This window comes from Hymenobacter translucens (assembly GCF_020685205.1).
Lineage (GTDB): Bacteria > Bacteroidota > Bacteroidia > Cytophagales > Hymenobacteraceae > Hymenobacter > Hymenobacter translucens.
This window is the reverse complement of the sequence record NZ_JAJERB010000006.1, coordinates 114025-170644: the sequence shown is the minus strand read 5'-3', so window position 1 is coordinate 170644 and position 56620 is coordinate 114025. Positions and strand designations below refer to the sequence as shown.

Annotated in this window: 50 protein-coding genes; 29 read left to right on the top strand and 21 right to left on the bottom strand. The window is 62.8% G+C overall.

Annotated features, from left to right (window positions below):
• Nucleotides 1-130: 130 nt before the first annotated feature.
• The gene (locus LJY25_RS14380) at nt 131-2344 is read right to left on the bottom strand and encodes a prolyl oligopeptidase family serine peptidase (protein ID WP_227609049.1); all 2214 of its coding nucleotides are present in this window, start codon (nt 2342-2344) and stop codon (nt 131-133) included.
• Between the two features lie 309 nt (nt 2345-2653).
• Here LJY25_RS14380 and dnaX point away from each other — a divergent pair, with 309 nt between their 5' ends.
• The 3 genes from dnaX (at nt 2654) to icd (ending at nt 9402) form a co-directional block, all read left to right on the top strand.
• The gene (gene dnaX / locus LJY25_RS14375; protein WP_227609048.1) at nt 2654-4768 is read left to right on the top strand and encodes a DNA polymerase III subunit gamma/tau; all 2115 of its coding nucleotides are present in this window, start codon (nt 2654-2656) and stop codon (nt 4766-4768) included.
• Nucleotides 4769-5008: 240 nt separating this feature from the next.
• Nucleotides 5009-7975 carry a M16 family metallopeptidase gene (locus LJY25_RS14370; protein WP_227609047.1) on the top strand — a complete coding sequence of 989 codons (2967 nt, stop codon included), beginning with the start codon at nt 5009-5011 and terminating at the stop codon, nt 7973-7975.
• Nucleotides 7976-8136: 161 nt separating this feature from the next.
• Complete coding sequence (icd, locus tag LJY25_RS14365; RefSeq protein WP_227609046.1) at nt 8137-9402, top strand: NADP-dependent isocitrate dehydrogenase; 1266 nt, start codon at nt 8137-8139, stop codon at nt 9400-9402.
• 260 nt (nt 9403-9662) lie between these two features.
• On the opposite strand, the gene LJY25_RS14360 is transcribed toward icd, so the two are convergent.
• From LJY25_RS14360 to LJY25_RS14350, 3 genes are all read right to left on the bottom strand, one after another.
• On the bottom strand, nt 9663-12572 hold the full coding sequence (locus LJY25_RS14360) for a kelch repeat-containing protein (RefSeq protein WP_227609045.1): 2910 nt from the start codon (nt 12570-12572) through the stop codon (nt 9663-9665).
• Nucleotides 12573-12698: 126 nt separating this feature from the next.
• Nucleotides 12699-12857 (bottom strand): hypothetical protein, encoded by a 159-nt coding sequence (locus tag LJY25_RS14355; RefSeq protein ID WP_227609044.1) that lies wholly within the window; start codon nt 12855-12857, stop codon nt 12699-12701.
• A gap of 229 nt (nt 12858-13086) precedes the next feature.
• Nucleotides 13087-13791: a ferritin-like domain-containing protein gene (locus LJY25_RS14350; RefSeq protein ID WP_227609043.1), complete on the bottom strand. Its 705-nt coding sequence runs from the start codon at nt 13789-13791 to the stop codon at nt 13087-13089.
• Nucleotides 13792-14074: 283 nt separating this feature from the next.
• Here LJY25_RS14350 and LJY25_RS14345 point away from each other — a divergent pair, with 283 nt between their 5' ends.
• Nucleotides 14075-14809 carry an MOSC domain-containing protein gene (locus LJY25_RS14345; protein ID WP_227609042.1) on the top strand — a complete coding sequence of 245 codons (735 nt, stop codon included), beginning with the start codon at nt 14075-14077 and terminating at the stop codon, nt 14807-14809.
• A gap of 89 nt (nt 14810-14898) precedes the next feature.
• The gene (locus LJY25_RS14340) at nt 14899-15780 is read left to right on the top strand and encodes a pirin family protein (protein ID WP_227609041.1); all 882 of its coding nucleotides are present in this window, start codon (nt 14899-14901) and stop codon (nt 15778-15780) included.
• Between the two features lie 24 nt (nt 15781-15804).
• Here the strand turns inward: LJY25_RS14340 and LJY25_RS14335 are convergent, their stop codons facing one another.
• Nucleotides 15805-16314 carry a DinB family protein gene (locus tag LJY25_RS14335; protein WP_227609040.1) on the bottom strand — a complete coding sequence of 170 codons (510 nt, stop codon included), beginning with the start codon at nt 16312-16314 and terminating at the stop codon, nt 15805-15807.
• Between the two features lie 194 nt (nt 16315-16508).
• Between LJY25_RS14335 and LJY25_RS14330 the strand changes: the two genes are divergently transcribed.
• The 3 genes from LJY25_RS14330 to LJY25_RS14320 all read left to right on the top strand — a co-directional run bounded on the left by LJY25_RS14330 (nt 16509) and on the right by LJY25_RS14320 (nt 21125).
• Nucleotides 16509-17183, top strand: coding sequence for a cytochrome b/b6 domain-containing protein (locus LJY25_RS14330; protein ID WP_227609039.1), 675 nt, complete (start codon nt 16509-16511; stop codon nt 17181-17183).
• A 152-nt stretch (nt 17184-17335) separates the two neighbouring features.
• Nucleotides 17336-18538 (top strand): pyridoxal phosphate-dependent aminotransferase, encoded by a 1203-nt coding sequence (locus tag LJY25_RS14325; protein ID WP_227609038.1) that lies wholly within the window; start codon nt 17336-17338, stop codon nt 18536-18538.
• Nucleotides 18539-18980: 442 nt separating this feature from the next.
• Nucleotides 18981-21125 carry a hypothetical protein gene (locus LJY25_RS14320; protein ID WP_227609037.1) on the top strand — a complete coding sequence of 715 codons (2145 nt, stop codon included), beginning with the start codon at nt 18981-18983 and terminating at the stop codon, nt 21123-21125.
• Between the two features lie 99 nt (nt 21126-21224).
• Here LJY25_RS14320 and LJY25_RS14315 read toward each other — a convergent pair whose 3' ends face one another.
• The 3 genes from LJY25_RS14315 to LJY25_RS14305 all read right to left on the bottom strand — a co-directional run bounded on the left by LJY25_RS14315 (nt 21225) and on the right by LJY25_RS14305 (nt 23510).
• Nucleotides 21225-22142 carry an isoaspartyl peptidase/L-asparaginase family protein gene (locus tag LJY25_RS14315; protein WP_227609036.1) on the bottom strand — a complete coding sequence of 306 codons (918 nt, stop codon included), beginning with the start codon at nt 22140-22142 and terminating at the stop codon, nt 21225-21227.
• Between the two features lie 155 nt (nt 22143-22297).
• Nucleotides 22298-22945 (bottom strand): DUF1990 domain-containing protein, encoded by a 648-nt coding sequence (locus tag LJY25_RS14310; RefSeq protein WP_227609035.1) that lies wholly within the window; start codon nt 22943-22945, stop codon nt 22298-22300.
• Nucleotides 22938-23510: a DUF1990 family protein gene (locus LJY25_RS14305; protein WP_227609034.1), complete on the bottom strand. Its 573-nt coding sequence runs from the start codon at nt 23508-23510 to the stop codon at nt 22938-22940. Before LJY25_RS14305 ends, LJY25_RS14310 begins: the two co-directional genes overlap by 8 nt.
• 90 nt (nt 23511-23600) lie before the next feature.
• Between LJY25_RS14305 and LJY25_RS14300 the strand changes: the two genes are divergently transcribed.
• The 3 genes from LJY25_RS14300 (at nt 23601) to nfi (ending at nt 26149) form a co-directional block, all read left to right on the top strand.
• Nucleotides 23601-24803 (top strand): glycosyltransferase family 87 protein, encoded by a 1203-nt coding sequence (locus LJY25_RS14300; protein ID WP_227609033.1) that lies wholly within the window; start codon nt 23601-23603, stop codon nt 24801-24803.
• A gap of 101 nt (nt 24804-24904) precedes the next feature.
• Complete coding sequence (locus LJY25_RS14295; protein ID WP_227609032.1) at nt 24905-25405, top strand: hypothetical protein; 501 nt, start codon at nt 24905-24907, stop codon at nt 25403-25405.
• Nucleotides 25406-25462: 57 nt separating this feature from the next.
• On the top strand, nt 25463-26149 hold the full coding sequence (nfi, locus tag LJY25_RS14290) for a deoxyribonuclease V (RefSeq protein WP_227609031.1): 687 nt from the start codon (nt 25463-25465) through the stop codon (nt 26147-26149).
• Nucleotides 26150-26233: 84 nt separating this feature from the next.
• Here the strand turns inward: nfi and LJY25_RS14285 are convergent, their stop codons facing one another.
• Nucleotides 26234-27160 carry a glutamate--tRNA ligase family protein gene (locus LJY25_RS14285; protein ID WP_227609030.1) on the bottom strand — a complete coding sequence of 309 codons (927 nt, stop codon included), beginning with the start codon at nt 27158-27160 and terminating at the stop codon, nt 26234-26236.
• Nucleotides 27161-27269: 109 nt separating this feature from the next.
• On the opposite strand from LJY25_RS14285, the gene LJY25_RS14280 reads away from it, so the two are divergent.
• The gene (locus LJY25_RS14280; RefSeq protein ID WP_227609029.1) at nt 27270-28601 is read left to right on the top strand and encodes a serine hydrolase; all 1332 of its coding nucleotides are present in this window, start codon (nt 27270-27272) and stop codon (nt 28599-28601) included.
• 21 nt (nt 28602-28622) lie between these two features.
• Here the strand turns inward: LJY25_RS14280 and LJY25_RS14275 are convergent, their stop codons facing one another.
• Entirely contained in the window at nt 28623-29555 is a 933-nt protein-coding gene (locus LJY25_RS14275) for an alpha/beta fold hydrolase (protein ID WP_227609028.1), read from the bottom strand.
• Between the two features lie 202 nt (nt 29556-29757).
• Here LJY25_RS14275 and LJY25_RS14270 point away from each other — a divergent pair, with 202 nt between their 5' ends.
• The 5 genes from LJY25_RS14270 (at nt 29758) to LJY25_RS21385 (ending at nt 34541) form a co-directional block, all read left to right on the top strand.
• Nucleotides 29758-30471 (top strand): pirin family protein, encoded by a 714-nt coding sequence (locus tag LJY25_RS14270; protein ID WP_227609027.1) that lies wholly within the window; start codon nt 29758-29760, stop codon nt 30469-30471.
• 143 nt (nt 30472-30614) lie between these two features.
• Nucleotides 30615-31193 carry a nitroreductase family protein gene (locus LJY25_RS14265; RefSeq protein WP_227609026.1) on the top strand — a complete coding sequence of 193 codons (579 nt, stop codon included), beginning with the start codon at nt 30615-30617 and terminating at the stop codon, nt 31191-31193.
• 103 nt (nt 31194-31296) lie between these two features.
• Nucleotides 31297-32007: a pirin family protein gene (locus tag LJY25_RS14260; protein WP_227609025.1), complete on the top strand. Its 711-nt coding sequence runs from the start codon at nt 31297-31299 to the stop codon at nt 32005-32007.
• 11 nt (nt 32008-32018) lie between these two features.
• Nucleotides 32019-32414: an OsmC family protein gene (locus LJY25_RS14255; protein WP_227609024.1), complete on the top strand. Its 396-nt coding sequence runs from the start codon at nt 32019-32021 to the stop codon at nt 32412-32414.
• Between the two features lie 540 nt (nt 32415-32954).
• Nucleotides 32955-34541 (top strand): OmpA family protein, encoded by a 1587-nt coding sequence (locus tag LJY25_RS21385; protein WP_317206602.1) that lies wholly within the window; start codon nt 32955-32957, stop codon nt 34539-34541.
• A gap of 399 nt (nt 34542-34940) precedes the next feature.
• Here LJY25_RS21385 and LJY25_RS14235 read toward each other — a convergent pair whose 3' ends face one another.
• Together LJY25_RS14235 and LJY25_RS14230 are read right to left on the bottom strand one after the other, a co-directional pair.
• Nucleotides 34941-35327 carry a DUF1622 domain-containing protein gene (locus tag LJY25_RS14235; protein WP_227609023.1) on the bottom strand — a complete coding sequence of 129 codons (387 nt, stop codon included), beginning with the start codon at nt 35325-35327 and terminating at the stop codon, nt 34941-34943.
• Nucleotides 35328-35360: 33 nt separating this feature from the next.
• The gene (locus LJY25_RS14230) at nt 35361-36110 is read right to left on the bottom strand and encodes a DUF72 domain-containing protein (RefSeq protein ID WP_227609022.1); all 750 of its coding nucleotides are present in this window, start codon (nt 36108-36110) and stop codon (nt 35361-35363) included.
• Nucleotides 36111-36263: 153 nt separating this feature from the next.
• Between LJY25_RS14230 and LJY25_RS14225 the strand changes: the two genes are divergently transcribed.
• Nucleotides 36264-36554, top strand: a complete 291-nt coding sequence (locus tag LJY25_RS14225) for a glycine zipper domain-containing protein (protein WP_227609021.1) — start codon at nt 36264-36266, stop codon at nt 36552-36554.
• A 147-nt stretch (nt 36555-36701) separates the two neighbouring features.
• Nucleotides 36702-37880 (top strand): extracellular catalytic domain type 1 short-chain-length polyhydroxyalkanoate depolymerase, encoded by a 1179-nt coding sequence (locus LJY25_RS14220; protein WP_227609020.1) that lies wholly within the window; start codon nt 36702-36704, stop codon nt 37878-37880.
• 58 nt (nt 37881-37938) lie between these two features.
• On the opposite strand, the gene LJY25_RS14215 is transcribed toward LJY25_RS14220, so the two are convergent.
• A complete protein-coding gene (locus LJY25_RS14215) occupies nt 37939-38676 on the bottom strand; it encodes a DUF72 domain-containing protein (protein WP_227609019.1) in 738 nt (245 codons plus the stop codon).
• A 272-nt stretch (nt 38677-38948) separates the two neighbouring features.
• On the opposite strand from LJY25_RS14215, the gene LJY25_RS14210 reads away from it, so the two are divergent.
• Genes LJY25_RS14210 through LJY25_RS14200 form a run of 3 tightly spaced genes read left to right on the top strand, consistent with a single transcriptional unit; the run spans nt 38949 to nt 42853 of the window.
• Nucleotides 38949-39593, top strand: a complete 645-nt coding sequence (locus LJY25_RS14210) for a (2Fe-2S)-binding protein (RefSeq protein ID WP_227609018.1) — start codon at nt 38949-38951, stop codon at nt 39591-39593.
• A complete protein-coding gene (locus tag LJY25_RS14205) occupies nt 39590-40573 on the top strand; it encodes an FAD binding domain-containing protein (RefSeq protein ID WP_227609017.1) in 984 nt (327 codons plus the stop codon). Before LJY25_RS14210 ends, LJY25_RS14205 begins: the two co-directional genes overlap by 4 nt.
• A gap of 6 nt (nt 40574-40579) precedes the next feature.
• Nucleotides 40580-42853: a xanthine dehydrogenase family protein molybdopterin-binding subunit gene (locus tag LJY25_RS14200; protein ID WP_227609016.1), complete on the top strand. Its 2274-nt coding sequence runs from the start codon at nt 40580-40582 to the stop codon at nt 42851-42853.
• A gap of 96 nt (nt 42854-42949) precedes the next feature.
• Here LJY25_RS14200 and LJY25_RS14195 read toward each other — a convergent pair whose 3' ends face one another.
• Together LJY25_RS14195 and LJY25_RS14190 are read right to left on the bottom strand one after the other, a co-directional pair.
• Nucleotides 42950-43444: a DUF2243 domain-containing protein gene (locus tag LJY25_RS14195; protein ID WP_227609015.1), complete on the bottom strand. Its 495-nt coding sequence runs from the start codon at nt 43442-43444 to the stop codon at nt 42950-42952.
• A 12-nt stretch (nt 43445-43456) separates the two neighbouring features.
• A complete protein-coding gene (locus LJY25_RS14190) occupies nt 43457-43678 on the bottom strand; it encodes a hypothetical protein (protein ID WP_227609014.1) in 222 nt (73 codons plus the stop codon).
• A 249-nt stretch (nt 43679-43927) separates the two neighbouring features.
• Here LJY25_RS14190 and LJY25_RS14185 point away from each other — a divergent pair, with 249 nt between their 5' ends.
• A complete protein-coding gene (locus LJY25_RS14185; protein ID WP_227609013.1) occupies nt 43928-44851 on the top strand; it encodes a manganese catalase family protein in 924 nt (307 codons plus the stop codon).
• Between the two features lie 75 nt (nt 44852-44926).
• On the opposite strand, the gene LJY25_RS14180 is transcribed toward LJY25_RS14185, so the two are convergent.
• Entirely contained in the window at nt 44927-45445 is a 519-nt protein-coding gene (locus LJY25_RS14180; RefSeq protein WP_227609012.1) for a biopolymer transporter ExbD, read from the bottom strand.
• A gap of 161 nt (nt 45446-45606) precedes the next feature.
• Between LJY25_RS14180 and LJY25_RS14175 the strand changes: the two genes are divergently transcribed.
• The 4 genes from LJY25_RS14175 (at nt 45607) to LJY25_RS14160 (ending at nt 49636) form a co-directional block, all read left to right on the top strand.
• Entirely contained in the window at nt 45607-47031 is a 1425-nt protein-coding gene (locus LJY25_RS14175) for an SBBP repeat-containing protein (RefSeq protein WP_227609011.1), read from the top strand.
• 43 nt (nt 47032-47074) lie between these two features.
• On the top strand, nt 47075-47848 hold the full coding sequence (locus LJY25_RS14170) for a DUF3891 family protein (protein WP_227609010.1): 774 nt from the start codon (nt 47075-47077) through the stop codon (nt 47846-47848).
• Nucleotides 47849-47936: 88 nt separating this feature from the next.
• Nucleotides 47937-48887, top strand: a complete 951-nt coding sequence (locus LJY25_RS14165) for a 1-phosphofructokinase family hexose kinase (protein WP_227609009.1) — start codon at nt 47937-47939, stop codon at nt 48885-48887.
• Between the two features lie 131 nt (nt 48888-49018).
• On the top strand, nt 49019-49636 hold the full coding sequence (locus tag LJY25_RS14160; RefSeq protein WP_227609008.1) for a porin family protein: 618 nt from the start codon (nt 49019-49021) through the stop codon (nt 49634-49636).
• 99 nt (nt 49637-49735) lie between these two features.
• Here LJY25_RS14160 and LJY25_RS14155 read toward each other — a convergent pair whose 3' ends face one another.
• The 4 genes from LJY25_RS14155 to LJY25_RS14140 all read right to left on the bottom strand — a co-directional run bounded on the left by LJY25_RS14155 (nt 49736) and on the right by LJY25_RS14140 (nt 51934).
• Entirely contained in the window at nt 49736-50260 is a 525-nt protein-coding gene (locus LJY25_RS14155) for a DinB family protein (protein ID WP_227609007.1), read from the bottom strand.
• Between the two features lie 5 nt (nt 50261-50265).
• Nucleotides 50266-50640: a cupin domain-containing protein gene (locus tag LJY25_RS14150; RefSeq protein ID WP_227609006.1), complete on the bottom strand. Its 375-nt coding sequence runs from the start codon at nt 50638-50640 to the stop codon at nt 50266-50268.
• Between the two features lie 87 nt (nt 50641-50727).
• Nucleotides 50728-51405 carry a hypothetical protein gene (locus tag LJY25_RS14145; protein WP_227609005.1) on the bottom strand — a complete coding sequence of 226 codons (678 nt, stop codon included), beginning with the start codon at nt 51403-51405 and terminating at the stop codon, nt 50728-50730.
• 31 nt (nt 51406-51436) lie between these two features.
• Nucleotides 51437-51934, bottom strand: a complete 498-nt coding sequence (locus tag LJY25_RS14140) for a Clp protease N-terminal domain-containing protein (RefSeq protein ID WP_227609004.1) — start codon at nt 51932-51934, stop codon at nt 51437-51439.
• 250 nt (nt 51935-52184) lie between these two features.
• On the opposite strand from LJY25_RS14140, the gene clpB reads away from it, so the two are divergent.
• A complete protein-coding gene (gene clpB / locus LJY25_RS14135; RefSeq protein ID WP_227609003.1) occupies nt 52185-54800 on the top strand; it encodes an ATP-dependent chaperone ClpB in 2616 nt (871 codons plus the stop codon).
• A gap of 89 nt (nt 54801-54889) precedes the next feature.
• The gene (locus LJY25_RS14130; RefSeq protein WP_227609002.1) at nt 54890-55081 is read left to right on the top strand and encodes a hypothetical protein; all 192 of its coding nucleotides are present in this window, start codon (nt 54890-54892) and stop codon (nt 55079-55081) included.
• Between the two features lie 92 nt (nt 55082-55173).
• Here LJY25_RS14130 and LJY25_RS14125 read toward each other — a convergent pair whose 3' ends face one another.
• Nucleotides 55174-56163 carry a hypothetical protein gene (locus LJY25_RS14125; protein ID WP_227609001.1) on the bottom strand — a complete coding sequence of 330 codons (990 nt, stop codon included), beginning with the start codon at nt 56161-56163 and terminating at the stop codon, nt 55174-55176.
• Between the last annotated feature and the right edge of the window lie 457 nt (nt 56164-56620).

Sequence of the window (56620 nt, the reverse complement as noted above, 5' to 3'; positions counted from 1 at the left end):
GTGCGAATGTACGCACATCGGGGAGAAAACGCTGAAAACCGGCAAAATTGTTCCACCGGAACGTGGTTTCAGGAGCCTGCTGCACCAAAAGGCTTCTGAAACCACCGGGCGCGCGGCAAAGCGTGGGGCTCTACCGCAACTGCTTGCTCCGGCTGCCCTGCTTGCCGGCCGTGGCCTGGGGCTGAAAGGCAGGCTGACCGGTTTGCCAGAGGCTAAAGCTCAGCAGGTCGGCCATTACCTCGAACTGCTTCTGCTTGGAATCCCCGATGCCGTGACCAGCGTCGTAATCGGTGAAAAACAATACGGGCTTGCCTGACGTCGAACTGGCCTGCAGGCGGGCGGCAAACTTGGCTGGCTGCCAGGCAATCACGCGCGGGTCGTTGAAACCGGCCGTAATCAGCGCCGCGGGGTAGTTGATGCCTTTCTGCAGGTGCAGGTAGGCGTCCATTTCCAGCAGGGCTTTGCATTCGTCCTCTTTCTGCACGGTGCCAAACTCGGGCACGTTTACGGGACCGTTCGGGGAGTTCTCCAGGCGCACGGCATTCAGGCAACCAACCTCTGGTATAGCCACGGCAAACAGGTCGGGGCGCTCCGTCATGGCCCGGCCAATGAGGATACCGCCCGCACTGCCGCCGTTGATGGCAATCCGTCCCGGGGCCGTGTACTTGTTTTTTACCAGGTAATCGGCGCTGGCAATCAAGTCTTTCCAGGTATTGGGCTTGGTAGCTTTCTGGCCCGCCTTGTGCCACTCCTCGCCCAGCTCGCCGCCGCCGCGCACGTGCGGAATGGCTAACACGCCCCCCTGCCGGGCCCAGAGCAGATACAGCGGGGAGAAAAACGGGCCGGTCGACTTGGCATACGCGCCATACCCCACCATCAGTACCGGTGCCGAGCTGTTGCGGGGGGTGCCCTTCTGGTAAATCAAAGAAAGCGGCACGGATACGCCGTCGTGCGAGGGTACCGTAATTTCCTCTACGACCAGATCCGAAAACTCCGGATACTGTACCTCCGACGACAATGGCTCGTTCCGGAACTGGTGGGTCGCGGCCGTGTACCGGTAGCGCTGCCGATCTGAAGTCCAGCCCACCGGCAGCACCCAGAGGTCAGAAGACCGGACGTTCTTGGTTTGCAGTTCAATGGTACCGGCGGGCCGGGGCAGCGCAATTTGCTCTATGGTTTTGCTGCCGTTGGCGATGAAGTAAAGCTTGGCCTCCACCCCGTTTCTGGTGCGCACAAAGTACAGTCCGTCGCTGGTCACCCGAAACTGCTCGTCGCTGATGGCCTCATCGGCACTTTCCGGCACCAGTTCCTCGGCCGTTGCTACCTCGGGCCGGGCCGTGGGCATGCGCATGATTTTCTGCCGCGGGGTGTTTTTCGACGTCACAAAATAGATATACTGCTCGTTCCCGGCGAAATTGGTCACTTCCTGCTCCGAGCGGAACAGGGGCTGCCAGCTGATCTTGGGCTTGCCCAGGTCTGATGCGGGTGCGTAATAGGCCCGGATGTAGCGGTCGACAGTATACAGCAGACCGCAGAGCAGCTTGGTGTCGTTGTCGTAAAAGGCGTAGGCGTACTCTTCGGGCTTGATGCCCAGCGCGGGGTACGTCCGGGCCGAGAAAACCGGCCGGTCCTGGCTCTGGGGGGTGCCTACCCGGTGCAGAAACGACTGCGTGTTAAGGCGGGCTTCCGTATCCTTTACGTCGGCGCTGTTGAGCGGGGTGTACGTGAAGCTGTTGTGGTCCGGCAGCCAGTCGCCGGACCCGCCCAGGGCCAGCGGGCTGAGGCGCTCGGGGTAAAGCTGGCGGGTTTTCACCTCCATCACCAGCCCCTGCCCCACTTCCGAACCCTTTTCGCTCAGGGCAAAGGCCACCTTGGAGCCATCGAAGGAGGGCGTGAAGGTGTTGATGGTGTACATTTTACCTTTCTCGAAGCTCTCCGGATCGAACAGCAGAACCTCGGCACCCTGGTACCCGTCGCGGCAGTAGAGCTTGGGCTGCTGGTCCTGGGGCCGGGTCTTGAGGTAGAAGTACCGGTCGTTTTCGGTGATGATGAGCCGGGTGACGCGGGCTGCCTTGCGCGAGTCGAGGTCCTTCATCTTGCTGATCAGCCCCTGCCGGCCCGGAATACCGTCGAGCGTACGGCGGGCGTAGTCAGCCTGGGCCTTCATCCAGCTGCGCACGGCCGTGTCGTCGAGGTTTTCGAGGTTGCGGTACGGGTCGACCACCTGCACGCCGAAGTAGGTGTCCGTGGCGGGTGTCGAGGGTGCGGCCGGCGGGGTGCCCGGCTGGGCCTGGGCGCCGACAGTCCACAGGGCGGCCCCCATCAGTACGTAACGTGCATTCATGCGCTTATAGTTAAGGGTGAAGACAGAAGCAGGCTGGGGGCGCTGGCGGGCCCAGAGCCTGAGCTCGAATTAGCCAGGTCCAAGGTGGACATTAGCTTTTTCCTATTCAATCACACGATAATGTGATTTTCAGCGCATTACTCCGGCACAGCGGAATCCGACGACCATTTCGGAAGCTGATTTCCCTGGTAACGTCTTGGCATAAACCGCCACTGCAAAACGTCGGCAATGGGCGCGTAATCGGAGCGCAAATGCTCCGTTCGGCCCTTCCAAAGCCCGGCTTTTCGGGGTATCTTTGCAGACAGGAGTATGGAAAATTTCGTCGTTTCGGCCCGTAAGTATCGTCCGGTCACGTTCAAGAGCGTGGTGGGGCAGCAGCACGTCACTACCACGCTGCAGAACGCTATTGTCAGCCAGCACCTGGCCCAGGCTTTCCTGTTCTGCGGCCCCCGGGGCGTGGGCAAAACCACCTGCGCCCGCATCCTGGCCAAGACGATCAACTGCGAGTTCGTGGAGCAGCACGTGCGCCAGGGCAAGAGCATTGCCGAGCTGACCGCCGCCGGACTCATCGACATCATCCCCGAGAAATTCCGCGCCTCCACGGGCCCGGGCAGCGCCATTCCGGCCGGGGAGCTCGAAGCCTGCGGCAACTGCCCCTCCTGCCGGGCCTTCCAGGAGAATGCCTCGTTTAACGTGCACGAGCTGGATGCGGCCTCCAACAACTCGGTCGAGGACATCCGCTCCCTGGTGGAGCAGGTGCGCTACGCTCCGCAGCAGGGCCGCTTCAAGGTGTATATCATCGACGAGGTGCACATGCTCTCGAACGCGGCCTTCAACGCGTTTCTGAAAACCCTGGAAGAGCCGCCGAGCTACGCCATCTTTATTCTGGCTACCACCGAGCGGCACAAGATTATTCCCACCATCCTCTCCCGCTGCCAGATCTTTGACTTCAACCGCATCCGGGTTGAGGACATGCGCCTGCACCTGCGCTACGTGGCTACCCAGGAGCAGATCAAGGCCGAGGATGATGCCCTGCACCTGCTGGCCCAGAAGGCCGACGGCGGCCTGCGCGACGCGCTGAGCATGTTCGACCAGATGGTCACGTTCTCGGGGCAGAACCTCACCTACAAGGACGTGGTGCAGAACCTGCACGTGCTCGATTACGAGTACTACTTCCGCCTGGTGGAGGCCCTGCTGACCGAAAACCTGTCGGCCGCGCTGCTTTTGCTGGATGAGGTGATGCAGAACGGCTTCGACCTGCACAACTTCGTGGTGGGTGCCGCCGAGCACCTGCGCGGCCTGCTCGTGTGCAAGGACCCCGTGACGGTGCAGCTGCTGGAAGTGTCGGACGGCATCCGCAACCGCTACGTGCAGCAGGCCCAGGCCGCGCCTCTGGCGTTTCTGCTGTCGGCCCTGAACCTGGTCAGCGCCTGCGACCGGGAGTTTAAGCAAGCCAAAAACCAGCGCCTGCACGTCGAGCTGACGCTGATGAAGCTGGCGTACCTGAACGGCGCGGTGCAGTTTGCCCGGGAACTGGCGCCCGCCGCCGGCCAGCGTGCTTCGTCGGACAACGGCGAGGCTAAAAAAAAAACTAATGTAAGCGCCCCGGCCTCCGCGCCGGTGGCCGCCCCGGCTCCTGTCAGTCCCCCGGCTTCTGCGGCGGCTGCCCCGCCCGCCCCGGCAGTTCCCGTCGTGACGGCGCCGCCGGCTGGGGAAGAGCTGGTTCCGGTAGAAAGTGGCGTGGAAGAGCTGCACCCCACGCCCAGCATCGAGGATGAAGAGGCGGATGTGCCCGTGGCCGAACATCAGATGCTCGACACCTTTCCGCACGTGGAAGTCGGAATGCCCAGCGTGGCGGGTCACGGCCCGGGGCACGACGTGCAGACGGCCCCCGCTCCGCCCCGCCCGCTGCCACCCCTGGCCCGCCCCGGCGCTATTCCATCGAAGCTGCCCAGCCTGAGCTTAAGGGATATTCAGGCCCAGGTGGCCGAGCAGGCTACCCGCAAGCCGGTAGCTGCGGCGGTGGTCGAAAAAGCGGTGGACGAGCCGGTGGGAGTGCTGGTACCCCTGGACATGGCCCGGCTCGAGCAGGTCTGGAACGAGCTCAAGGAAGAGCGGCGCCAAGACCGGATGAGCGAGTACACGGTGCTGAACCGGGAATTTACCGCCGACGAGCAGCACATCATTCGTCTGACGGTTGACAACCCCATCCAGCTCGACCAGTTCAACGAGTTCCGCCAGGACTTTCTGACCGAGCTGCGCCGCCGCACCGGCTACCCCCGCCTGAACGTGCAGCTCACGGTGAACGAGCAGGTGTCCACGGCCCGCAAGCTGTACACCTCGTCCGACAAGTTTGAATACCTGGCTGAGAAGTTTCCGGCCCTGCTTGAGATGAAGCAGCGCTTGGGCCTGGATGTCGACTAAACCGGCATGCGGCACCGGGAAGTGAGATAGTCGACGCAACCTCCGACGAAGTTTGGTGCTTTTTATACCGGCCGGCCGTGCTCCAAACCACCCGGCCCGCGGGGTGGCTGCTAATTGAATTAATCCAGCCCGGCAGCACTGCGGGCGGGAGGCGTAAATAATTGGTTCGTTTTTAATTCCAATACGGTCCTCCTATCTTTGAACTCTTCTGATTTAGCCTACTTTTCCCTCGGAAACTTCGTGAGAAAACCTTTTTTGCTTATTCTGCCCGCCTTGGCAGCCCTCGGACTTACCCAGTGCCAGTCCAGTAAGCCGGCCGCCACGGCAGTTTCCAACCCCTCCCCTACGGCTACGCCTTCCGCCCCGAAAGAGTACAAATACGAAACCGTGCCGGGCGACCCGCTCAAGGCCCGGATCTACACGCTCGCCAACGGGCTGACCGTGTACCTGTCGGACTACGACGACGCGCCCCGCATCCAGACCTACGTGGCCGTGCGGGCCGGCTCCAAGAACGACCCCAGCACCGCTACCGGCCTGGCGCACTACCTCGAGCACATGGTGTTCAAGGGCACCTCCCGCCTGGGTACCCATAATTTCGCCGCCGAAAAGGTGGAGCTCGACAAGATTGAGGCCCTTTACGAGGTATACCGTACCAAAACCGACCCGGCCGAGCGCAAAAAGATCTACCACCAGATCGACTCAATTTCGAGCGTGGCAGCCAAGTATGCCCTGGCCAACGAGTACGACAAGCTGATGGGCTCGATCGGGGCTAAGGGCACCAACGCCTACACCTCGGTGGAACAGACGGTGTACACCGACGAAATTCCGTCGAACCAGATTGAGAAGTGGGCGGCCGTGCAGGCCGAGCGGTTCGGGGAAATGGTGCCCCGCCTGTTCCACACCGAGCTGGAAGCCGTGTACGAGGAAAAGAACCGCAGCCTCGATAACGACTTCCGCAAGGAGTTTGAGGCCCTGAACGCCAGTTTGTTCCAGAAGCACCAGTACGGCACGCAGACCACCATCGGCACGATTCCGCACCTGCAGAACCCGTCCATCACTGAAATCAAGAAGTACTTCGGCCAGTATTACGTGCCGAACAACATGGCTTTGTGTTTGAGCGGCGACCTGGACTACGACCAGACCATCCGCATCATCGACCAGTACTTCGGCAAGCTGCAGCGCAAGCCGGTGCCGGCGTTTACGGTTGCTCAGGAAGCTCCCATTACCGCCCCGATCGTAAAGGAAGTGGTGGGGCCCAGCGCTGAGAACGTCATGATTGGCTTCCGCTTCCCCGGCGTAGCCACCCAGGACGCCATCGTACTGCGCATGCTGGACCGCATCCTGTCCAATGGCCAGGCGGGCCTGATTGATCTCGACCTGAACCAGAAGCAGCTGGTGCTCGAAGCCAGCACCTTCACCCAGACCTTCAACGACTACTCCGAGCACATCATGACGGCCAAGCCCCGCCAGGGCCAGAGCCTGGAGGAAGTGCGCGACCTGCTGCTGGCCGAGCTGACCAAGCTCAAGAAGGGCGACTTTCCGGACTGGCTGATTCCGGCCATTATCACCAACGAACAGCTCAGCCGAACCAAAAGCCAGGAAAGCAACGAGGCCCGGGCCGACGAGTTTGTGCAGGCCTTTATTTCCGGGCAGAGCTGGGCCGCGGCCCTGAAGCAGTACGACGACTTCGCCAAAATCACCAAGGACGACGTGGTACGGGCCGCCAATAAGTATTACGGGAACAACTACGCCATCGTATTCAAGCGCACCGGCAAGGACACCAGCACTCCCAAAGTCATCAAGCCGGCTATTACGCCGGTACCGGTGAACCGCGAAGTGGCCTCCACCTTCTATAAGGAAGTGGCCGCTAAGCCCGCCCCCGAGCTGCAGCCGGTGTTCCTGGACTATAAAAAGGATATCAAGGAGCTGAAGCTGACCTCGGGCGTGCCCGTGTTCTACACCCGCAACGAGGAGAACGGTCTGTTCAGCCTCTACTACGTACTCGACCTGGGCACTCAGAACGACCCCAAGCTGGGTTTGGCGGCCAATTACCTGCAGTACCTGGGCACCGACAAGTACAGCGCCGCCCAGCTGCAGCAGGAATTCTACAAACTGGGCTGCTCGTTCAGCGTGCAGAGCGGCGCCGACCGCGTGTACGTCAGCCTGAGCGGCCTCGACACCAACTTTGAGAAGGCCACCAACCTGTTTGAAAGCCTGCTGGCCAACCCCAAGCCCGACGCCCAGGCGCTGAGCGACATGGTGGCCGGGGTGCTCAAGTCGCGCAAGGATGCCAAGCTCAGCAAGCAGGTTATCCTCAGCCAGGCCATGGTGAACTACGCCAAGTACGGCCCCAAAAACCCCTTCACGAGCCAGCTCAGTGAAAAAGAGCTGAAGGCGCTGAAGCCCCAGGACCTGACCGCCCTCACCAAAAAGCTGACGTCCTACGACCACCGGGTGCTGTACTACGGCCCCCGCACGCCCGAGGCGCTGACGACGGTGCTGAGCATCGAGCACAAGGTGCCGGCCAAGCGCATCCCTGTCCCGGCCAACAACGACTTTGCCGAGCTGCCCATGAAGGACCGCAAGGTGTACTGGGTCGACTACAACATGGTGCAGGCGGAAATTCTGTTCCTGACCAAGGGCGACGTGTACGACAAGAACCTGGTGCCCACCGTGAGCCTCTACAACGAGTACTTCGGCGGCAGCATGGGCAGCATCGTGTTTCAGGAGCTGCGCGAAAGCAAGGCGCTGGCGTACTCGGCCTCATCGAGCTACACCAACGCCAGCAAGCTGGGCCGTTCCAACTACAACCTCTCCTACATCGGTACCCAGAGCGACAAGCTGCCCGAGGCCATGGCCGGCATGGAAGCCCTGCTCACCGACATGCCCATGGCCGAGGCCAACCTGCAGATCGCCAAGAACTCGATCCGCAACAGCATCGCCACCGAGCGTATCACCAAGTCGGATATCCTGTTCAACTACGAGCGGGCCAAGCGCCTGGGCCTCGACTACGACGTACGCCGCGACGTGTACGAGAAAACCTTCGCCATGAGCTTCGACGACCTGAAGAAGTTTCAGCAGGCCAAAGTGAAGGGTCAGAGCCAGACGATTCTGGTGATTGGCTCCAAGGACCGGCTCAACTTCAAGGAGCTGGCCAAGTACGGGCAGGTGCAGCAGCTCACGCTCAAAGAAATTTTTGGGTATTAAGCAGCGGGTTAGGAATTAGGCGGCCGGACTTAGTTTCTTTGCACCGCTATCCGCGTGCCCGGGCTTTTGCCCACGTTTTCCTCTCCAAAATCATAGTACCCAGGCTGACGTCACCCGACTGAAGCCCTCCACACTCAAAGTTCCTAAGTTCTTTATTTCCAATGGCAGACCAGAAGATTTCCATCAAAAACGGCCAGCTCCACGTTCCCGACAAGCCGACCATTCCATTCATCGAAGGCGACGGAACGGGTCCGGATATCTGGGCCGCCTCGAAGCTGGTTTTCGATTCTGCCGTTGAGAAAGCATATGGTGGTCAGCGCAAGCTGATGTGGAAAGAGGTAATGGCCGGGGAGAAGTCGTTTAAGCAAACCGGCAACTGGCTGCCCAACGAAACCCTGGACGCGTTCCGCGAATACCTGGTAGGCATCAAAGGCCCCCTGACGACGCCCGTGGGCGGTGGTATCCGCTCCCTGAACGTGGCCCTGCGCCAGGAGCTGGACCTCTACGCCTGCCTGCGTCCCGTGCGCTGGTTCGAGGGCGTACCTTCCCCCGTAAAGCAGCCCGAGCTGACCGACATGGTCATCTTCCGCGAAAACACTGAGGACATCTACGCCGGCATCGAGTACATGAACGGTACGCCCCAGGCGCAGAAAATGCTGGAATTCCTGCAGGACGAGATGGGCGTGAAGAAAATCCGCTTTCCCGAGTCGTCTTCGTTCGGTATCAAGCCCGTGAGCAAGGAAGGCACCGAGCGCCTCGTGCGCGCCGCCATCAAGTACGCCATCGAGCATAAGAAGCCGTCGGTGACCATCGTGCATAAGGGCAACATCATGAAGTTCACCGAGGGGGCCTTCAAGACCTGGGGCTACGAGCTGGCCGAGCGCGAGTTTGGCGACAAGGTGTACACCTGGAGCCAGTACGACCGCGTGGTCGCCAAGCAGGGCCAGGAAGTGGCCGACGCCCAGCAGAAAGCCGCTCTCGACGGCGGTAAGATTCTGATCAAGGACAGCATTGCCGATGCCTTTCTGCAGCAGATTCTGCTCCGCCCCGCCGAGTACTCGGTGGTCGCCACCCTGAACCTGAACGGTGACTACATCTCCGACGCCCTGGCCGCCATTGTGGGCGGTATCGGCATCGCGCCCGGTGCCAACATCAACTACCTCACGGGCCACGCCATCTTTGAGGCTACCCACGGCACCGCGCCCAAGTATGCCGGTCAGGACAAGGTAAACCCCGGCTCGGTTATGCTCTCCGGAGCCATGATGCTCGAGCACCTGGGCTGGCAGGAAGCCGCCGACCTGATCTACAAAGGCCTTGAGTCGGCCATTGCCGCCAAGCGCGTCACCTACGACTTCGAGCGCCAGATGGAAGGCGCGACCCTGCTTAAGTGCAGCGAGTTCGGCCAGGAGGTTGTGAACCGGATGTAACTCCTTGCTTTATGCTTATAAAAAAGCCCCACCTGAGCGGTGGGGCTTTTTTATTGTCTGTGCTGACCTAACACACCTCGTTCTACTGCTGGTTTTGCAAGATGCCAGGAGCGATGGGGCCGCGCTGCTTGCCTGGCGTGTGCCTGCCGGCCCGTATTGCTGGTTATTGCTGCAATGGGCTGCAGGCAGACTATACGCTCACTCCGGCCCGGACAGTGAATCGAAAACCCATTACTTGTTTAGTTAAGATGGCGGTTGACTTATTCCACCACCAGACGGCTGGTAGCCGTGCCGGCGGGCGTCGTTACGAGCACCGAGTACACCCCGCCGGACAGGCCGGTAGTATTCAGCTCGGCGGTGATGAGGCCGTTGCTGGCTTTCGCAGTCTGAGTTAACACCTGCTGCCCCAGCGCGTTCAGCACCACAATGCGGGCCGCGCTTTCAGCGGGCAGGCTCAGGAACGCTTTGCCGGCTGCCGGGTTGGGGTAAAGCTGCAGCGCAGCACTCAGGCGGGCATTGGCAACGGCTGTTACCCGGCTGTCGCTCAGCCGCAGAAAGAAGCGGCCATCATGGCGGCCCGCGCTGAGCGGAACGACGTAGGCGCCGGCGCGCAGGTTGTGCAGGGTACCGGTGACCCGGTCTTCCAGAACCACAGAGGCGGTGACGGGGAAGTTGAGCAGTTGCCGGGCCTCGAAGGTGAAGCAGCCCGGCTGGGCGGCTGCTACGGTCAACGGCAGCACCTGGGCAGCGCTAATTTCTGGCAGCCCCTGAATGCTGAGCACTTCGGCCCCAGCTACCGTCGCCAGGCTGAGTGGGGTGGCCGTAGGCACTTTCCAGGCGTCGAAGCGGGCATCGGCCCCGGTAGTGGCACTGGCCTCGGCGTAGAAGACGACCACGTCCTCCGCGCTGCCGCTGCTCAGGTTCAAGTCCAGCCGGGGGCGCGGGTCCGTCGAAGCCTGGCGCAGAAAGCCGGGATTGACGTAGGTGGTCATGCGCATGCCGTTGGTAAAGCTGAGCGAGGCTGAGCTGGCAGCCGTCAGGTTACGAACAAAAAAGCCCTGCCCTACCGCCAGCTGCCCGTCGGTCAGGCTGCCGGTCCCGATGCCGTTCACGTACTGGTCGTAGGCGCCGGTGTACGCGCCGCTGGGGCGGAACACATACAAGGCATCGGCCAGCCCCCCGGCCTGCAGAGCCGGGCGCAGGGTACTCAGGTTGAGCGCCGCCAGAAAGGGGTTGCCGAGCAGGTGCCAGCCTGATTTCGCGGTGCCGGAGTTACCCAGACTGGTTACCGTCACCGGGGCCGTGGCAGCCGTGCCGGACATCGTCACGACCTGCGACCCGTTCAGCTGCACCGTCAGGCCCCGACCCATCGTCATTGTTTGGGCCGAACTAGACGGCGATAACCAGCCGAAGTCGAAGCTGCTGGTAGTGGGTGAAGCCGTGCTCAGGCGGTTCTGGTCGTAGTCGAACACCGTCGGGAAAGGTATTACCGACCCGGGCGTGGGCGACGAGTTGTAGCTGGTGTTGGTGGTAATGGGTGAGCCGCCGCTGCCCAGCTGGGTTAGGGTAGCTCCCACTACCGGGGCGCTGAAGTGACGGTAGCCGGCCATTGTCCCGCTAACCTGACGCTGCACCGCCAGCGTACCCTGCAACTGCCCGCCGCTTTCAACCACCATGCTGCTTAGCGCGCTGGTCGATGCCAGCGTCAGGTTACCACCCGAGGCCAGGTTGCCATTGAGCGTAAGCATGCGCTGCACTTGCACCGCCCCGCTCAGCGCGGCGCCGGCGCTGCCCACGGTCAGGTTATACAGCGTGCTGCTGCCGGGGCCACCCAGCGTCTGGGCAGCAGCGCCCGTCAGGCTCAGCAAGCCGGCACTGGCCGTTAGCGTGCCGCTATTGCTCAGGTTGCCTTTCACGTCCAGGGTGCCGCCGGTCAGATTGAGCGTGGCGCCGCTGTTGATCGTCAGCACCTTGGCCGACGCTGTGCCGCTGGCTACTGCCGGCATGTTGGGTCGCCCGCCCGGAATAGTTGCATCCAGCATGGCAGTGGGCACTCCATCCGACCAGTTGCCGGCCGTAAACCAGTCAGCGGACACGTTGCCGGTCCAGGTGGTTGTGGTAACAGGAGTTGCGACGGTGGACATCCGGTAGATGGTAGCGACGGGCGCACTACTGCCCGAAAGCCCACCCGTCACGTAAATATTGGTGCCCGCCGCCACGGTGGCCATCTCTGTCAAAGCCAGGGGTAGCGCGGTTTCGGCACTCCAGGTGCTGGTGCTGGGATTATAATAATTTACGTTGTTGTAGAACGTGCCGATGTTCATTCCAATGTCCGAGTCGCCACCGGTGATGTAAAGGTTGCCGTCGGAACCGGCAGCGCCGCTGGTATAGCCCCGCGCCGGCGTCGGCATACTTGGGCCCGTGGCCCAGCTGTTGGTAACGGGGTTGTAGACATAGTGGCTCACCAGCGCCGGGTAAGGATTGGCGCCAATGCCCCCGTACAGGTGCATTAACCCGGTCCCATCCAGGGCAGCCGCCATGCCCATGATGGGCACGGGCATGGAAGCGCCCATGCTCCACGTGTTGGTCACAGGATTGTAAATCTGTACTTCAGCACCGGGCGTAACCCCCAGGTCGAAGTTCCAGCCGCCGAAGACGTAGATCAGCCCGCTGGCGGCTGTCAGGGCCCGGGCCTGCCAGCGGGGCGCCGGCATCGTGGCAATGGTCGACCAGGCATTGGTTACCGGGTCGTAGCGGTAACACTCCGAGCGGTAGGTGCTCTGGTCGCGCCCCGCAAACGAGTAGATTTTGCCATCATTGCCCAGGGCAGTTGCCGGGCCCTGCATGGCTACCGGCATCGACGCTCGGCTCGTCCAGGTATTTGTGGCAATGTTGTAGGCTTCCGTTGAGCTGAAGGTCGTGCTGCCGTTGTAGCCGCCGAAGACGTAGATATTGCCATCGGGGTGGGCTACGGCCCCGTGCTGGGCCCGGGCCGTGGTCATGCTGGTTAGCGCTGTCCAGCTGGCTGTGCTGCGCGGTACCGCTGGGGCCGGTGGGGCCGGCCGGAGCTGTGTGGACCGCAGGGGCAGCGTAGGATCAGAAGGCTGAGCGACAACCGTTCTTGCGCTCAGGAGTGCCACCAGGGCGAAGCTAAGTAGAGGTAGGTTCATGTGTAGATAGTAAGTAGAGGTGCCCGATTCATTATAAAAGTAAAAACATTGTTTCCATTAAAAAGCATATTCAAATATTTCATCAGGTACTCTAAACCTGCGCCTGTCCTCCTGGACCCGACTGACTCAATCGGTAGGATTCTGGTTGAGAAACGAGTCAGGAATACAAGCCAGGAAAGGCGGGCAGGAAAACGGGACGGCGTACTCTTTGCCGTTGTTGAAGCAGGCAATCTGCACGCCTTCGAACACGAAGCACAGGATGCGCTCCACGCTGCCCTCGCGCATCAGAGCTCATGCACAGCGTCATCGGTGTTGTGAAACCGGCGCTGAAAGGGCATATTATCGGCGGCCGCAACGGCGTCCAGAACGAGGGTAGCAGGCATTTATGAGGCGTAATACCGGGTATATCGAAGGCCATGTAAGCCAGGCAAATACACCCCCATACCCACGCAAAAGCCCCGTCGGCGCAGCCCGTAGGCTACCCCGACGGGGCTTGGTTTAGCAGCTAGCGGGTCTAGGCTTTGCCCTGCATCCGCTGCAGCTCGGCGTACGTGCGCTGCGACTGAGCGTACTGGCGCTCGACCGACTGGCGCAGGGCCCCGGTGAGGGTACCGTCGCTGAGGGCATCTTTATAAGCCTTGATGGCCCACTCCTCGCCGTAGATGTTTGAACCCAGGATGGCCTCCTCGCTGAAGCCGGTGAGGGTGGCCTTGGTATCCATCCACACCCGGTAGAGCTTGCCTTTTACGGTGGTACCGGTTTCGCGGCCCCCGCCCTGCTGGCGCAGGTACTTGTTCAGCTCGTTGGCAAACTGCTGGCTCTGGCTGACCAGCTGCTTGTAGTAGCCGGTGCGCTCGGGGTCTTTGCTTTCGTCGACGGCGCGCTGGTAGCCTTCAATCCGGTCGTTGACGAACAGCAGCAACTCGTGCAGGGTAGCGGCCTGGTCGTCGTAAGCGGCAGTAGTGGTACCGGCTTTGCTGCCTTTGCCGCGCAGCAGGGAGCCCACGCCCAGCACGAGCAGGGCGCCGCCGATTACTTTCTGGGTGGTGCTCATACCGCCGATGAGGCCGCCTACGCTGCCTTTGCCCAGCCACTGACTCGCTTTTGAAAGCAGGGAACCGTCGGAGTTCTGACGGCCGCTGCCGCCCTGGTAGCCGGCCGAGCCGGAGGTATAAGAAGAGTTGTTTCCGCTGTGAGTTGATTGTTCTGGCTGGTTCATGGGGTAGAGTCGATATGGTGATGAATACCCTGGCATACGGCGCCGCTACTTATGAGTTAGGCTGAGCTTGTCGATTTAGCTTTTCTCCGGCTTAGCCTGAGCGCCGGGCCGGCATGTAGTCCGGGGATAAATATTCAGTCTGTTTTGCCGGTTTTTGTTGCCGCCAGGCCAAGAGCCCCCCGCCTTGACCGAGCGCTGCCCGCCGTTCTAAAGCTACCCTTTCGCGGCCTGCCGCCAGGAAGCCGACGCAAATGCCATTACTTTACACGCTTAGGCTTACGCTATGAGCAACGCGCTACCGGTTCTTCACCTGCCCCTGGCTTCTATTCGGGTAGGCCAGCCCCGGACGTTTACGTTCCCGGAAACCGAGCATACCCCGGCTCGGCCCTGGTCGTCGGCCATTCAGAAAGCGGCGATAAACAAACCGGTGTGGCTGTCGGAGCTGAACCTGGCCGGCGACCTGCAGGCCGACCAGCAAAACCACGGCGGGCCCGACCAGGCGCTGTGCGTGTACCCGGGAGCACACTACGCCGGCTGGTCGGCACGGCTGGGCCAGGAGCTGACTTCCGGCAGCTTTGGCGAAAACCTGACGCTGGCCGGCTCCGCTAGCGAAGCCGACGTGTGCCTGGGCGACGTTTTCGCGCTCGGTGGGGCGGTAGTGCAGATTTCCCAGCCCCGTTCGCCCTGCTATAAGCTGGGCCGGCGCTGGCAAACGCCCCTGCTCCCGCGGTGGCTGCAGGACTCCGGCTTTACCGGCTGGTATATGCGGGTGCTGGAGCCGGGCCTGGTAGCCCCCGGCGACCAGCTGCTTCTGCTGCGCCGCCCCTGCCCCGAATGGCCCTTGCCCCGGGTGAACAGCGCCAAGTATGCGCAGCGCCACGACCGAAAGCTGGTGGAGGCCCTGGCCGCGTGCCCGGTGCTGGGCCGGCAGTGGCAGCGCAAGCTGCAGGGCCGCCTGTCCGGTACCATGCCGCTCGACGACGACGCCAACCGGCTGCTCGGCCCGGCTACCGGCTGAGCGCGGCGCAACTTTTTAAGTGAATCAGGGTTGAGAAAATTCAGTCCGGCCCGCCGGCTTTCCTTTTCGCCCTGCTTTCCCTTTTCCGCATGGAAACCTCTTTTCGCCGCATTTTCCAGATTATCGATGGCAACAAAAAGCTGGTCGGCGACGGGTTCGACGTGACCAGCCCCATGCCCGGCCCCCGGATCCGGCAGCTCAGCCCGTTTCTGCTCATCGACCACACCGGCCCTATGCCCGTAGCGCCCACCGAAACGCCCCTGGGTGCCCACCCTCACCCCCACCGCGGCTTCGAAACCGTGACGGTGGTGTACTCGGGCCATCTTGCCCACCGCGACACGGCCGGGCACAGCGGGCAGCTCGGCCCCGGCGACGTGCAGTGGATGACGGCCGGTAGCGGGCTGCTGCACGAGGAGATGCACGAGCGGGAGTTCTCCAAGCGGGGCGGAGTGCTGGAGCTGCTGCAGCTCTGGGTGAACGTGCCGGCTCAGGACAAGATGGCCCCGCCCCGCTACCAGGAGCTGGCAGCGGCAGCAATTCCCACACTGCCGGCCGCCGGCGGCCCGGGCACCATCCGGGTTATTGCCGGTAGCTACGAGCACCTGGCTGGCCCCGCCGAAACCTTTTCCCCGCTCACGTTGCTCGACGTGCACCTGCCCGCCGGCGCGGCCCCTACCCTGGAGCTTCCTGCGCACTACAACGTGGGCATTTACGTGGTAAAGGGCAAGGTGCGGCTCCACGACAACCGCACTGCGGCCACCAAGCAACTCGTGGTCTACGGCTGGGATGGGCCCGGCATCGGCCTGACGGCGGAAGAAGACTCCGTACTGCTGGTGCTGGCCGGGCAGCCCATCGAGGAGCCCCTGGCCACCTACGGCCCCTTCGTAATGAACACCAACCAGGAGCTGATGCAGGCCATTACCGACTTCGAAGCCGGCAAAATGGGCTCTTTCGGCGATCAGCCGGCGTAAGCCGGCCGAGCCGCTGCCGGGCGTCTAGCCTTGTTCGGCCCGCACCACCCGCGCCGTTACGAGCAGCTGGCCGAGGTGGCGCATGGTGTGCTCGGCGGCGTGCATCAGCAGCCCCAGCACCGTGCTCGGCACCTGCGCCCGACCTACGCCCCGCACTTCGGTCAGCGTGGCTTCATCGGTATTCCGCAGCTGATCCAGGGCCTGGTCGACCTGCTCATTGAAAGCCTGTACCAACTCGGCTACTGAAACCGACGTTGGCTTGCCCTCGGCCGCCAAGGCTGCCTGCTGGCCTGGGCTGAGGCTTTCGGCCCGGGCATAGGTAAGCAGGCGGTCCAGTACGCCGGTGAGGTGCTGCAGGTGAAAGCCCACCGACGCCACGCCGGCAGGCGTTTGCCAGAGCAACCCGACGGGAAAGCCGAGCAGCTGGGCGTTTACTTCTTCGCGGGCCTGCAGCAGGGCGTGGGCAACGGGCTGCAGCAGGGGCGGCATGGCGGGCACGGGCCCGCGCAGCCATACTTCCAGGGGTTGATTCATAGACCGGTATAACGCACCGGATGGGGCATTGTTAAGGCTTTTCTCCTGGTCTGGCCGATGGCCCAGACCAAGTCGGTGGTGCCTTCCGCTCGGCCAATTCAGCCCGGATCAGTCCCGCCGGCTCGCGGATTCCTCGAAACCGGGACCGGAAACCTAACGGCCGTGGTGTATCTTTCGCCGCAACCTTTCTGCTTATGCCTGCTTCCATGCCCGACGTCGCCGCGCCTGCTCTTTCCACCGCACCCGTGAAACCGTACTCCCTGGCTTTGCGCCTCTGGCACTGGGCCAATGCGTTTGTGGTGACGGCCCTGCTCACCACCATCCTGTTTCTGTATGTCATTCTGAAGATGAAGACCGTGGGCCCCGAGTTTCAGGGCGTGCTGCAAAAGGAGGGCGTCACCTTCAGCCGCGACCAGGTGCGGGGGCTGACGCGCATCATCAGCCACCGGATCTGGGACTGGCACATCTACCTCGGCGTGGCCCTGACGGTACTGCTGGTGTTCCGGGTGGTGCTGGAGTTTCTGCAAAGCGGAGCCCAGCGCTTCTCGGCCCGGCTGCGCGAAGCCAAACGCTATTTCCGCCAGGCCGGCTCCGACCTGCGCGACAACCGCCACTCCCTGGTCGTAAAGTACCTGTACATCGCCTTTTACCTGATGCTAGTAGTCATGGTGGTCACCGGCCTGCTGCTGATTTACGCCGACGACGTGGAGGCCCTGGACAAGATCGAGCATGAAATCAAGGAGATTCACAACTTCACGATGTACCTCGTCATTGCCTTTACCGTGCTGCACATCGTGGGCGTAATCTGGGCTGAAAACACCAAGAACCGCGGCATTGTGTCGGATATGGTGAACGGTGGGCAGGCCTAGCGCCGCGCCACCTGGCCGATGAGGCAGGCACCGGGCCCGCCTGCCTGATAGTGAAAGCCCACTCCTGGTCACCAAACGCCGGCCCAGCCTGGCAGGGACGCTCCGTAAGCGGAGCTAAACGTTGTGAGTACCGGCCGCAAGGCCCTTTTTGTATGCCAGAACTTTCGCAGCGGGCGCAGTTGATGCCCTTTTCGCCCTACCGCAAGCTCACCCCCTACGCCGATGCCGCCAAGCAGCGGGGCATTGGCGTGTACCACCTCAACATTGGTCAACCCGACGTAGAAACCCCGCCGGCCATGCTGGCCGGGGTGCAGCAGGCCAGCATCCGGGTGCTGGAGTACAGCCCCGCCAACGGCTACCCCAGCTACCGGCGCAAGCTGGCTTCCTACTACCAGCGGGTCGGCATTGAAGTGACGGCCGACGACATTATTGTAACCATGGGCGGCAGCGAGTCTATCTTCTTCGCCTTCATGACCTGCCTGAACCCGGGCGACGAAGTCATTATTCCGGAGCCGTTTTATGGTCCCTACTCAGCTTTTGCCCTGGCTACCGGCACGCGCGTAGTGCCGGTCACCTCCTACCTGGCCAATGGCTTTGCCCTGCCCGCGCTGGCCGATATGGAGCGCGCCATCACGCCGCGCACCCGGGCCATCCTGATCTGCAACCCCAACAACCCTACCGGGTACGTGTACAGCCGGCAGGAACTGACGGCCCTGCTGGAGCTTTGCCGGAAGCACGACCTCTACCTGCTCTCCGACGAAGCCTACCGCGAATTCTGCTACGACGCGCCTTTCGTGAGTGCCCTGGAGCTACCCGGGGCCGCGGAGTACGTAGTGCTGCTCGACACCATCTCGAAGCGCTACAGCGCCTGCGGAGCCCGCATCGGGGCCTTCGTTACCAAAAATGCCGCTGTGCGGGATGCAGCCTTCCGCTTTGCCCAGATGCGGGTGAGTCCGCCCGGCCTGGGCCAGCTGCTGGGCGAAGCCGCCGCCGGACTGCCCGACAATTATTTCGACCACGTCAAGGAGGAGTACCGGGCCCGGCGCGACCTGCTGCTGGCCTGCCTGCGGGCCATACCGGGAGTGGAGTGCCCCACCCCCAGCGGGGCATTCTACATCATGGCCCGCCTGCCCATCGACGATGCCGAAACCTTTGCCCGCTGGCTGTTGGAGTCGTTTAGCCACGAAGGGCATACCGTGATGATTTCGCCGGCAGCCGGCTTCTACGGCACGCCCGGGCTAGGCCGGCAGGAAGTACGCCTGGCCTATGTTATCAACCAGGACGCGCTGCGTGCTGCCATGGGCTGCCTGGCCCGTGGGCTGGAGCAGTACCCGGGCCACCTACTTGCTGGCTGACGGCTAAAAGCGTTTTAACAGTCTTCTCTCATATAGGCAGCTTCCGAAACCGGGAGCTGCCTTTTTTGGCTGGTTCAGCCTTTGCCGAATCCCTGCACCTGACGCCCGCAGCGTCCTTCTTATCCGGCCCACCTGAGAATGACGACTAGCTTAGTTCGGGTGGCTCAGGGCCTTATACCGGCTCTCTTGGCCCGACTCATAAATGGATAAGTACAAAATTTAAACGTGTCTGTCATATATAATAAATTTGTTTGATCATCTGGGATTAGAGCCAGGAGGAGCTAATTCTCCTGTTTGTATAATCTTTCACAGAAAGCTTTGGGACGGGTTTAGACGGAAACAAGGGCGGCTACGCATTCGGTAATAAAAAGTTTTATATGCCTTGTTTTTTATTGCTTTTCCCACCATCCTTATTCATCTTTGTTGTCTAACGACCCAGCTTATGTCCAAAATCTACGCTTCCTCCGTTACTATCCTGACGGCTGCTCTGCTGCTGTTTGGGAACCGGCCCGCGGCGGCCCAGTTCGCAACCACTGCTCCGGCGCAGGACGGGGCCATCGGCTCCGGCGAATACGGCGCCAGCAGCGGAAACTGGTCCATGGCCTGGGACAATACCAACCTTTATATCGCCAAGACGGGCGGGGGGGCCGGGGACCCGGTTTATATCTACCTGGACACTGACCCGATTATTCCGGTGAACGGCGGCAGCGGCAGCAATGGCAGCCTGACCGGCACTACCGACTACAACACCACTCCGTCCTTGCCCCTTCGGGCGGACGTGCGCATTTTCTGGAACGCGCAGAACAACTACATCGAGTACCGCTCCCGCAACAGCTCCGGTGGGTGGGGCACAGCCGTCACCGCCTCGGCCGACGTGCTGCAGAGCAGTAACGGCACGACCCGGGAAATGAGACTCCGCTGGGCTGCCCTGCCGGGCCTAACGGGTCGTCCGGCGAGCTTCAACTGGCTGGGCTACGAGGGCAACACTAACAGCCCCTACTTCGTGTACGATCAGACGCCCACGCAGAATTACGGCGGTAACGGCAGCTCGACACCTTACTTCGAATACTACCACACCGTCACGAGCACGGCCAGCACGGGCACCACCAATCCTTTTGGCCGTACGAGTTACACGTACCCGCTTAACGGGGGCTCAACCCTGTTCGGCGGTACCATCGCCAACCTCTACGACTTCACGATGAATACGCCCGGGGTAACCATCACCCGCGACGCCGGGGCATGGCAGCTGCTGGGCTCCCTGAACCTGACGGCCGGCACCATCGCCGGCACCACGGGCACGCCCATCACCGTTGCCGGCGACCTGAACATCCGGGCCGGGGCTACGCTCACGCTGTCTTCCGCATTTGGTGGCGACCTGAACCTGGGCGGTAATATGACCAACAGCGGTACCTTTAATGCAAACAACCGCGCGGTTACGCTGAACGGCACGCAGAGCGACGGCGCCCAGGTTTTGAGCGGCCCGCTGGCTTTCGACTACCTGACCGTGAACAGCATCGGCAGCAAGACGGTGGCCAACAACATCACCGTGGCGCAGGAGCTGCGCATTACAAGTGGCCTGCTGGCCCCGGTCCCGGGGTCGCGGGTCACGCTGACCGGCACCGCGACCCTGTCGGAAACGGCTATCAGCTACGTGAAGGGCACCCTGGAGATGAGCCGGACCCTGAACAGCTCCACACCCACTGCGACCTATCCCGACGGGCTGGTTATGCAGGCAGTGGGGGACGTATATCCCGGCACCGTAACGGTACGTCGCCTGCTGGGCACCGTCCGGACCGGTGAGAACGAGGCCATCAGCACGGAGCGCCAGTACCAGCTTACCGCTTCCAACGACGTGGCCGGGCTAAACGTGAACGTATCCTTCCCCTACCGCGAAGGCGGGGAGCTGGTCAATATTCCCGAAAGCAAGCTGGCTACCTACCGCTCGGCCAGCCTGAATGGTCCGTGGCAGCCCATCACCTCTTCGGTAAATACCGCTGACAACCTGATTACGACTAACCTGAGCGCCTTTTCGGCCAGCTACTTCGCCTTCGGCAACGTGGACTCGCCCCTACCGGTATCCCTGACCCGCTTCGAGGCCAAAGCCGAAAAGAGCGGCGTCCTGCTGACCTGGGTTACGGCCAGTGAGAAAAACAACGCGGGCTTCACGGTGGAGCGCAGCCGCGACGGCCGGGAGTATGTAGCTCTGCGCTTTGTATCCGGGGCCGGCACCAGCAGCACGGCCCGCACCTACCGCCACCTCGACGCGGAGGCTCCGGCCGCTGCCACGCTCTACTACCGGCTGCGCCAGACCGACCATGACGGAACCATCGCCTACTCCCCGGCCCGGGTGGTAACGACGGGCGGCAGCGCGCTGGAGCTTAGCCCCGTGCCCGCCCCCGCCGAGCTAACCGTTCGGGGCATCCTGGCCGCCGATGCTTCGGTTGTGCTGGTGCGCGACGTGCAGGGCCGGGTTGTGCGCCGGAGCTCGGTAACGGCCGGTCAGGCCACGGTTTCGGTAGCCGGCCTGGCCCCCGGCCTCTACGTGGTGGAAGCCGGCGCCCAGCGTACCCGCTTCGTGAAAGAATAGCCTATTTATGCTGCAAAAAGCCCCGGGAGTCAGCCTGAACAGCTGATGACCGGGGCTTTTTTTCGTATTAGCTTCAACCTGCGCTTGGGCTGCTGTGGCTTATTTGTCCATCCAGATGTCCACGAAGGGCTCCTCCTCCTCAACGCGGAAGGCGCGCCGGAAGACGTTGGTGTTGGATTCGATGGCGATATTTCCCTGAGGGTCGAGGGCGATGATACCCCGGTCGCCCTGCAACTTATCGGCGTACATTCCCACGGCTTCGCGGGCTGCTTTGTCGATGGAAAGCTTCTTGTACTTGCGCAGGGCATACACCTCGTGGGCGCAGGCGGCCAGCATGATGATTTCCCCGTCGCCGGTGCAGGACGCGGCGCATACCTCATTGTTGGCGTAGGAGCCGCCCCCGTAGATGCAGCTGTCGCCCACCCGGCCCCGCAGCTTGCCCTCAATGCCGCCGGTGGAGGTGGCCACGGCCAGGTTGCCGTGCTGGTCGAGGGCTACGGCGCCCACCGTGTCGTGCTTGTTGGCGTGCTCAACGTCTGCATCGTGCAGGATTTCCATCCATTCGTCCCGCTGCTCGTCAGTCTTGAAGTAGCTCGGGTCCTGCAGCGTCAGGCCCTGGGACAAGGCAAACTCGTGGGCACCCTCGGCGGTGAGAAAGGTATGCTTGCACTTCTCCATCACGAGGCGGGCCAGCTTAACCGGGTTCTTGATGAGCTTCAGACCGCTAACGGCCCCGCCGCGCAGGGTCTGTCCGTCCATGATGGAGGATTCGGTCTCCACTTCGCCGTTCAGGTTGAACATGCCCCCGCGTCCGGCGTTGAACAGCTCATTGTCCTCCATGCTCATGACGGCCGCTTCGACTGCATCGAGGGCGGCGCCGCCGCGGTTCAGGATTTCCCAGCCTGCGTTTAGCGCGGCTTCCAGGCCGGCTTTCAGCTTGGCTTCTTTTTCCGGTGGAATGCTTGACGGGTCAGTGGTGACCGCGCCCCCGTGAATAACGATGACGTATTTGCCCATGTGCGTAGGTGTGGGTGGTACTGCCTGCTTCTACTGCCAGAACGGAAAAGAGTTAGGTCGAGCTTGGGCGGCAAGGACTAATTCAGCTCCTGGCTTCGGCGAAAAAAGCAGGTCGCACTATCCACTACTCTCACCTGACTACCAGCCATCAGCTACTAGCTAACAGCTGATTTCCCAAGCGCCTCAGCCACCTGCTCGCGCATCCGGCGCAGCGACTCCCGGGCGAAGCGGCGCTGCAGCATCCGGCCGAACAGGCGAAAGCCGATCCAGTAGAACGGGTTCCGAATCCGGCCCAGCTGGGAAAAGGCGTGCATCCGGAACATCACCCGGCCGGTCGTCAGGTGCTTGTGGACGGTGAAATCAATCTGCCCCCGCTCGAAATGGCCCTCCAGGGTGCGGTAGTTGTAGCCCCAGACCTGCTCAGGGCCCGCCTCGGTGGGGCGCTGCTCGTCGGTGATGCCGCCGATACGGACGCCGAACCAGAAGGTGAAGATCAGGAACCGGGCCCGCAGCACCATCACCCGCTGCTCCAGGGGCGCATCGGGCACGAAGATGCCGGTGATGAGGTCGGGTGGCGGAAAGGTGTAGTTGCGCAGCACCTGTCGGGCGGCCTCCCAGGAGCCAGCATCGGCGGGCGGGCCGGGAGCCTCGCTCGGCAGCTCGGTTTCGTAGTCGTCAACGCGCCAGCCGTTGGCAGTGGTGTATTCGTGGGTGCGGGTGAGGTCGAAGTTGTAGCCGGCCTTACCGTAGAGGTCGAGGCGGGCCTTGTGCTGCTCCCAGGGCGTGGGGCCGGGGCTACGCATGGCGCTCTACCTTGGCCGGGCCCTGGTCGGGCCGCTCCACCGTTTCGACCACGACGGGCCCGGCCGGGTGCCCGCCGCACTGGGCGGCTACCCGCTCGCAGAACGTGCGCCAGGTTTGCTCCTGCACCCGCTTGCCCACGCCCAGCGTGCCGTAGGTAAAGGCCACCAGCCCGTCGCGGGAGCGGGCCCAGGACCGAATCTGAAACCGGATGGTGTTAGGCCGGCCCGGATGGCGGCGCACTGAAAACCGGATCCGGCCAGCCTCGGGGTGTCCTTCCAGGGTCACGAACTCGAAAAAGCTCTTGCCGATTTCCGACACCCGCACCGTGCCGTTCCACGGGCCCAGGATGCGGATCTGAAACTCGTCATCCACGTGCAGCTCGTGGGGCTCCCCCTTCTGCTTGCGGAAGTCAGCCAGCAGGTCGGGGGAAAACTTCTCGACGTCGCACATGATTTCCTGGAGCAGCTTGGCGGCCGACTTGCCGGGCTGCTCGATGTCGATGTAGTAGCGCCGCTCGAAGAGGGGGCCGGTTCCGTCGCTGGCGGTTTGTTGGGGCTTGGACATGGGCACTGGTACGGGCCCGGCTGAGGCGGGGTTGAGGGCCGGATTCCGGCAATTCCTTCTACTTTTGGCCTTTGTACCTCGCTTATTTCTATGCTTACTGCCCGGCTCCGGTCTTTTCTGCTCAACCCGTACTTCGTGGGTGCCCTCTACCTGCTGCTCACCGTGGTGGTAACGGCGCAGCACTACCTGAAAGGCCCCGGCTCCTACAACAACTACCTGATCTTCGCCAAGCCTTTCTTCAACCTGCTCGAGGGAAAGAACCTGTACATCGAATACCCCGAGCAGTACCAGGACACCTACAAGTACAGCCCGGTTTTCGCGCTGTTCATTGGCGTCTTCGCCGTGCTGCCCGACTTTCTGGGGCTGCTGGGCTGGAACCTGCTGAACAACGTGGTGCTGTACACGGCCGGGCGCCGCCTGTTCCCCGACGTGCGCCGGCAGTCGTTGTTTCTGCTGCTGGTCGTCGTGGACATGATGACGGCCCTGCACAACAGCCAGGCCAACTGCCTGCTGGTAGGCCTGATGCTGTGGACCTACATCAACCTGGAAAAACGCCGCTACCTGCTGGCCGGCCTGTGCGTGGCGCTGGCCGCGCTGATCAAAGTGTACGGCATCGGCATCGGGCTGATTTTCCTGTTCTACCCCGCTCCTATCCGCAGCGGCCTGTGGGCGGCGCTCTGGACGGTGGTCCTGGCCTTCACGCCCCTGCTGGTGGTGTCGTGGACTGACTTCCAGATGATCTACCGAGCGTGGTTCGACATCGTGCAGGCTTCGGCGACCGGCATTCAGCTTTCGCTGATGGGCGTGCTGCAGTCGTGGTTTGGGGTGCCGATTACGGCTAAGGGCATTGTGCAGATTATCGGGATGCTGCTGCTGCTGGCGCCGCTGGTTCACTGGCGGGCGTGGCGCGAGGCCGACTACCGTCGCCTGTACGTGGCCTCGATTCCGATTTTCGTAGTAATCTTCAATCAGATGGCCGAGTCGCCCACGTTCGTTATTGCCGTGGCGGGCTTTATGTACTGGTTTATCTGGTACCGGCGCAGCACCCCACTGGCCGGTCCGCTGTTCGGGCTGGTCTTCGTATTCACTACCCTGGTAGCCACCGACCTGTTCCCGGATTCGGCCCGGGAAAACTTCTTCGACGTGTATAAGATCAAGGCCGTGCCGATGATTCTGGCCTGGATCTTTATTCAAAGTCAGCTGCTCTTCTACCCGCGGTGGCGGGAGCGGCTGCAGCGGGCCGCCGAGCATAGCGCCGCCGGGTCGGAGCCGGCCCTGCAACCTATTCACTAGCGCGGGGCTCCCGGTAACGCGAACCTTGCTTTCCGACGTACCCGGGAGCGCCCTGATTAGCCTTTATTTCCAGTTTTACTGTTCCCCGCTATCCGCTACCTATGCGCCGTATTCTTACCTTTTTGATTCTGAGCACCATGTCCACCGGCCTGATGAGCATCGGCTGCTGCGACTGCGGCTACGACGGGCCGGCGGAAATAGCGCTGCGCTTCAGCCCCGACTCGCTCAGCGGGCAAGGCTTCCGACGGGCCGAGGTGCGCTCGGCCTACCTGATCCGCTACGCCGGCACGCTCACCAATACCATCGATACGCTGCGGCAGCGGCCTGGGGGCCTGCCGCCCATCGGCACCCTCGAGAGCCTGTACATTTCGGAAGGTGCCGGCGCCTCGCTGTGGTTGCGGCGCTACACCTACGCCAACCAGCCCATAAGCAGCTACCGCCTGGTAGTTCCGGCCGCCAGCCGGCAGTTCGACGTTACTGACATCGACATTCAAGCCAAGGCCAGTAAGGGCTGCGGCTGCGTGAGTGTGGAGCGCCTCGACTTCAGCTTGAACGGGCAGCGCAAAGACGGGCGGGGCCGGGCGGCCGAGCTGGTGAAGTAACTCCCAGCAGCTTTTTCGCCCCGCCGGCCGTACAACGCGGACACGTTCCGCCCCACTATGTACCGCCCCTACCACCCACCGGCTGACCCGCAGCTGGTTCGTGAGCTGACCGAGCAGCAGCAAACCCTGCGCGCCCGGGTCCGCCTCGAGCCCCTGGCCACCGAGCCCGCCTTCATTGCCGGCTGCGACTCGTCCTTTCCCACGCCCGAAACCATTCTGTCGGTGTTCGTGCTTTTGCGCTACCCCACGCTGGAAGTGGTAGAAAAGGTGTGGCACGCCGGTCCGGTGGAGTTTCCGTACGTGCCGGGCTTTCTTTCTTTCCGGGAGGCGCCCAACCTGCTGCTGGCCTACGAAAAGCTCCGGCAGAAGCCCGACGTCATCATGGTGGACGGGCACGGCATTGCCCACCCCCGCCGCATGGGCATTGCCGCCCACCTGGGCGTATTACTCGACCGCCCCACGTTCGGGGTTGCCAAGCAGAAGCTGACGGGCGTCTACACCGAGCCGGAAATCACCAAAGGCAGCATCAGCCCGCTCACCGACAAGCAGGGCGACCTGCTGGGCCAGGTAATCCGCAGCAAGGATAAAGTGAACCCGCTGTTCGTAAGCCCCGGCCACCGCTGCGACCAGGAAACCGCCACCCGTCTCACCATGGCCTGCCTGCGCGGCTACAAGCTGCCCGAGCCCACCCGCCTCGCCGACCACTGGGCCGAGGAGTTTAAGGAGGAGCTGAAAAGCAAATGAGTTGTCCGTCGTTTGTTGTCCGTTGTCCGTTGTCAGCAAAAAACGACCTGACAACTAACAACTAACAACGGACAACGAATAACGTTACATCCCCACCGTTATCAGCCGGCCGGAGTCTTCAAACAAAAGTTGCAGATCGGTGAGGGTGAAGACCTGGGTGGCAGGCAGGCGCAGCAGCCGGGCCACGGCCTCGTACACTACCCGGGGCGAGTCGGCTTCGTCGATAATGCCCCGGTCCCCGGCCTGCTGCTGGGATTTGGAAAGCTTTTGGCCGGCGGGAGTTGTCAACAGCGGATGGTGGATAAACTGCGTCCGGGCGTAGGCGGCGGTTTCGGGCGTCTGACCGGCCAGAAACAGCTGGGCGGCCGTGCTCGGCAGCAGGTCGTGGCCACGCACGATAAGCGTGGTGCCCAGCCGTAAATCGTCGAGGATGGAGCCGATCTGGTAGGCCGGGCTGCTGTCCTTTTTGCGCACCACAAAGTCACCCATCACCTCGGGCAGGGTCACCGACACCGGGCCGTGCCACAGGTCCGGAAACTGGACTACCAGATTCGGGGGCAGGCGTGCCCGCCAGGCCGCCTGCGGGTCGGCCCAGGCCTGCTCCTGGTTGCAGCAGTCGGCTGTTGTGTGGGCGGCGCGGGCCAGCAGCTGGGTGCGGGAGCAGGTGCAGGCGTAGAGCAAGCCTGGTTTTTGGCGCAGCTGCTGCAGAAACGCCTCGTATTCGTTTAGGTGCCGGAGCTGGGAGTACTGCTGCTCGAAATCGGTAGGGCCACCCGGGCCGGTGTCGTAGTCGAGGCCGAGCCACCTGATGGTTTCAAAGATATTTTCCAGGTAGGCCGGACGCAGGCGGGGCCGGTCGAGGTCGTCGATGCGCAGGTGGAGCTGCCCGTGGGCGCGGCGCACCAGCAGCCAGGTCAGCACGAAGTTGACAGCATTGCCCAGGTGCAGAAACCCGCTGGGCGTGGGCGCCAGCCGGCCCCGCACCCCGGGCGATGGGGTAAAATCAGCCATAGAAAGGCAAATTAGGGCAAATAGAGTGGTTTCAGCATATTTGTAGCTGGTCCGGTTAAACGCAGCGGTAGCGGCGGCGTCCAACCTCCCGTACGCAAAACCTGCCCCCATGCGGAAACTTTACTTCGCCGTTTTACTGGTCCTGCTCGTCCTGCCCCGCCTGGGCCGCGCCCAGTCCGCCCCGCTTTACTTTCCACCTCTGCCGGCCACCGGTACCTGGAGTACCACCTCGCCCCAGCAGCTGGGCTGGTGCCAGCCCCAGCTCGACTCTCTGCTCAGCTTCCTGGGCCGCAAGCAAACCAAGTCGTTTATCCTCCTCAAGGACGGTAAGATCGTGGTGGAGCGCTACTACGGCACCTACACCCGGGATTCGCTCTGGTACTGGGCCTCGGCCGGCAAGACGCTCACCGCAACTCTCGTCGGCATTGCCCAGCAGGAAGGGCTGGTCAGCCTGACGGACAGCACGACTCGTTTCCTGGGTCCGCGCTGGACGTCGGCACCCCGGGCCAAGGAGAAGCTGATCACCCTGCGCGACCAACTCGCCATGACCACCGGCCTCAACGATGTCCCGTCGGCCCCCTGCGACAATGAGTCTACCCAGGCTTCCTGCCTGATCTACCGCACTGATGCGGGCACCCGCTGGGCCTACCACTCCGGCCCCTACCGCCTCCTGCTGGATGTGGTAGCCAATGCCAGCGGGCAGAACATCAATCTGTACACCCGCCAGAAAATCGGTAACCGCATCGGCATGGGCGGGGCCTGGGTGGACGATGTGTACTACAGCAAGGCCCGCGACATGGCCCGGTTTGGCCTGCTGATTCAGAACCGCGGCACCTGGGACCAGACCGTCGTGCTACGCGACACGGCTTACTTCCGGCGCATGACCACGCCCTCGCAGACGATGAACCGGGCCTACGGCTACCTCTGGTGGCTGAACGGGCAGCCGTCCTATATGCTGCCCAGCTCTCAGGCTACGTTTTCGGGCCCGATGATTCCGGCCGCCCCCGCCGACCTGATTGCGGCCCTGGGCAAAAACGACCAGAAAATCTACGTAGTGCCCAGCCTGGGTCTGGTCGTAGTGCGCCAGGGCGAGTCGGCCGGCCCGCGCCAGCTCGCCGTGTCGTCGTTTGATAATCAGCTCTGGACCTACCTGATGGCGGTGTTCTGCCGGCCTACAACGACCAGCCGCCCCCAGAAAGCGACGCTGGGCCTGTATCCGAACCCGGCCGCCGGTTCGGTGGTCATCACCCTGCCTCAGGCCGAGCCGGGCGCCACGCTCTGTCTGACCGACCTGACCGGCCGGGTGCTGCGCCGACAGCCGGCCGCCACCATACAGCATCAGCTAACCACTGCCGGACTGCCGGCCGGCCTTTACCTGGTGCAGTGGCTGGCCGCCAACGGGCAGGTACTGGGCACTCAGCGGCTGCAGAAGACGGACTAGCCCGGTTGACCGGAAGTGCCGCTAGGCCCGGTGGTCTGACTGCCGGGTCGCCAGCCACCAGATACCCCCGGCCAACAGCGCCAGGGCGCCACCCACCACGGCCGCCCTGGACAACGCCGGGGTAGCTGCCTTTTCCGGCTTGGCAATTTCGTCGTCGGTGAAGGGTTGCCGGCTGATGGCGGCCAGAATCAGGCGGACGGCCTCAGCCGGCTGGTCCCACTGCGGGAAGTGCCCGCAGCTTTCAAACCAGTACAGGCGGGCGTCCGGAAACTTCTGCATGGCCAGCCGGGCCTGAGCGGGCAGGCACACCCGGTCCTGCCGGCCCCAGCCGATAACCAGGGGCTCAGTGATGCTGCCCTCCGGGGCGCCCTGCTGCTCTTCGCCGTAAGCCAGCCGGTCGAGCAGCTCGTCGAAGACGGGCGTGGTGCCCAGCGTGCGCAGCTCCTCAATGGCCTGCCCGGCATCCACCGCCCAGGGGCGGGTCGAGAACTGGGGCAGCAGCACCGTGCGGCCCACGGCGTTGCCGGCGACCAGCGGAACGACCGGCTGCAGGGCCCGCACCAGCTTTTGCGACATGCTGACGGAGTGGTAGAAAAACGGAACTTCCCAGCCCTGCCAGAACCCACCGGGGTCGAGCGACACTACCGCCCCCAGCACCCCTCCGCGCCGGGCCAGCTCCAGCACCAGCCGGGCGCCCATCGAACTGCCCACTGCGTCGACGCCCAGCAGGTTCTGCTCGGTCAGAAAGCTGGTCAGGGCGTCGGCCATAGTAGCGACGGTGTGCTCCCCGGCTAGGGGCGCCGATTTGCCATGTCCGGGCAGGTCCACCGCCACTACGTCACGCTCAGCGGCCAGCGTGTCGAGGATGGTATTCCAGGAGCGCCAGCTGCCGCCGATGCCATGAACCAGAAGCAGAGGGCGGCCGGCGCCGCGGCGGATAGAGTGCAGATTCATAGCAAAGCAGGTCAGACGTGGGAACGGGTATACGTGCTGCCGGCGCTGTTCAGATTTTTTTGGCCCTGGCGCCTCTCCCCTGTGCAGACCCCGACACGCAAGACCGGACATCCTGGCAGGAAACATTTTCGGCTCAATCTATGTATGTACATCAATAACACCGGTGCTCTTATTCCGCCGGTTGACTTTTCCTCTCTTTGTCATGCAAACGATCCTGCATCCTGCCAACACCCGCGGCCACGCCAACCACGGCTGGCTTAACTCCTACCACACGTTCAGCTTCGGCGGCTACTCCGACCCGAGCCGGGTCCACTTCGGCGTACTACGCGTGCTCAACGACGACACCGTAGCCGGCGGCAAGGGCTTTGGTGCCCACCCCCACGACAACATGGAAATCATTTCCATCCCGCTGTCGGGCGCCCTGGAGCACCAGGACAACATGGGCAACCGGGGCATCATCCGGCGCGGCGACGTGCAGGTGATGAGTGCCGGCACGGGCATCGCGCACAGCGAGAAAAACCACAACCCCGACCAGGAAGTGAAGTTTCTGCAAATCTGGGTGTTTCCGAACCAGCGCGGCGTGAAGCCCCGCTACGACCAGCAAACGTTCCGCCCCGAGGACCGTCACAACCAGCTCCAGCAGATTCTTTCGCCCTCGCCCGACGATGCCGGCGTGTGGGTTCACCAGGACGCGTGGTTTAGCCTCGGCGATTTCGACGCCGGCTTTGCCACCGACTACACCATCAAAAAGCCCGGCAACGGGGTGTACGCCTTCGTGCTGGAGGGCGACGTGACCATTAACGGCCAGGCCCTGCACCGGCGTGACGGGCTCGGCATCTGGGACACGGACTCGCTCAGCATCCAGGCCGACAATTCAGCCCAGCTACTGCTGATGGACGTACCGATGTCGCTATAAGACTTTATTGATTGTTGATTGTTGGAAGGTGATTGTTGGCCGTATGCTCACCTGTAGGCGGCCTACCGGCACCGGCGCTACTTTTGAGGCGGACGCCACCTCCCGGCAATCAACAAGTAACAATCAGCATCCAACTCTTCCGAATGAAAACCGCCGTTACCCAATACCCCGTGCACGAGCTGATCAGCCAGCGCTGGAGCCCACGCTCCTTCACCAGTCAGCCCGTTGCTTCTGAAACGCTCAACCAGGTGTTTGAGGCCGCTTCCTGGGCCGCCAGCGCCATGAACGAGCAGCCCTGGCGCTACATCTACGCCCACCGCTCCGACGCCGAGGCGTTTCAGAAGATGGTGGACTGCCTGATGCCCGGCAACCAGCCCTGGGCCAAGAATGCCGCCGTGCTTGTCCTGGCTTTGACTAAAACGCACTACGACAACGGCACGCCCAACGGCGCCGCCCTCCACGACCTGGGCCTTGCCAACGGCAACCTGATTCTGGAAGCTACGGCCCTGGGCCTGCACGGCCATTTCATGGGCGGCTTCGACCGCGCCAAAGCCCAGGAAGCGTTTCATCTGCCCGAAGTTCTGCAGCCCGCCGTAATGATTGCGCTGGGCTACGCCGGCGAAGCCGAGCAGCTTGAAGAGCCTTTCCGCAGCCGGGAGCTGGCCGCCCGCAGCCGCAAGCCGGTAGCTGAAATTGCCTTCCACGGCCAGCTGCCCGAATAAAGCTGATTGTTGATGGTTAGTTGTTGATTGCTGTCAGTTGAAAAGCGGCGGTAATCAACACCTAGCAATCAGCTATCAACAATTCTCAACCAACCACCACCCCATGAACCACCGCATCATCCGCGCCCACGAACGGGGCCTCAAGGACATTGGCTGGCTGCAAAGCAACTTTTCCCTCAGCTTCAGCAGCTACTACAACCCCGAGCGCACCGGCTTCGGACTGCTGCGCGTGTTCAACGACGACTTTGTGAAGCCCGGGGGCGGGTTCGGCCTGCACGCCCATGCCAATATGGAAATCATTTCCATCCTGCTGGGCGGCCGCATGAACCATATCGACTCGATGGGCTACCGCGAGGAAGTCAGCACGGACTCGGTGCAGATTATGAGTGCCGGCAGCGGGCTGCGCCACGAGGAGCACAACATCGGCGACGATGAAGTCAACTTCCTGCAGATCTGGATTGAGCCCAAGCTGCAGAACGTCACGCCCCGCTATCAGAAGCGCAGCTTTCCGGCCGAGAAGCGCAAAAACCAGCTCGTTACCGTCGTCAGCAACGAGGAAGGCACGGCCCACTGCTGGATCAACCAAAACGCCCGCCTTGCCCTGGGCTACTACGAAGCCGGCCAGACCATCACCTACCGCCTGAACCCGCTCAACAAGCTGGTCTTCGTGTTCGTGATGGAAGGCGGCCTGACGGTAAACGGCGAGCAGGTAAACCGGCGCGACAGTATCGGGCTCTGGGATACCGACACCGTGACGGTGGAATGCAACGCCGAAAGCCGCTTCCTGCTCATCGAGGCACCCATCAACCACTAGCTTCCCCTCCCATGGCAACCATTACCGGCCGCATCGGTCAGGACCGCTACCGCACCCAGCTTACGTCGGCCAACGGCCACCGCTTCGTGGCCGATGAAGGCCTGGAGGACGGCGGGCAGAATCTGGGGCCCACGCCCGGCGAGCTGCTGGCCGCCTCGCTTAGCGCCTGCACCAACATCACCCTGCGCATGTACGCCGACCGCAAACAGTGGCCCCTTACCGCCATTGAAACAGTTGTGAACATCGAGCAGGGCGAAAAGCACACCGTAGACCGGTTTTCGGTACTGCTGCAGCTGGAAGGCGAGCTGACGGATGAGATGCGGCAGCGCCTGCTGCAGATTGCCCACCTCTGCCCGATTCACAAGCTCCTGGCGGCTTCCACGCCCATTGATCTGCGCCTGCTGTAAGCCGGCACCCAAACCCAAGCAGTCCCTTCACTTCCCCTGCCTGACGCTGTCGGGCAGGGTTCTTTTTTCAACTTCTTCGCGGCTCGGTCCGAGGTCCCCTTCCGGCAGCTGGTTTGCTTTCTGCGCCGGTGCGGCAGAATTTTCCGGCGCATTTAATTCACTTTTTTCCGGCTGCCGAAAAGCGCTGCTAATTGGATCGAATTACCGTCGGCTGCGCGTGGCGTTTCTCCGGCTTTACCCGTCTGCCCGGCGCGTACCGGCCCGAAGCCCGGCGTGAATATTATTGGCTTACAGTATATTAAAACGCCATTAATCTTCTTTCGCTTGGTAGCAGCGCAGCTTCGGAGCGATGCTTTGCCTACCGGCCGGGCGCGGAAGCTGAACCGTAAATCCTTTCCGCAGTTGCACGAATTTTAGATGCTGCCGGCGGTGGCCCCGGGCAGCGGGCGGCGGCAAGCACAACAACCTTATGGCGTAGGGGCGGGTATATGGGCCTAGTCTCACCCGGGAGCTTTTGGGCTTCCTCCTGACCTACACCCTATGAAAAAACCGCTTACCTCCGTCAAATCCCTGCTGCTGGGGCTGACGATTCTGGCGTTCGGCTCCCAGGCCGTACAGGCCCAGAATGCCGAAAAGAAAACCGGTCTCAGCGTCTACGGCAACACCTTCCAGTACCACGGCGACCTCGGCTCCGAGTGGTTCAAGGGCGACAAGATCGAGTACGGCCTGGGCCTGACCGTGAACCGCTACCTGAACCCGGGCATGGACATTGGTCTTTCCCTGGCCTATGGCGACATGAAGTTCTCGGCCGATGCGCCCAAGAACACCCAGTTCAACTTTAGCGGCTTCGACGCCAACGTGGTCAACATCGGCATTCCGCTGCGCTTCAAGCTCAACAACGGCTGGGCGCTCAAAGAGGATTCCCGGATTCAGCCCTACCTGCTGCTGGCTCCCGGCGTGTTCTACGCCAGCACCGACCGCTTCAAGGTAGGCGGTGGCGCCCCCGACAACCGCGACCTGTACGCTGCCGAGCTGCAGGGTGCCGCCGGTATCAACTTCCGCATCACCGACGGCTTCTCGGCCTTCATCCAGACCGGCCAGCACTACATGCTGACCGACCAGCTCGACGGCATCACGCTGAAGGGCAATATCAACGACCGGTACCTGCAGCACACTGCCGGCCTGACGATGAACTTCGGCCAGACCCTTGACTCCGACGGCGACAAGGTGTCGGACAAAAAGGACAAGTGCCCCGGCACGCCCGCCGGCGTCGCCGTGGACGCCAATGGCTGCCCGCTTGACGGCGACGGCGACGGCGTGCCGGACTACCAAGATAAGTGCCCGACCGAAAAAGGCCTGGCGGCTCTTGAAGGCTGCCCCGACCGCGACGGTGACGGCGTACGGGACGGTGACGATGCCTGCCCGGATGTAGCCGGCAAGCCTGAGCTGAAAGGCTGCCCCGATGCTGACAACGACGGCGTGATTGATGCCAACGACAAGTGCCCCGGCACCCCGGCCGGCGTAGCAGTAGACGCAACCGGCTGCCCGCTCGACCGTGACGGCGACGGTGTTCCCGACTACCAGGACCGCTGCCCCAACCGTCCCGGTCCGGCTTCGAACCGTGGCTGCCCCGAAATCAAGGCAGAAACCAAGAAGCGCCTGCAGGAGGCTACCAAGTACATCCAGTTCGAATTCGACAAGGCCGTACTGAAGCCGATTTCCTTCCCGACCCTGGACGCCATCGTACAGATCCTGAACGAGTACCCCGACTACACGCTCGGCATCACCGGCCACACCGACAGCAAGGGCAACGACGCCTACAACCTGCGCCTCTCCGATGACCGCGCTGCCTCGGCCCGGACCTACATGCTGAGCAAGGGTATCTCGGCTGACCGCATCGTGTCGCACGGCTACGGCGAAACCAAGCCGATTGCCGACAACGCCACGGCTGCCGGCCAGGCCATCAACCGCCGCGTGGAATTCGACCTCTACCTCACCGGCGACCCGAACACGGGCGAAGTGAAGTACGGTCCGGCTCCCTCGCTGAGCGACCTGCCCCCGGCTCCCGTGAAAAAGGCGCCGGTGAAGAAAGCTCCGGCTAAAAAGGCCCCGGCCCGCCGCCGGTAAAAGGTAAAAGCTGAGCTACTAGCCAGCTCAATAAAAAAAGCGTCCGGCTCTCGAGTCGGGCGCTTTTTTGTGTTTTAATAGCAGCCCAGGTGCTTTTCCTGGCTTCCTTACTAACCTTTAACTAAAGACCAGCGCGGCACTTTAGACATGCCGGCGCCCAGTGCCGGCCTTGGGTCGCTTCCCCTGCACGCAAAAAGCTGGATCCGATGCTTAGCAGCAAGGCAACCGGGCCGACTGCGTTTACCGGTAGGCAACGGCACCAGCAACCGGGCTGGTAGCAGGCACTACAAATAAGGAAACGGAAGGTAGGCACCAGGCCAAAGCACCCGGCCAGGTACGATCCCCCGCTGCCGGTAGGAAGCCGGTAGTTTCGCTGCCCAAGCCGGGACTTGCTGCCGCTTACGCTTGCGGATTTCCGCGACCAGTATCGGTTGGCTGGTCGGTGGCAGACTTCCGGGTTTCAGCATCGCGCAGCTCTTTTTCCAGGAAGTAGTTGAGCGCGGTGCGCAGGACCGCAATGGCGGCCAGCTGGGCGATGTCATTCCAGGTGGGCGCCACCGCCGTTTTCAGAATGTCGGCGCCCAGCTCCAGCTCCAGCGCCAAAGCCAGGGACTGGCCCAGTGCCAGCCGAATTTCCACGCTCGGCACGCGCCTGCTTTTCTTTCGGATCAGGGAAATCAGAAACCCCAGCAGGGCCCGGACTGAGGCCACCACAATCACGATAGCGGCGGCGGCCTCCACCAGCTGGGTCAGGCGCAGGGTGGCTGTTTTGATAAATTCCTCCATCAGGGCTGATTACGACAGAACACGCTGCGGAGACTACGCGCCGGACTGGTCTTTGGCAAGCTCGCGCACGTAGTCCTGGAGCTGGTGGCCGTTGAGGATGGCGGAGGCGTCGATGTCGTTGTTGAAGTACACAAACGCCTCGCGCACCGGCTCGGCAGCTTCAATCTCGTGGGTGAGGCGGTGCAGAAACTCCACCGGGTAGGGCGACTTGTACAGCTCCGGGGTGCCGTGCAGGCGGTAGTACAGGAGCGGCCCGGTCGGGATGACGGCGTCGGGCAGATGGGGGTGGCTCTGTCCGCAGAAGCTGATGCCGCGCCGGGCCAGTTCCTGGTACACCACGCCTTCCCACCAGCTCGGATGGCGAAACTCCAGTACGTTGGCAAAGGCCGGATCGAGGCTTTCCACGATGCGCAGCAGCCGCTCTTCGGTGAAGTTCATGCGGGGCGGCAGCTGAAACAGCACCGGCCCAAGCTTTTCGCGCAGCCCTTCCTGAATGATGCCGTAGAAGTCAGCCAGCAGCTGAGCGGAGTCGTTGAACTGCTTGTAGTGCGTAATCAGCCGGGGCGCCTTTACGGCAAACCGGAACTCCGGGGAGCTTTTCTGATACCAGTTTTCCAGGGCCGACAGCTGCGGAAAGCGGTAGAAGGTCACGTTCAGCTCCAGCGTGCTGAAGTGCTGGCAGTAGTATTCAAACCAGCGGCGCTGGGGCAGGCCCGCGGGGTAGAACCGCTCCTTCCAGTGGCGGTAGTGAAAGCCGGAACAGCCAATATGCCAGGACTTCATACAGAAAGCAAACCATTGGTCCGGGCCCCTATACGCGGTTTTTCAGCCAAGGTCCGTGCTCCGGTTAATCTGTTGACCATCAGCTCGACCCAACCTAACCGAACAGGCTTCGTTTGATAGGCTGAGTTTCATCTCCACCAATCGTTACTTCCCATGAAAACATACAAGCTTTTCGCCGCCACCCTGCTGGCCGCGTTTTTTCTTAATACCAGCGTAGCTGAAGCCCAGACCGCCCCCAAGAAAACCTGGAGCCGCAAGGCTAAGGGCACTGCCGCCGGTGCCGGCGTCGGCGCCGCAACCGGAGCCGTCGTAGGCGGCGGTAAAGGCGCCGTGGTAGGTGGCGTAGTAGGCGCCGCCGCTGGTGGCGTACTGGGCCGTCGTCGCGACAAGAAGAAGGACCCGGCCCGCCACGCCGAGTACTCCAGCCAGAAAGCCAAAGACTAGTTTCGGCCTGAACCATCCATACCCGCTACCCCGGACCTGCCAGTCCGGGGTAGTGTGTGTTTAGCCCGGTCCTGTCCCGAGGTACAACCCGCCGGCGGGCCGGCTCCCTTACGCTTTATCTACTCCGACTTCCCTTTGCTTATGCCGATGCTACTGCGTCTGAAAAATCTCCTGCTGCTGTTGCTGCTTTCCGCCGGGGTTGTACCGTTGCAGGCCCAGACCACGATCCAGGGAAGCATCAGATGCGGCGGCCTGCGCCGCGACTACCGCCTCTACGTGCCGGCTGCCTACCGCGCCGGCACGCCGGTGCCGCTGCTGTTCAACCTGCACGGCTACGGTTCCAGCAACGTGGAGCAGGAAATCTACGGGGACTTCCGGGCCATTGCCGATACGGCCAACTTCCTGGTGGTGCATCCCAACGGCACAATCGAGCCGGGCAGCGGCAGCCGGTACTGGAACACGTTTGGGCCGCCCGGTACCCCGGGCCCCGACGATGTGGCGTTTCTTTCGGCTTTGATTGACTCCCTCCGCCTGCGCTACAGCATCGACCCGGACCGCGTGTACAGCACCGGAATGAGCAACGGGGGCTTTATGAGCTTTGAGCTGGCCTGCAAGCTGAGCGGGCGCATAGCCGCCGTGGCCTCCGTCACGGGCAGTATGACGGGCTCGCGGATTCCGGTATGCACGCCCCAGCACCCCACACCCATCCTCCAGATTCACGGCACCGCCGATAACACGGTGCCCTACAACGGCGGCACCGCGCTGGCCTTTGCCTCCATTCCCACGGTCCTCAACTACTGGGTCCAGTTCAACGGCTGCAACCCCACCCCCACCATCACGATGCTGCCCAACCTTAGTACCACGGACGGCTCCACCGCCGAGCGGTCGGTGTGGACGGGCGGGCGCAACGGCAGCGTAGTCGAGCACTACCGTATTATCGGCGGGGGCCACACCTGGCCCGGCGCACCGTTCACCATCGGCGTCACGAACCGTGACATTAACGCCAGCCAGGTGGTATGGCGCTTTTTGCGTCGCTTTCGGCTTAGTCGACTCACCCTGGCCACCGCTTCGGCCGCCGCACCCGCCCTGGCAGCCTACCCCAACCCGTTTACCAGTCAGCTGACGCTGCGCCTGAGCCCTGGCGTTACCATCAGCCAGCTGACGCTGCTCAACCCGCTGGGCCAGAAAATCAGCCTGGCTAATGCCCGGGTCTCAAACGGAGTGCTTCAGCTAAGCACCGGCAACTGGCCGGCCGGCCTGTACCTGCTGCGCGTGGAGGCCGGCGGGCAGCTTATAACCTACAAGCTGCTGCGCGCAAAGGAGTAAACCCGAGAGGGTGAAGGCCCTCTGCCCAACCATAACAGCTCGTTTTCAGAACCCGTTTTTATACCTGCTGCCCCAGCAATTTCTGCAGCTGCCGCGCGTCGGCGACCCCGGCCCCGCCGATGCCGTTGTTGAAGAAGACAAACACGTCCCTGAGGTTGGGCGCGGCCTCTATTTCTTGGGAAATCCGCTCCAGGAACGCGTCACTGTAGTTGGACGTGTACAGCACCGGCACCCCGTGCAGGCGGTAGTACACCAGGGGCGTGTTGGCCACTACCTCGTCGGGCAGGGGCAGGGGGTGGCTCGGGCCTACGAAGCTGACGTTGTGCCGGGCCAGCTCCCGGAACACGTCCCCATCCCACCAGCTTGGATGCCGAAACTCCAACACGTTGGTAAAATCCGGATTGAGGTGGTCGAGCAGGCGGGCCATCAGCTCGTCGGTATACGCGGCTTTGGGCGGCAGCTGAAACAGCACCGGGCCCACCTTCTCTTTCAGCCCCTCCTGCACGGTGCCGTAGAAATCAGCCAGGATAGGTCCGGCTTCGGGACCGAATTTCTTGTAGTGCGTCACCGCGCGCGGGGCCTTCACGGCAAAGCGAAAGTCGGCGGGGCTTTGCTCGTACCAGGTTTCAAAGGCCTTTAGCTCGGGCATCCGGTAAAAGGTGACGTTCAGCTCCAGCGTGTTGAACTGCGTGCAGTAGTAGGCAAACCACTTGCGTGGCGGCAGGCCCTCGGGATAGAAAACGCCTTTCCAGTCGCGAAACGAAAAGCCGGAGCAGCCGATGTAGGTGGTGGGCATGAGCAGGAGTTTAGGTTGGGGTGGGCTTCTACGTACTTTCCCGCCGGCTTAGCTGACGCGGCCGAAAGGGCCACCCGGTTTTCTACCAGCCCCTTCCGGCACTTGCCGCAGCCATTTTCAAACGCCTGCCGTAAACCCCAAGTTAAGCAGGCGGCTTCGCGGGCCCGAACCCGGGCCGGGCCGGCCGGTTATCCGGTCAGCTGCCCTGCTCCGCTACTTCTACACCGTATTTTCCGACGCGCATCCCAAGCCGGGTCGTTAACCTGTTTTTTATGGCAGACCAGAATCCAGACCAGCATCCTACCGGACCTAAGCCCGGGCACAACGGGGCCCGGCGCACGTTTCTCAAGCAGTCGACGGCCCTTACCGCCTTTGCCCTCACGCCCGGGCCGGTGCTCAAGGCCGCCGGCTCGGCCTGGGACGAAAAAGTAGCGGCCGCCATCGAGCAGGTGCCGCTCCGGCTCGACATCAACGGCAAAAAGTACAAGCTGTCGGTGGAGCCGCGCACTACCCTGCTCGACCTGCTGCGCGAGCAGCTCCACCTCACCGGCACCAAGAAAGGCTGCGACTACGGACAGTGCGGGGCCTGCACCGTGCACGTCGACGGGCAGCGCATCAACTCCTGCCTGACGCTGGCCGTGATGCAGGACGGCAAAAAGGTAACAACTATTGAGGGCCTCGCCGAGGGCGAAAAGCTTCATCCGATACAGGAGGCGTTTATCAAGCACGACGGATTCCAGTGCGGCTACTGCACGCCGGGCCAGATTATGTCGGCCGTGGCCTGCATCCGCGAGGGACACGCCAACTCGGAAGGCGAAATCCGGGAGTACATGAGCGGCAACATCTGCCGCTGCGGGGCCTACCCCAACATCGTGGCGGCTATTCAGGAAGTGAAAAACGGGGGGCAGAAGGTATGAACCAGTTCCAGTACGTGCGGCCCACCAAGCAGAAAGCCGCCATCGACGCGTTTGGCCGCGAGGCCGACACCCAGTTTATTGCCGGCGGCACCAATCTGCTCGACCTGATGAAGCGGGGCGTCATGAACCCGACCAAGCTGGTCGACATCAACCGCCTGCCGCTCGACCGCATTGACCGGGACAAAGGCACGCTGCTCATCGGGGCCCTGGCCCTGAACAGCACCGTGGCCGAGCACCCGCAGGTGCGGCAGCTTCATCCGCTGCTGGGCCAGGCCCTGAGCGCCGGCGCTTCGGCCCAGCTGCGCAACATGGCCACCGTGGGCGGCAACATGCTGCAGCGCACCCGCTGCTACTATTTCTACGACACGGCCATGCCCTGCAACAAGCGGGAGCCCGGCTCTGGCTGCGGCGCCCTCGAAGGCTACAACCGCATGCACGCCATCTTCGGCTTTTCCGACAAGTGCATTGCCGTGCACCCGTCCGATATGAGCGTGGCCCTGGTTGCCCTCGACGCCACCGTGCTGGTGAGCGGCCCCAAAGGAGACCGGCGCATTCCGTTTGGTGGCCTGCACCGCCTGCCCGGCGACACACCCCAGCGCGACACCAACCTGGAGCCCGGGGAGCTGATTACGGCCGTAAGCATCCCGGATAACCCGTTCACCAAAAACGTGCACTACCTCAAAGTGCGCGAGCGGGCCTCGTATGCCTTTGCGCTGGTATCGGTGGCCGCGGCTCTGCATATCGAAAACAACGTCATCCGCGACGCCCGCCTGGCCATGGGCGGCGTGGCCCACAAGCCCTGGCGGCTCACGGAAGCCGAAAAGTCGCTTATCGGCAAGCTCGCTACGGAAGCCACTTTCCGGCAGGCCGCCGACGTGGCCATGCAGGGCGCCAGGGCGTTCAAGCACAACGCCTACAAGCTGAAAATGGCCCCCAATTCCATTATCCAGGCCCTCAAACAGGCCGCCGCCGTAGCCTAACCGATTATGAAAGACTTATTTTTCAAAGACGGCGTAATCGGTGACCCCATGAACCGGGTCGACGGGCGCCTCAAGGTGACGGGCGGAGCCAGGTATTCGGCCGAGTATGAGCTGCCCGGGCTGGTGCACTCGGCCCTCGTAGGCAGCACCATTGCCAAAGGCCGCATCACCAGCATCGATACCAAAGCCGCCGAGCGGGCGCCGGGCGTCATGGCGGTCATCACCCACGTCAACTCTATCAAGGTGCCGGGCTTTGCGGCCAGTGCCCACCCGTCAGAGCCCAGCACCATCGGCCAGCCCCTGCGGGTGTTTTACGACGAGAAAATCTACTTCAACGACCAGCCCGTAGCCATCGTGGTGGCCGACACGCTGGAGCGGGCCCGCTACGCCGCCGGGCTCGTAAAGGTGCAGTACGCCGCCGAGCAGCACCAGACCAGCTTCGACGCCAACACCAGCCGGGCCGTGCTGCCCACCAGCGCCAAGCGCAACCCCAAGTCGCCCCTGGCCGACTACGACCGGGGCCAGACCAACGCCTTTCAGACGGCCCCCGTCAAGCTGGAGGCCGAGTACGTGATTCCCTCGGAGATGCACAACCCGATGGAACTGCAGGCCATTGTCGCCCACTGGGAAGCCGCCGATAAGCTCACCGTGTACGACAAGGTACAGGCGGTGAAAGGCACCCAGAAAGCCTTTGCCAAGGACTGGAAGATTCCGGAGGAGAACGTGAAGGTTATTGCCACGTTTGTAGGCGGAGCGTTTGGTAACGGCCTGCACAACTGGCCCCACGAAACCGCCGCCATCATTGCCGCCAAGATGGTGGGCCGCCCGGTAAAGCTGATGCTGACCCGGGAGCAGATGTTTACTATGGTAGGCTACCGGCCGCACGCCTGGCAGCGCGTTGGGATTGGGGCCACGCCCGACGGCAAGCTAGTGGGCATCACCCACGAAGCCACCGGGCAGACGTCCAGCTACGAAGAGTTTACCGAGTCGACGCTGCAGCAGACCCGGATGATGTACCAGAGCCCCAACGTTACGACGCGCTACCGGATCCTGCCCCTCGACGTGAGTACGCCGATCTGGATGCGCGGCCCCGGCGAGGCCACCGGCGCCTTTGCCCTGGAGTCGGCGCTGGACGAGCTGTCGTACCTGCTGAACATCGACCCCATCGAGCTGCGCCTGCGCAACTACACCGACCAGGACCCGGAAAAAAACCTACCCTGGTCGACCAAGTTCCTCAAGGAATGCTACCAGATGGGTGCCGACCGCATCGGCTGGAACAAGCGGCCGGCCAAACCCGGCACCCTGCGCGACGGCGACTGGCTGGTGGGCTACGGCATGGGCGTGGGTACGTTCGGGGCCAACCGCCGCCCGGCCAAGGCCCGGGCCCGCCTGCTGGCCAACGGCACGGTGCTGCTGCAAAGCGCCACCACCGACATCGGGCCCGGCACCGGCACCGTGATGGTGCAGATTGCCGCCGACGCGCTGGGCCTGCCGCCAAAAGCCATTGTCTTTGAGTTGGGCAACTCCACCTTCCCTGAAGCCCCGTCCCAGGGCGGCTCGGCCACCGTGGCCAGCGTGGGCTCGGCGGTGGTAGCGGCCTGTGCCGAGCTGAAAAAGAAGCTGCTGGAGCTGGGCGGCCCGGGCTTCAGCGGCGCCAAGCCCGAGGACGTGACTATCAACTCCCGCGTTCAGATGCGGGCGTACAATTCCAGTCTGCCGCTGGAAATCGGGCTGCGCACGAATGCCAGCGTGAAAGTATCGTACAGCGACGTGCTGCAGCGCAACGGCGGGCAGGAAGTGGAAGTAGTGGGCGAAGGCCGGCCCGGCAACGAGCGGCAGAAGTACTCGATGTACTCGTTCTCGGTTCACTTCGCGGAGGTGAAGGTGCACACCATGACCGGTGAGGTGCGGGTCACGAAAATGGTGTCCTGCGCCGATGCGGGCACGATTGTCAACCATAAAACGGCCGGCAACCAGATGATCGGGGGCGCCGTGGGCGGCATTGGCATGGCCCTGACCGAAGCGGCCGTTATCGACCACCGCTTTGGGCGCTACGTCACCAAGGACTTTGCCGAGTACCACGTGCCCGTGCAGGCCGACGCGCCCGCCATTGAGGTGGCGTTCGTGGACAAGCCCGACCTGCTCGTGGACCCGATGGGCACCAAGGGCATCGGCGAAATTGCCATTATCGGCGTGGCTCCGGCCATTGCCAACGCGGTATTCAACGCCACCGGCAAGCGAATCCGGGAGCTGCCGATTACGCCGGATAAGCTGATCTGACGAGTGGCAGGCTGACGAAAGAAAGGGGCCCGGACGTTGCGTTCGGGCCCTATTGTTTTTATGATGAATCTGTTTCCTTAGCAACTCACCGCCACTCTACTGCGCCTCACCCCTTACGGCGGTATCCCGGCGTCCGGACCGGATCAGCGCCCCGCCTGCCACCAGCTGCAAAGCGCCAAAGGCGAGGAAACCCAGGTCCCAGGGCAGGTGGTCCGCCGCGTACTCCCGCACGTGGTGCAGTTCCAGCAACTGGTGGTCGATGACGCCCTCAACTACGTTGAACAGTCCCCAGCCCAGAATCAGGGCCCCTACCAGCGTACGGCCCGACCAGGCTACATCGGGGCGCTTGCCGGCGGTCCAGAGCAGGCGCAGCCCTACCACCGTCATAACCCAAACGGCTGCGTGGAACACGCCGTCCCAGTACATATTCACCTTGGCAGCCACCAGCGTATCAGGCGGCAGCTTGCTTGACAGCAGGTTGTGCCACTGCAGAATCTGGTGTAGCACGATACCGTCGACAAAGCCGCCGAGGCCGGCGCCCAGCAGCAGGCCGGCGGCAATAAGCGGGGTGCGGTGAACAGGTTGGGGCATAAAGCAGAATGATCAGGTAAGACGGCGTTTGAGAGCCGGTAAAAAGTAAAGCGTCAGGCCCAATCCCAGCAGCACGGCTACCGGCAGCAGCACCAGCGCCAGATTGGGCAGGTACTGGGTGTCGTGGATCGTAGCCTGCACGCGGGGGCGACACACCCGGCACGCCCAGGCGCCCGCCGACGGCAGCATAAGAAAAAGTCCCAGCAGCCACCCGGCCGCTCGTGAATAAACCATGGGCATCAATATTTCTGATTCCCGGGTACGGGACCCGCCCAGAACGGTTTAAACCGGCCGCATAGATTGGTGCGTAGCAGCTTGCGCTACTGTCGAGCTGCTAAATTCTGTACGGTCGGCGACGAGGCTGAGCCGTAAGTCCTTTACCCGGGCTTACGTTTCTCCGCTTGCGGGCCCGCTTTATCTACGTGAATCCGCCTTTCGGCGCACTACCTACCCGTTTTTCTTTCATCCCTTACCACAACCACTATGATTCTTCGCCTCGATGAGCTGGCTCTGGACCTGCCCAAGCCGAAACACCCTTCCGCCAACGACGCCGCCGCCATCCAGGAGCTGCTCGGCGGCAAGTTTGGGGAGATGAGCACCCTGATGAACTACACGTTCCAGTCGTTCAACTTCCGGGGCCGCGACCGGCTGCGTCCCTTCTACGCGTTGACTTCTGCCATTGCCGCCGAAGAGTTTTCCCACATCGAGGCCGTCAGCTATTCCATCAACCTGCTGCTGACCGGCGTCAGCAAGCGGGGCACCGACCCCGTACCCGGCCCGCTGGCCGGGGCTGCCGACGCCCGCAACTCCTACCACTTCCTGGCCAGCGGCCAGGCTGCGCTGCCCTTCGACTCGATGGGCAACCCCTGGACCGGGCAATACGTGAACAGCTCCGGCAACCTGCGTCTCGATTTGCTGCACAACTTCTTTCTGGAGTGCGGGGCCCGGGCCAACAAGATTCGCGCCTATGAGATGGTAACTGACCCCTGTGCCCGCACGATGGTCGGCTACCTGCTGGTGCGCGGCGGCCTGCACGTGTACGCCTACGCCAAGGCGCTGGAAGTTATTACCGGCGTCGACGTGAAGAAGATCATGCCCGTGCCGCCGCTGTCGAACGCCAAGTTCCCCGAGGCCCGCAAGTTCATGGAGCACGGCCTGCACCGCCAGCTCTACACCTTCTCGCCCAATGCCTACGCGGAAGCCGGCCTGATCTGGAACGGCAAGCACCCCGAGGATGGCTCCCCGCTGGAAGTAGTGCAGGGCGCCATCAAAGGCGTGCCGTACCCGGTCCTCGAAGAAGAACCCCAGCTCAACTCGCCCGGCGAGGACGACTTCGACCCCCAGATGTTCAAGGACATTGCCAAGAAGCTCGGCCTCTCCAACGAGTGGAAGCAGCGCCACGGATAAGCTTTTTAGCTTCTGTAAACAACCAAAAGCCGCTCCGGTCCGGGGCGGCTTTTTTGTTGTTGCCCGTTGCGTGCTTTAGAAGCCGTGCGCCCGGAGCAGGTGCTTCTCCTCTAGAGCCACATCCACCAGCGCATAGCGTTTCTGGTCGGTAATGCTCATCTCATCCAACGCATCCACCATATCCTTGTAGGTAGCATGGTCAGTCGGCTTGATCTGCACAAACAGTCTGTGACTCCGCCCCTTCAAGCCGAGCAGCAGCTTCCGCAGGCCGGCCGGGCCCAGGTCAGTAGTTTGCAGCGTACCCTTCTCGTCGTTGCTGAGCAGCCCGTGGTAGTAATGCACCCGATGATTTCGGCCGAGCAAAACAGTCAGCACGTCGCCGGTCATGCAAATGGGGCCATCGTAGCTGCACGTCGGCCGTACCGGCATGGTCAGTTGCAGCACGGTTGGCTTGCCGAACTCCGCCGTCAGCAGAAAGAAGGTAACCAGCAGAAAGCCCAGGCCCACCATTGGGGTCATGTCGGGCGTAAGCCGGAAGCGGCGGGTGTGGATAGTCTTGCGGGGCCCGGAGGCACCGGTCGGGAAGGCTGCCATACTGCTGAAGTGTAAGAGGTTGACGATATTTCTGCCAACGCCCGCCACCGGGGTCTATTGCCCAAGCCGCGGCCATGACCCGCATGCCGGTGGCAGCAAGCCCGGCAGAACCATATTTTTGGCCGCTTACCGTTACCTTCCTGTTTCCATACCCGATCCGGATGAAGCGTCGCCTGCTGCTGCCCCTGTTTTGCCTTGCTCTTACGCTGTGGAGCCAACCGCGGTGCCTGGCCCAGGCACCCGGCTTCGAATGGGCTCGTTCCGCTGGGGGACCCCAGGCCGTGGACGGGCAGCGGATTGCCGTGGACCGCGCGGGCAATGCGTACGTAACCGGCATTTCGATGGGCCCGGCGACCTTCGGCAACCAAACCCTGGCGGGCCCCACCGGCAACAACCGGGTGAATTTCCTGGCTAAGTACGATGCCGCCGGCAAGCTCCAGTGGGTGCAGAAAACCACCATTGACGAGAATATCCTGTGGCAGGACGTGGCGGTAGATCCGGCCGGCAGCGTGTACGTGGCCGGCTCGCTGTCGACCACCACCCGGTTCGGCCGGGACTCGCTCCGCAGCCGGGGCGGGGACCTGTTCCTGGCCAAGTACGACGGCCGCGGCACGGTGCAGTGGGCCCGCAAAATCAGCGGCATCGAGGAAGACCGGGGCCTCGACCTGAGCACCGACCCGGTCGGGAACGTGTATCTCAGCAGCTACTTCAGCCGCAGCATCACGCTGGGCGCCACCACCCTGACTCATGAAATAGGCGAAGAGACCAACCCATTTATTGCCAAATACGATGCCCGGGGCGAAGTACTCTGGGCCCGCAAAACCCCGGCCCCCTTCTACCTCGCCCCCGACGCGGCAGGCAACCTCTACGTGACCGGCTCTTTCTCCGAGAAGCTTACCATTGGCGCCACCATGCTGACGGGCACGCACCCGCAGAACGTATTCGTGGCCAAGTACGACGCCGCCGGCACCGCTCAGTGGGCGCACCTCGTGGCCGGCGCCGAGTACATTACCGAAACGGCTCTGGCCGTCAGCAGCAGCGGGCTGGTGTACGTGACCGGCAACTTCGACAGCGACACGCTGGTCGTAGGCAAAACCCGGCTTATCCGGTCCGGCAAGCCCGACCGGGCGGTGCCCAACTACGACGCGTTTCTGGTTCAGTACGCCGCCGACGGCGAGCTGCAGTGGGCCCGTAGCGTGGGCAGAAAGCAGAATGATTTCTGCTACGGCGTGGCGGTGGATGGCCAGGGCAGCGCGTACCTAGCCGGTCACCTCAACGCGCCGACCCAGGGCTACTCGCCCGGCAGGCCCCCGGCCCGCTTCCACCTGTTTGTTTCGAAATACAGCCCGGCCGGAAAAGTACAGTGGGTGCAGCAGGTAGCGGGCAGCAGCGGCTGGGACGGCGCCCAGGGAATTGCCGTCGACCCCACCGGCAACGCCTACGTCACGGGTTTCTTTTTCGGCAAGCCGGCGTTCGGAACTAATGTGCTGGTAAACCCCGGGAAAGTGGCCGGCCTGTTTATCGCCAAGCTCAGCGCGGCTCCGTCGGCTACCAGGCCGAAGCCCGGAGCCCCGACCAAAAAATAGCCTGCTGCATTTCCGGCTACTTCACGCCAGTTCGCCTGCTGCCATGATCATCCGCGAAACACCTACCAGCTTTATCTACATCACCCAGCCCGACCACGCCCACGTTTCGGGACAGATGGCGACGCACTGGCAGCCGGCCCTGTTTCCGGATGCGGCCCGGCGCGTAGAGGTGGAGCTGGCGGTAAGAGAGCACGACCGGGCCTGGGCAACCCTCGATACCGTACCCATCTGGAACGAGCCGGCCCGGGTGCCCCACTCCTTTCTCGACTACCCGGCCGCCCCTAAAATCCGGAACTACCAGCAGGGAGTCGACGAGATGGAAGCCCTGGCGCCGTACGCCGGCCTGCTGGGCAGCCTTCACTTTACCTCCTTTCCCGATCTGGGTAAAACCGGGGAAGGCCGGCAGTTTTTGCAGCATGAAGCCAACCGGCAAGCCCGCCTCCGCCGAGAGCTTCGGCTCGATGCCCCAGCCCCGGCAGCGGCCCTCGACTTCCACTTGCAGCTGCTGCGGTTTCTGGACCGCCTCTCGCTCTACCTCTGCCTTAACGAGCCCGGCGCCCCTAAAGACCGGGAACATCCCTGGTACCAGAAAGGCATCCCGCTTTCCGACTATTTCCCTTTCGCCGGCGGGCAGATGGTGCAGGCCGTCTGGCACGGCCCACAGGCGGTGCAGGTAGCGCCCAGTCCTTTCGACACCGATTTCTTCGTGCGGCTCCGCTACCGTGAATTACCCAAAGCCAGCCTGTCTGCCCGGACCCTGGCCGACTGTTTCAGGCACGCTCCTACGCAAGAGCTGGTCGTGCAGATCCGGCGGTAAGCTGCCGGCCTGCGCAACCCTGCCGGCTGGGGGCAGTAAATGCTGCTAGTCCGCCGCACCGGCGGAGCCCCTTGCACTACCGGATAGTATGAACTCGATAGTTACCCTGACGCTGAACCCCACCGTCGACAAAAGCACCACGGCCGACCAGATCGTACCCGACCAGAAGCTGCGCTGTGCGCCCCCCAAGTTTGAGCCTGGCGGCGGCGGCATCAACGTGTCGCGGGCGTTGCGCCGCCTTGGCTCCGACTCCCTGGCCGTGTTTCCGGTGGGTGGCGCCACCGGCGCCCGCTTGCAGGAGCTGCTGACCCAGGAGCAGATCCGCCAGGAGGCCGTACCGGTCTCGGCCCACACCCGGGAGAACTTTATCGTGGTGGACTCCACTACCAGGCAGCAGTACCGCTTTGGCATGCCGGGCTACCCGCTGGAGGCGGACGGGCAGCAGCAGGTACTGGAGGCGCTGCAAGGCATTCCGGCCAACCCCGAGTTCCTGGTAATCAGCGGCAGCCTGCCACCCGGCGTTGAGCCTGAGTTTCTGATACAGGTGGTGCGGGCGGCCAAAGCCCGGGGCATCAAGGTTGTCGCCGATACCTCGGGACCGGCGCTGCTGCGGATTCTGGAAGAAGGCATATTCCTGGTCAAGCCCAACGCGGGCGAGCTCAGCAGGATGGCCGGGGTAGAAGAGTTGGATAACGAAGCCGTGGGCAGCGCCGCGCAGGCGCTGGTGCGCGACGGCAAGTGCGAAATCGTGGTGGTTTCGCTCGGGCCCCAGGGTGCCTGCATCGTTACCCGCGACCTGACCGACCACGTGCCTGCCCCGGCCGTGAAAAAGCGTAGCACCGTAGGAGCCGGCGACTCAATGGTGGCCGGGCTGGTGCATGGGCTCGCGACTGGCCTCTCGCTTCGCGAAACGGTGCGCCTGGGCGTGGCCTGCGGCACGGCTGCCACCATGAACCCCGGCACCGAGCTTTTCCGAAAAGAAGACGTGGACAAGCTCTACCGCTGGCTGCTGCAGTCAATGCCGGCAGCCGCCGCGTAGGCGGTAGCACACTGCGGCTGATACGTAGTTCACCGTGCGACGTGCCTGAGAAGATATAGAATAGGAGCTTCATACTATTTGCGTTGTCAGGGCCGTTTCTGGCCCTGACAACTTATCTAACCCTTCTTTCGATGCGCCGCTCTATTCTTACCCTATGCCTGGCAGCCGCTGCCACCGCCGCTACCGCCCAGAACTTCCGGGTGGGCCTGAAAGCCGGACCGTCCTACACCAGGCTGCGGGGCGTCGACCCGGACCAGCTTTCCTCTGCCAGCAACGCCTACTACCTCGGCTTCCACGCCGGCGTGATGGGTGAATTTCAGGTCACCCACAAGTATTCCATTCAGGCCGAGCTGCTTTATTCCCAGAAGGGCGGGCAGAACAAGATTGCACCCGGCTACAAAACCATCTTTACCTACCTCGACCTGCCCCTGCTGGCCAAGGCCCGACTGGGCGAAACCGGCATTTTCGTGGAAGCCGGCCCCCAGTTCGGCTACGTGGCGCGGGCCAGGTCCTACGCCAACGACTACAGCTACAATGTGCGGGACACCTACGAGAAGTTCGACGTGGGCTACGTAGGCGGTCTGGGCTACCAGCACCGCACCGGCCCGCTCGCCGGCTTCCGCTACAACGGCGGGTTAACCCGCCTCAACAAGCCCTTCATCCACAACGGCCGCATCATCGCCAGCGAAAACACGTGGAACAGCGCCTTTCAACTCTACGTCGGCTACATGATCGGCAACCGCAGCTAGCAGCTCCATACCTCACCTTGTCCGGACCGGGAGACCGGCTTCCGCGGTCGGAACGACGCGGGGCGGGTCTCCCGGTTTTGCGTTCGGAAGGCGGCTCTGTCAGGCTTCCGCCCTGGCCGGCAGCTGGCGGTGATGGTGCTCCACGTGGTAGAGGGTGAAGTACAGCATCTCGCGCAGGGTGAGCTTGCCCAGCAGCGGGTGCGGCAGCACGAAGGCGTCTAGGTCCTGCTCGGAGTAGCCCGCGGCCCGCTTCACCAGCCTGGCTACGGCCGCTTCGAGCTTGCGGCCCAGCGCGGACTGCCGCGCGGCTCCTACCACCGGCGGCACAAACCGGCCGCTGGCTTTGCCGCCCGCCGCCAGCTTCTGCTGGTAGCGCTGCACCAGCTCCTCGTAGCTCCGCGAAGGACGATTGGCCCGGCCGAACAGCAGACGCAGCGCCACCCGGGGCAGCAGCAGGGCCGTGCCCACCGGCTCCACGGCCCGCACGATGTGGTCGAGCTGCTGCCCGGCGCTCCACTTGCCAGCGGGAGCGGCCACAAAGTCAGTGGCGCTCAGGGCGCTGACCGTGGCGGCAAAGGCCGCGTGGGCGGCCGTCAACTCAGGCAGAATCTCAGATTTGGTCATACCGGTCAGGGCCGCGTCAAACCCAGGCGCTCCACGGTTTCGCCTTCGAAGTCGAACTCGATGAGGATGGCGGGCTCCCCGCCCACCACCCAGCCGTCGTGGCCGGGGGCAATGGCAACTACCTGGGGAGCCACGAACTCTTCCTGGGCGCCGTCGGCGTACTCGATGGTGAACCGGCCCGACGCCAGGAACCCGACGTGGGCGTGCTGGCAGAGTGTGGTGCCAATCAGGGGCTGCATATCCTTCGACCAGCGGAAGCCGGCCGGGTACACCACCCGCTTCACCCGGGAGTTGCCGGTGCGCACTACGTCAACCTGCACGCCGCCGATTTCGCGGCGGGAGGCGTCTTTTAAAGGGCCCAGGAGAGTTTCGTTGGTCATCGGTAAGTAGGTTAGTCGGTGAAAGAGTAAGCCGGGAATCTGCCTGAATGTAGCAAATTCTTACAGCGGGGCAGGACCCGGCACCGGTTATCGGCGGCGGGCCAGAAAATTATACCGGAGCCCCAGGCTAACCCCCGGCTGCGGAGCATAGTAGGCCTGCCCGAAAAACGCTTGTCCAACCAGCGTCCCCAGCCACGACCAGTTCAGCCGACCCTCCCCTACCAGCGTCCAGCGGGGTGTGGGGCTGTACGTCACGGCTGCTCCCAGCGTCAGGGGCAGATCATTTGCCTCCGTGCTTCCACCCATGTAGAACGGGCGCTGCGGCTGCCCGGCCGGCGTAAAGGCGTCGTAGTACTCAATCTTGCTGTGTAGCGCCGTAAGCCCGACAACGCCCTCAACTCCCCACCGGCGGACCGGCACAAACCGCACCCGGCTTAGCAGCGGAACCATCCAGCTTTGATGACGCTCATAGCTCCGTGACTCTCCGCCGTTAACCATGCGCGTGGTGGTAGGTCCCTGTCCGGGCCGCCAGCCAAACGACGCTTCCAGGGCATACCACCGGCAGGGCTGGTAGCCGACCATCAGCAGCGGTCCCCGCATAGTTAGCCATTGGTTTTCCCCCTCCTGCTGCCCGGGCCCCGCAAACCGGAACGAGTACGCCTGCGCTCCGGCGTACAGCTGATACCGGGGAGCCACGGTCGAGTCGGGCGGTGTTTGGGGTGAAGCCAGCAACGTCAGGCCGGTAAGTAAGGTGGATAGCAGCATAAGGTGGTGAATAGAAAAGTAGAGCTGAAGCCTAATCTAAGCGAGCGGCAGCAGTGTTTTCTGCTTCCCGTAGCATTTCGACGCTAAGTCCGGCGGCGCTTAGGAGGGCAGCCCCCATGGAGGTAGTATCCTGGCACATGCCCAGGGCAACGTGCGAAGCCTCTACCCGCTTGGCTCCCAGCTCAAAGCCAATTCGCCCGGCGTGGCTGAGCGCGTCTTCCATCTGAATCGTCAGCGGTAGGGAGCCTTCGACGGTAATCCCCCGCTGACTGGTACGCTGCCCTTTCACCACATTCTCCAGCTCGTAGGTGAACTGCATTAGGCTTGTCTCCGACGCTTCGAGCTGACGGCAGAGCAGCCGGTACAAACCGCTGTTTTTATCGGCCAGCACCGCCAGCAGGAAGTGCACGTGGTTGATGTAGTCGTTGTCGAGGCGGATAGCCTCCAGCCGGGTCAGGGCAATAATGGCCCGCAGGTTGGCGGAGTAATGACGGTACCGAAGGCGTCGGCGGCGGAAGGGGTTCCACATGGGGCCAAGAACGCGAACATGCGGCAATGGTTAGTCGGGCCCATGCGACGTGAACCTTCAAACCAGCAATGCAAAACAGTGACTATGCAAGTACCTATTTGACTACCAAAGACACAGACATTATTGCAGATTACTACCATTTAAGCCTTGGAAAACCCGTCAAAACGTCAGCAAAATCCTTCTCGCACCCCGTTTGCTAGGCCCTTCGTAGACTTCCTAACCCGAAGCACCTACCAAGACACTAGCAGCCATGAACTTTAATAATTATACCATCAAGGCGCAGGAGGCCGTGCAGAAGGCCACGGAGCTGGCCGGCGCCAACCAGCAGCAGGCCATTGAAACCGGCCACCTGCTGAAGGGCCTTTTCCAGAGCGACGAGAACGTGCTGTCGTTTCTGGCCAACAAGCTGGGCGTAAACCAGAATATCCTCTCCCCCCGCCTCGACGCTATCGTAACCGCTTACCCCAAGGTGAGCGGGGGCGCGCCCTACCTTTCCAACGATGCCGCCGCCGCTTTGCAGCGCGCTACCGGCTACCTCAAGGAGTTTGAAGACGAGTACGTGTCGGTGGAGCACCTGCTGCTGGGGCTGCTCGGCGGCAAGGATTCCGTGGCGACCCTGATGAAGGACGCCGGCTTCAACGAGAAAGACCTGAAAGCCGCCATCAAGGAGCTGCGCGGGGGCCGCAAGGTCACGAGCCAGACCGCCGAGGACCAGTACCAGAGCCTGAACCGCTACGCCCGCAACCTCAACGAGCAGGTGCGCACCGGCAAGATGGACCCGGTTATCGGCCGCGACGAGGAAATCCGCCGCGTGCTCCAGATCCTGAGCCGCCGCACCAAGAACAACCCTGTTTTGCTCGGTGAGCCCGGCGTCGGCAAGACTGCCATCGTGGAGGGCCTGGCCCAGCGCATCGTGGCCGGCGACGTGCCCGAGAACCTCAAGGACAAAGTCATCATGTCCCTCGACATGGGCCTGCTCATCGCGGGTGCCAAGTACAAGGGCGAGTTCGAGGAGCGCCTCAAGTCCGTCATCAAGGAAGTAACCGACTCCGAAGGCCAGATCATTCTGTTCATCGACGAGATGCACACCCTGATCGGGGCCGGCGCGGGCGGGGAAGGCGCCATGGACGCCGCCAACCTGCTCAAGCCCGCCCTGGCCCGGGGGGAATTGCACTCTATCGGCGCCACCACGCTCAAGGAGTACCAGAAGTACATCGAGAAGGACAAGGCCCTGGAGCGCCGCTTCCAGGCCGTGATGGTGGATGAGCCGACCATCGAGGACGCCATCAGCATCATGCGCGGCATCAAGGAGAAGTACGAGCTGCACCACGGCGTGCGCATCACCGACGACGCCGTTATTGCCGCCGTGGAGCTGAGCAGCCGCTACATCACCGACCGGTTCTTGCCCGACAAAGCCATCGACCTGATGGACGAAGCCGCTGCCAAGCTCCGCATCGAGCTGAACTCCATGCCCGTGGAGCTCGACGAGGTGCAGCGCCGCATCATGCAGCTGGAGATTGAGCGCGAGGCCATCCGCCGCGAGGAAAACCACGACCGCGAAAACGTGCTCAACAAGGAGCTGAGCGAGCTGACCGCCAAGCGCGACTCGCTTAAGGCCCAGTGGGAAAACGAGAAGTCGGTGCTGACCTCCATCCAGGAGCAGAAAGAGGCTATTGAGCGGTTCAAGGTGGAAGCCGAGCAGGCCGAGCGCCAGGGCGACTACGGCCGGGTGGCCGAGCTGCGCTACGGCAAGATTCAGGAAGCCGAGGCCAGGCTGAAAGCCCTGCAGGATGAAGCCAACGCCAACAAGGACGGGGGCTCGATGCTGCAGGAAGTCGTAACCCACGAGGACATTGCCGAAGTAGTGGCCAAGTGGACCGGCATTCCGGTGAGCAAGATGCTGCAGTCGGACCGCGAGAAGCTGCTCAACCTCGAAGCCGAGCTGGGCAAGCGCGTGGCCGGTCAGAGCGAAGCCATTGCCGCCATTTCCGACGCCGTGCGCCGCTCCCGGGCCGGTCTGCAGGACCCCAAGCGTCCCATCGGCTCGTTTATCTTCCTGGGCACTACCGGCGTGGGTAAAACCGAGCTGGCAAAGGCTCTGGCCGAGTACCTGTTCAACGACGAGAACTCGATGGTCCGCATCGACATGAGCGAGTACCAGGAGCGCCACGCCGTGTCGCGCCTGATCGGGGCGCCTCCCGGCTACGTGGGCTACGACGAAGGCGGTCAGCTGACCGAGGCCGTGCGCCGCAAGCCCTACTCGGTAATCCTGCTCGACGAGATTGAGAAGGCCCACCCCGATGTGTTCAACATCCTGCTTCAGGTGCTCGACGACGGCCGCCTCACCGATAACAAGGGCCGGGTGGCGAACTTCAAGAACACCATCATCATCATGACCTCTAACACCGGAGCCGACATCATTCAGAAAAACTTTAAGGAGCTGAATGACTACAACCACGACGAGGTGGTGGACCGCACCCGGGAGGAAGTGGTGGAGCGGCTGAAAGGCCACATGCGCCCCGAGTTCCTGAACCGCATCGACGAGATTGTGATGTTCCAGCCGCTGAAGCGCAAGGAAATCCGCCGCATCGTGGACATTCAGTTCAAGCAGATTCAGCAGCGCCTGGAAGAAGCCGGCATCCGCCTCGAAGCCACCGACGAGGTGCTCGACTTCCTCGGCGAGCAGGGCTTTGACCCGCAGTTCGGGGCCCGTCCGCTTAAGCGCGTGCTGCAGCGCCTGGTGCTGAACGAGCTGAGCAAGGACATCCTCTCGGGCCGCGTGAGCAAGGACGCCGTGGTGGAAGCCGTGCTCGAAGACGAGCATATCCGCTTCGTGAACGTGGACGTGGAAATCCCGGGCGTGTAAGCCGACTCTTCCACAATCCTGATTTAGCTGAACAGAAAACGCCCCGCCGACCACCGCGCCGACGGGGCGTTTTTCATCCTTCTCTGCTCATGACCGCGTTCAAGAAATTCCTGCGCACCCTCGGCCTGTGCGCCATGCTGCTTTTGGCGGCTGCCGGCGTCGGTCTGACCGGCGCGGCCCCGGTGTCGCAGAAGCGGGAGCAGCGCTTTATCGACACCGAGCCCCGGACCGAGCTGGTAGAAACGAAAAAGAAGGAGCAGCAACAGTCGCCGCGGCAGTAGCCAAACCACCAGCAGCTGAAAGCCCCGCCGGTCTACTACCGGCGGGGTTTTTCTTTTTGCTTTCTCCGCGGCTCCAAACCGAGCCCGCAGGCTTAGCGACGGCGGCGGGCGGCTCTCCGCTCCATCCGCTCCCGGTAGGTGCGGCCGTCGGCCATGTGCTTTGGTTTTAGCTTGGTTCGGATGGTGGCCGGCAGGGGCTGGCCCGCGAGGTAGCTCGTGCGCAAGGCGGAAAACTTGGCATCGGAGTACGGGGCGTTGTGCACAAACATGTAGGTAAGCCCACCGGCCGCCAGCAGCAGGCCCGCGGCCACCATCTCGGGGGAAGCTTCGTCCTGCTGCCCCTGTCCGGGCGGCGTTGACGAGCTGGAGCCGCTGGCCCCGGTCATCAGACGCAGGGCGGGCAGGGCCACCAGCATCGGAAGCTGCCCGCCCAGGCGCTTGGCATTGAACATTCCCTGCACGGCGTCGAGTGTGTCCTGCCGGGCATCCGCCAACGCCTGCGCGGGGCTGGGAGGAATCGGTACACCGGTCGTAGCCGGCGCCGGCGTATTGGTTGCAGCGGGAGCCGGTGCGCCGGCTGAAGCCGGAGCCACGGGCTGGATGCCGGCAGCCAGCAGGGGGTTATCGGCCGTGGCCGTGCCGTGCAAAGGCAGGAAGTTGCCGCGCAGCCGCCGGCTGACGCTGGCAGGCAGGTGGCCGGTGGCGGCCAACTCCCGCAGCACCTGCTTTTCCCGGCCCCGCCGGAACTGAATACGCTTGTTTAACCCGATAAGGGTAAAAGCCGAGCCCGCCACCACGCCGGGCGACCAGACCCCGGCGCTGGTTGTCTGCAGCGCGGGCAAAGTAGAAGCCAGGATGCCGACGGTGCCCAGGGCTAGCCAGCCGGCACCGCCGCCCCGCCGGCTGCGGAACAGCTCGTGCACCGCCCGGGCCGTGTCGGCGCGGGTCAGGGTGGGCAGCGGCTCGGCCACTGCGGCGGGTGGATTTGGAACGGTGGGCAGCGTTTGAGCCGCTACCGGGGCGGCTCCAGCCGCCAGGAGAATCACGCAGAGAATGCGCCGCATAAATACTTTGTTACGCAAATAGAATAAGTAGAAAGAACTGCAGCTCCGGCCCAACAGAAGATTTCGGCCAGAGCGGATCAAAGCAAAGGTAGCACACGACCGGCACCGGTTCCTATCCCCAAGAGAGAAAGGAAGCCGGTAGATCCGGAGCATCCTCGACGGCCGCAAAGCGCTGGGCAAACCCCGGGATTTCGACTGCTGAAAGCCGTAACCACCGGAATCAAGGCCCGGACTACCCGACTGACGGTGCACCCATCCAGCCCTGGTTGAACGCCTTGCAAGCCCTGCCGGCAATATGGCGACAAACTGCTTTTGCAGGACCCGCAGACCCTGCCGGTGATTTCCGGCAGCCAGACTATCAGGTTTCGCCTGCGCAGCACCGATGCCAGGGCTACGGCCGCCCCGACGGGCAGCTTTGCCACTGGTGCGGTAAGCCTTACCAAGCCGCCTCACCCCGCTTTGCCATCGTCAAGGT

Coding starts and splice junctions, on each gene's coding strand:
- LJY25_RS14380 (WP_227609049.1), bottom strand. CDS start 2,344: ATGAATGCACGTTACGTACTGATGGGGGCCGCCCTGTGGACTGTCGGC.
- dnaX (WP_227609048.1), top strand. CDS start 2,654: ATGGAAAATTTCGTCGTTTCGGCCCGTAAGTATCGTCCGGTCACGTTC.
- icd (WP_227609046.1), top strand. CDS start 8,137: ATGGCAGACCAGAAGATTTCCATCAAAAACGGCCAGCTCCACGTTCCC.
- LJY25_RS14360 (WP_227609045.1), bottom strand. CDS start 12,572: ATGAACCTACCTCTACTTAGCTTCGCCCTGGTGGCACTCCTGAGCGCA.
- LJY25_RS14355 (WP_227609044.1), bottom strand. CDS start 12,857: ATGCGCGAGGGCAGCGTGGAGCGCATCCTGTGCTTCGTGTTCGAAGGC.
- LJY25_RS14350 (WP_227609043.1), bottom strand. CDS start 13,791: ATGAACCAGCCAGAACAATCAACTCACAGCGGAAACAACTCTTCTTAT.
- LJY25_RS14345 (WP_227609042.1), top strand. CDS start 14,075: ATGAGCAACGCGCTACCGGTTCTTCACCTGCCCCTGGCTTCTATTCGG.
- LJY25_RS14340 (WP_227609041.1), top strand. CDS start 14,899: ATGGAAACCTCTTTTCGCCGCATTTTCCAGATTATCGATGGCAACAAA.
- LJY25_RS14335 (WP_227609040.1), bottom strand. CDS start 16,314: ATGAATCAACCCCTGGAAGTATGGCTGCGCGGGCCCGTGCCCGCCATG.
- LJY25_RS14330 (WP_227609039.1), top strand. CDS start 16,509: ATGCCTGCTTCCATGCCCGACGTCGCCGCGCCTGCTCTTTCCACCGCA.
- LJY25_RS14325 (WP_227609038.1), top strand. CDS start 17,336: ATGCCAGAACTTTCGCAGCGGGCGCAGTTGATGCCCTTTTCGCCCTAC.
- LJY25_RS14320 (WP_227609037.1), top strand. CDS start 18,981: ATGTCCAAAATCTACGCTTCCTCCGTTACTATCCTGACGGCTGCTCTG.
- LJY25_RS14315 (WP_227609036.1), bottom strand. CDS start 22,142: ATGGGCAAATACGTCATCGTTATTCACGGGGGCGCGGTCACCACTGAC.
- LJY25_RS14310 (WP_227609035.1), bottom strand. CDS start 22,945: ATGCGTAGCCCCGGCCCCACGCCCTGGGAGCAGCACAAGGCCCGCCTC.
- LJY25_RS14305 (WP_227609034.1), bottom strand. CDS start 23,510: ATGTCCAAGCCCCAACAAACCGCCAGCGACGGAACCGGCCCCCTCTTC.
- LJY25_RS14300 (WP_227609033.1), top strand. CDS start 23,601: ATGCTTACTGCCCGGCTCCGGTCTTTTCTGCTCAACCCGTACTTCGTG.
- LJY25_RS14295 (WP_227609032.1), top strand. CDS start 24,905: ATGCGCCGTATTCTTACCTTTTTGATTCTGAGCACCATGTCCACCGGC.
- nfi (WP_227609031.1), top strand. CDS start 25,463: ATGTACCGCCCCTACCACCCACCGGCTGACCCGCAGCTGGTTCGTGAG.
- LJY25_RS14285 (WP_227609030.1), bottom strand. CDS start 27,160: ATGGCTGATTTTACCCCATCGCCCGGGGTGCGGGGCCGGCTGGCGCCC.
- LJY25_RS14280 (WP_227609029.1), top strand. CDS start 27,270: ATGCGGAAACTTTACTTCGCCGTTTTACTGGTCCTGCTCGTCCTGCCC.
- LJY25_RS14275 (WP_227609028.1), bottom strand. CDS start 29,555: ATGAATCTGCACTCTATCCGCCGCGGCGCCGGCCGCCCTCTGCTTCTG.
- LJY25_RS14270 (WP_227609027.1), top strand. CDS start 29,758: ATGCAAACGATCCTGCATCCTGCCAACACCCGCGGCCACGCCAACCAC.
- LJY25_RS14265 (WP_227609026.1), top strand. CDS start 30,615: ATGAAAACCGCCGTTACCCAATACCCCGTGCACGAGCTGATCAGCCAG.
- LJY25_RS14260 (WP_227609025.1), top strand. CDS start 31,297: ATGAACCACCGCATCATCCGCGCCCACGAACGGGGCCTCAAGGACATT.
- LJY25_RS14255 (WP_227609024.1), top strand. CDS start 32,019: ATGGCAACCATTACCGGCCGCATCGGTCAGGACCGCTACCGCACCCAG.
- LJY25_RS21385 (WP_317206602.1), top strand. CDS start 32,955: ATGAAAAAACCGCTTACCTCCGTCAAATCCCTGCTGCTGGGGCTGACG.
- LJY25_RS14235 (WP_227609023.1), bottom strand. CDS start 35,327: ATGGAGGAATTTATCAAAACAGCCACCCTGCGCCTGACCCAGCTGGTG.
- LJY25_RS14230 (WP_227609022.1), bottom strand. CDS start 36,110: ATGAAGTCCTGGCATATTGGCTGTTCCGGCTTTCACTACCGCCACTGG.
- LJY25_RS14225 (WP_227609021.1), top strand. CDS start 36,264: ATGAAAACATACAAGCTTTTCGCCGCCACCCTGCTGGCCGCGTTTTTT.
- LJY25_RS14220 (WP_227609020.1), top strand. CDS start 36,702: ATGCTACTGCGTCTGAAAAATCTCCTGCTGCTGTTGCTGCTTTCCGCC.
- LJY25_RS14215 (WP_227609019.1), bottom strand. CDS start 38,676: ATGCCCACCACCTACATCGGCTGCTCCGGCTTTTCGTTTCGCGACTGG.
- LJY25_RS14210 (WP_227609018.1), top strand. CDS start 38,949: ATGGCAGACCAGAATCCAGACCAGCATCCTACCGGACCTAAGCCCGGG.
- LJY25_RS14205 (WP_227609017.1), top strand. CDS start 39,590: ATGAACCAGTTCCAGTACGTGCGGCCCACCAAGCAGAAAGCCGCCATC.
- LJY25_RS14200 (WP_227609016.1), top strand. CDS start 40,580: ATGAAAGACTTATTTTTCAAAGACGGCGTAATCGGTGACCCCATGAAC.
- LJY25_RS14195 (WP_227609015.1), bottom strand. CDS start 43,444: ATGCCCCAACCTGTTCACCGCACCCCGCTTATTGCCGCCGGCCTGCTG.
- LJY25_RS14190 (WP_227609014.1), bottom strand. CDS start 43,678: ATGGTTTATTCACGAGCGGCCGGGTGGCTGCTGGGACTTTTTCTTATG.
- LJY25_RS14185 (WP_227609013.1), top strand. CDS start 43,928: ATGATTCTTCGCCTCGATGAGCTGGCTCTGGACCTGCCCAAGCCGAAA.
- LJY25_RS14180 (WP_227609012.1), bottom strand. CDS start 45,445: ATGGCAGCCTTCCCGACCGGTGCCTCCGGGCCCCGCAAGACTATCCAC.
- LJY25_RS14175 (WP_227609011.1), top strand. CDS start 45,607: ATGAAGCGTCGCCTGCTGCTGCCCCTGTTTTGCCTTGCTCTTACGCTG.
- LJY25_RS14170 (WP_227609010.1), top strand. CDS start 47,075: ATGATCATCCGCGAAACACCTACCAGCTTTATCTACATCACCCAGCCC.
- LJY25_RS14165 (WP_227609009.1), top strand. CDS start 47,937: ATGAACTCGATAGTTACCCTGACGCTGAACCCCACCGTCGACAAAAGC.
- LJY25_RS14160 (WP_227609008.1), top strand. CDS start 49,019: ATGCGCCGCTCTATTCTTACCCTATGCCTGGCAGCCGCTGCCACCGCC.
- LJY25_RS14155 (WP_227609007.1), bottom strand. CDS start 50,260: ATGACCAAATCTGAGATTCTGCCTGAGTTGACGGCCGCCCACGCGGCC.
- LJY25_RS14150 (WP_227609006.1), bottom strand. CDS start 50,640: ATGACCAACGAAACTCTCCTGGGCCCTTTAAAAGACGCCTCCCGCCGC.
- LJY25_RS14145 (WP_227609005.1), bottom strand. CDS start 51,405: ATGCTGCTATCCACCTTACTTACCGGCCTGACGTTGCTGGCTTCACCC.
- LJY25_RS14140 (WP_227609004.1), bottom strand. CDS start 51,934: ATGTGGAACCCCTTCCGCCGCCGACGCCTTCGGTACCGTCATTACTCC.
- clpB (WP_227609003.1), top strand. CDS start 52,185: ATGAACTTTAATAATTATACCATCAAGGCGCAGGAGGCCGTGCAGAAG.
- LJY25_RS14130 (WP_227609002.1), top strand. CDS start 54,890: ATGACCGCGTTCAAGAAATTCCTGCGCACCCTCGGCCTGTGCGCCATG.